28 protein-coding genes and 3 pseudogenes (1 of these 31 running past the window's edge) are annotated in these 57,671 nt (G+C 65.4%); 22 read left to right on the forward strand and 9 right to left on the reverse strand.

The features are described 5' to 3' along the window. Window positions 1-279: 279 nt before the first annotated feature. Window positions 280-1,152, reverse strand: a complete 873-nt coding sequence (locus AWC12_RS00090; RefSeq protein WP_085171516.1) for a crotonase/enoyl-CoA hydratase family protein — start codon at window positions 1,150-1,152, stop codon at window positions 280-282. A gap of 251 nt (window positions 1,153-1,403) precedes the next feature. Continuing rightward, a complete protein-coding gene (locus tag AWC12_RS00095; RefSeq protein WP_085171518.1) occupies window positions 1,404-2,177 on the reverse strand; it encodes an SDR family NAD(P)-dependent oxidoreductase in 774 nt (257 codons plus the stop codon). Window positions 2,178-3,622: 1,445 nt separating this feature from the next. On the opposite strand from AWC12_RS00095, the gene AWC12_RS00100 reads away from it, so the two are divergent. From AWC12_RS00100 to AWC12_RS00135, 9 genes and pseudogenes are all read left to right on the forward strand, one after another. After that, window positions 3,623-4,231: a chorismate--pyruvate lyase family protein gene (locus AWC12_RS00100; RefSeq protein ID WP_085171519.1), complete on the forward strand. Its 609-nt coding sequence runs from the start codon at window positions 3,623-3,625 to the stop codon at window positions 4,229-4,231. Window positions 4,232-4,375: 144 nt separating this feature from the next. Further along, window positions 4,376-6,451, forward strand: coding sequence for a p-hydroxybenzoic acid--AMP ligase FadD22 (locus AWC12_RS00105; RefSeq protein ID WP_085171521.1), 2,076 nt, complete (start codon window positions 4,376-4,378; stop codon window positions 6,449-6,451). Between the two features lie 17 nt (window positions 6,452-6,468). Next, window positions 6,469-12,691, forward strand: a pseudogene (locus tag AWC12_RS30465) (type I polyketide synthase); the annotation flags it as partial. A 74-nt stretch (window positions 12,692-12,765) separates the two neighbouring features. After that, window positions 12,766-23,625 (forward strand): type I polyketide synthase, encoded by a 10,860-nt coding sequence (locus tag AWC12_RS30470; protein WP_110808534.1) that lies wholly within the window; start codon window positions 12,766-12,768, stop codon window positions 23,623-23,625. A 366-nt stretch (window positions 23,626-23,991) separates the two neighbouring features. Then, window positions 23,992-25,272, forward strand: a complete 1,281-nt coding sequence (locus AWC12_RS00115; protein WP_133057289.1) for an EAL domain-containing protein — start codon at window positions 23,992-23,994, stop codon at window positions 25,270-25,272. Between the two features lie 442 nt (window positions 25,273-25,714). Continuing rightward, window positions 25,715-26,860, forward strand: a complete 1,146-nt coding sequence (locus AWC12_RS00120; RefSeq protein ID WP_165762743.1) for a PE-PPE domain-containing protein — start codon at window positions 25,715-25,717, stop codon at window positions 26,858-26,860. 405 nt (window positions 26,861-27,265) lie between these two features. Next, window positions 27,266-28,414, forward strand: coding sequence for a zinc-dependent alcohol dehydrogenase (locus tag AWC12_RS00125; RefSeq protein WP_085171529.1), 1,149 nt, complete (start codon window positions 27,266-27,268; stop codon window positions 28,412-28,414). 21 nt (window positions 28,415-28,435) lie between these two features. Beyond that, complete coding sequence (locus tag AWC12_RS00130) at window positions 28,436-29,011, forward strand: hypothetical protein (RefSeq protein ID WP_085171531.1); 576 nt, start codon at window positions 28,436-28,438, stop codon at window positions 29,009-29,011. 96 nt (window positions 29,012-29,107) lie between these two features. After that, window positions 29,108-29,659 (forward strand): annotated as a pseudogene (locus AWC12_RS00135) (type 1 glutamine amidotransferase domain-containing protein); the annotation flags it as partial. Window positions 29,660-29,912: 253 nt separating this feature from the next. On the opposite strand, the gene AWC12_RS00140 reads toward AWC12_RS00135, so the two are convergent. The 3 genes from AWC12_RS00140 to AWC12_RS00145 all read right to left on the reverse strand — a co-directional run bounded on the left by AWC12_RS00140 (window position 29,913) and on the right by AWC12_RS00145 (window position 33,179). Further along, window positions 29,913-31,049 carry a hypothetical protein gene (locus AWC12_RS00140; protein WP_133057290.1) on the reverse strand — a complete coding sequence of 379 codons (1,137 nt, stop codon included), beginning with the start codon at window positions 31,047-31,049 and terminating at the stop codon, window positions 29,913-29,915. A gap of 234 nt (window positions 31,050-31,283) precedes the next feature. After that, complete coding sequence (locus tag AWC12_RS31815) at window positions 31,284-31,409, reverse strand: hypothetical protein (protein ID WP_272937868.1); 126 nt, start codon at window positions 31,407-31,409, stop codon at window positions 31,284-31,286. Between the two features lie 111 nt (window positions 31,410-31,520). Further along, the gene (locus tag AWC12_RS00145) at window positions 31,521-33,179 is read right to left on the reverse strand and encodes a PucR family transcriptional regulator (protein ID WP_165762744.1); all 1,659 of its coding nucleotides are present in this window, start codon (window positions 33,177-33,179) and stop codon (window positions 31,521-31,523) included. A gap of 376 nt (window positions 33,180-33,555) precedes the next feature. Between AWC12_RS00145 and AWC12_RS00150 the strand changes: the two genes are divergently transcribed. The 4 genes from AWC12_RS00150 to surE all read left to right on the forward strand — a co-directional run bounded on the left by AWC12_RS00150 (window position 33,556) and on the right by surE (window position 37,386). Beyond that, a complete protein-coding gene (locus tag AWC12_RS00150; RefSeq protein WP_085171539.1) occupies window positions 33,556-34,806 on the forward strand; it encodes a cytochrome P450 in 1,251 nt (416 codons plus the stop codon). Continuing rightward, the gene (locus tag AWC12_RS00155) at window positions 34,799-35,419 is read left to right on the forward strand and encodes a TetR/AcrR family transcriptional regulator (protein ID WP_085171541.1); all 621 of its coding nucleotides are present in this window, start codon (window positions 34,799-34,801) and stop codon (window positions 35,417-35,419) included. Before AWC12_RS00150 ends, AWC12_RS00155 begins: the two co-directional genes overlap by 8 nt. Window positions 35,420-35,530: 111 nt before the next feature. Next, entirely contained in the window at window positions 35,531-36,562 is a 1,032-nt protein-coding gene (locus tag AWC12_RS00160; RefSeq protein ID WP_085171543.1) for a 1-phosphofructokinase family hexose kinase, read from the forward strand. A gap of 32 nt (window positions 36,563-36,594) precedes the next feature. Next, a complete protein-coding gene (gene surE / locus AWC12_RS00165; protein ID WP_085171545.1) occupies window positions 36,595-37,386 on the forward strand; it encodes a 5'/3'-nucleotidase SurE in 792 nt (263 codons plus the stop codon). A 7-nt stretch (window positions 37,387-37,393) separates the two neighbouring features. Here the strand turns inward: surE and AWC12_RS00170 are convergent, their stop codons facing one another. Continuing rightward, window positions 37,394-38,599, reverse strand: a complete 1,206-nt coding sequence (locus AWC12_RS00170; protein WP_085171547.1) for an FAD-dependent oxidoreductase — start codon at window positions 38,597-38,599, stop codon at window positions 37,394-37,396. Window positions 38,600-38,649: 50 nt separating this feature from the next. Beyond that, a complete protein-coding gene (locus AWC12_RS00175; protein ID WP_085171549.1) occupies window positions 38,650-40,260 on the reverse strand; it encodes a threonine/serine exporter family protein in 1,611 nt (536 codons plus the stop codon). Window positions 40,261-40,722: 462 nt separating this feature from the next. Between AWC12_RS00175 and AWC12_RS00180 the strand changes: the two genes are divergently transcribed. Further along, entirely contained in the window at window positions 40,723-42,930 is a 2,208-nt protein-coding gene (locus AWC12_RS00180; protein ID WP_133057291.1) for a hypothetical protein, read from the forward strand. A 17-nt stretch (window positions 42,931-42,947) separates the two neighbouring features. On the opposite strand, the gene AWC12_RS00185 is transcribed toward AWC12_RS00180, so the two are convergent. Continuing rightward, the gene (locus AWC12_RS00185) at window positions 42,948-43,916 is read right to left on the reverse strand and encodes an ATP-grasp fold amidoligase family protein (protein WP_234813777.1); all 969 of its coding nucleotides are present in this window, start codon (window positions 43,914-43,916) and stop codon (window positions 42,948-42,950) included. Between the two features lie 111 nt (window positions 43,917-44,027). On the opposite strand from AWC12_RS00185, the gene AWC12_RS00190 reads away from it, so the two are divergent. The 7 genes and pseudogenes from AWC12_RS00190 to AWC12_RS00220 all read left to right on the forward strand — a co-directional run. After that, complete coding sequence (locus AWC12_RS00190) at window positions 44,028-44,759, forward strand: ZIP family metal transporter (protein WP_085171554.1); 732 nt, start codon at window positions 44,028-44,030, stop codon at window positions 44,757-44,759. A gap of 160 nt (window positions 44,760-44,919) precedes the next feature. Further along, window positions 44,920-46,266, forward strand: a complete 1,347-nt coding sequence (locus AWC12_RS00195) for an NAD-dependent succinate-semialdehyde dehydrogenase (protein ID WP_085171556.1) — start codon at window positions 44,920-44,922, stop codon at window positions 46,264-46,266. Window positions 46,267-46,477: 211 nt separating this feature from the next. After that, window positions 46,478-48,217 (forward strand): NAD(P)/FAD-dependent oxidoreductase, encoded by a 1,740-nt coding sequence (locus tag AWC12_RS00200; RefSeq protein WP_234813778.1) that lies wholly within the window; start codon window positions 46,478-46,480, stop codon window positions 48,215-48,217. A 2-nt stretch (window positions 48,218-48,219) separates the two neighbouring features. Further along, complete coding sequence (locus AWC12_RS00205; RefSeq protein ID WP_234813779.1) at window positions 48,220-53,766, forward strand: type I polyketide synthase; 5,547 nt, start codon at window positions 48,220-48,222, stop codon at window positions 53,764-53,766. Next, window positions 53,763-54,608, forward strand: coding sequence for an ABC transporter ATP-binding protein (locus AWC12_RS00210; RefSeq protein WP_085171557.1), 846 nt, complete (start codon window positions 53,763-53,765; stop codon window positions 54,606-54,608). The genes AWC12_RS00205 and AWC12_RS00210 overlap by 4 nt, the downstream gene beginning before the upstream one ends. Then, the gene (locus tag AWC12_RS00215; protein WP_085171559.1) at window positions 54,608-55,465 is read left to right on the forward strand and encodes an ABC transporter permease; all 858 of its coding nucleotides are present in this window, start codon (window positions 54,608-54,610) and stop codon (window positions 55,463-55,465) included. The genes AWC12_RS00210 and AWC12_RS00215 overlap by 1 nt, the downstream gene beginning before the upstream one ends. A gap of 4 nt (window positions 55,466-55,469) precedes the next feature. Then, window positions 55,470-56,702, forward strand: a pseudogene (locus tag AWC12_RS00220) (cation:proton antiporter); the annotation flags it as partial. A gap of 42 nt (window positions 56,703-56,744) precedes the next feature. Here AWC12_RS00220 and AWC12_RS00225 read toward each other — a convergent pair. Beyond that, a complete protein-coding gene (locus AWC12_RS00225; protein ID WP_085171727.1) occupies window positions 56,745-57,176 on the reverse strand; it encodes a heme-binding protein in 432 nt (143 codons plus the stop codon). A gap of 162 nt (window positions 57,177-57,338) precedes the next feature. On the opposite strand from AWC12_RS00225, the gene AWC12_RS00230 reads away from it, so the two are divergent. Beyond that, window positions 57,339-57,671: the 5' portion of an ArsR/SmtB family transcription factor gene (locus AWC12_RS00230; RefSeq protein WP_051226489.1), read on the forward strand. Its footprint extends 48 nt past the window's final position; only the first 333 of its 381 coding nucleotides appear in the window; the start codon lies at window positions 57,339-57,341; its stop codon lies off the right edge, out of view.

Here is a 57,671-nt window from a genome sequence, read left to right on the forward strand (position 1 = left end):
GGTCGACGAACAACGCGGTCAGGACCAGACGGGCCTTTGACGTGGGTTGCGGCATCCCCGAGCATCACGCCGAGCCGGGCTGTCTCCAATGCCCCGAGACATCTATCTCCAATGACGCGAGACATCTGTCGCCGATGTCCTGAAACACCACACTGTCCCCGCCACCAGATTTTCATGCCATTTGGGAACACTTTGGGATGCCAAACGTGCCCAGAGGGGCGCAACCTCTCGGTTGGGCGTCGGGCTTGTAATGTCGTCCGGCCGCGAGGTGGCGCAGCTTCAGCCGAGATCGTCGGGGATGTCGTCGACGGATTGGGTGAACTGTGGTGGCCGCTTTTCCAGAAAGGCTCGTACGCCTTCTTTCCCGTCACCGATTGAGGCGTGCCACATGGCGAGGCTGTCGCGGCGGTGGGCTTCGAGTGGATGGGTGGAGCCGGCGCCGGCGTAGAGCAGTCGGCGGGTCATCGCGAGTGCGGCGGACGATCTCCCGTCGATGAATTTGTGCGCCAACGCATACGCGCTCGGCAGCAAGTCGTCAGGCTCGTGAATGGACCGCACCAGGCGATGAGACAGGGCTTCTTCGGCCGAGAGGATGTCCGCGGAGTACATCAGTTCCAGGGCGGTGGGCATTCCGACGATCCTGGGTAGGAAGTAGGAGGACGCTGCTTCGGGCACGATGCCGAGCTTGCCGAAGACGAAGCCAATGCGCGCCTTCGTGGATACCAGGCGAAGGTCCATCGCCAGTGTCATCGTCGCACCTATGCCTACGGCCGCGCCGTTGATCGCGGCGATGACGGGTTTGTCGCAGTCGTGGATCGCGAGGGTGACTTTACCGCCGGTGTCGCGGACACCGTCCTGAAACGGTGCTTCCGTGAGCCGCTCTCGAAGCAACTGTGCTGTCGGAGCGGCTGATTCGTCCAACCCGAACACGTTGCCCTCCGCCGCAAGGTCCATCCCGGCGCAGAATGCCCTACCTGATCCCGTGACGACCACGGCGCGTACGGCGTTGTCGCGGCGCACCTGGCGGAAAGCCTGTTCGAGCTCGGCGGCCATGGTGAGGTTGAAGGCGTTGAGTTGATCGGGCCGGTTCAAGGTGAGGGTCAGCACGCCGTCATCGACTGCCCATGTCAGGGTCTCGAAGTGGGGATCCATCCGTTTAGTCTCCTCGCACTGGCTAGAGGCGCTGCGCTGCCGTCGCAGTCAGAGTCGCACGAGTGAGAACGGGTAGGCGAACGTGCCGCCCGGCGCCCCGTCGCAACCCGCTGCGAACGAAGAACGGGGCGGCATGGGAGGCGATGCCAGGGACGTCGTGGCCACGGCAACGGCCAGCGGTACCGACAACGACATAACGACTTTCATTCATGCCTCCCAGCTCGTGTGACCGACATCCCCACGACGGCGTGTCACATGTGCGAGCCGCCGTCGATGCGGACCTCGGTGCCCGTGATGAAGTAGGCATCGTCGCTGCCCAACATCGCCACCACACCGGCCACCGCATCCGGTGGGGCGAAGATTGCGCCTCCGTCCAGGGGAAGCATCGGGGCCACCTTGCCGAACAGGGCGTAGTCCGAGTCCTCGGGCAGCCCCGGCCCGACGCTTTGGCGGGAGGATCCGGTGCCATCGGTCATGCCGGACGAGATTGAGCCTGGCTGAACGGAATTGAATCGAATGCCGGCCTTGGCGAACTCCATCGCCCAGGAGTGGGTCATCGACAGCACGCCGCCCTTGGAGGCTGCGTAAGCGGCCATGTAGGGATGGGCAAAGTGCGCCGAGGTGGAGCTGAAGTTCACCACGGCGGCGTGATGGCCTTCGTGCAGCGCCGCAATGCACTCCCTGGTGACAAGGAATGTCCCGATGAGATTGATGCGTAGGACGTTTTCGAAGTCGGCGAGGGTGGTCTGGGCAAGGTGCGCCGAGCGCAGAATTCCGGCGGCGTTGACCAGTGTGTCCAACCCTCCCAAGGCATTGAGTGACTCGGCCACACCTGCGGCGACGGACTCCTCGTCGCCGATGTCCATGGCGACGGTCGTCAGTCGATCGCCATCAGCGCTCGCTTTCGTCGCCGTGTCGGCGAGCCCCTCACTACTGATGTCAGCGGCGACGACATGGCCTCCTTCAGCAAGGATGCGCAGCACGCACGCTTGGCCGATCCCTGACCCGCCACCGGTGATGAGCACCCGTCGTCCGGAATAGCGCGAAAGGGAAGGGGACGAGCCTCCGGACGTAGTGGTCACAAAACATCTCCCGTCGTAGATCTGCAGGCATTGATAACCGACTCTGGCATTGGCTGTCTAACTTCACGTGCACAACGGCGTCATCGGTGGTCGGTTCCCGGGTGGATGGGACGCGAACGCGCGAACATGTCGGACGCAAATTCGGAGAGAAGTACCGAACACCCCTCCTCATCATCGAGACCAAGACGGATTCGTCGTACTTAATCGGTACGGGCCAGATCCGAACCGGTTGAAAACACCGACCGCAGCCATGCTCGATCAGCATTCCGTCAAACTGCGGAAGTCGCTGTGGTCTCGCGAGGTCGTTTGCTCTGAATGTCCACCAGCCCGACGACCGGCTTCGCCGTCCCCCGCCTTGGGTGACCAGGCCAGACTGCAGTGCCCTAGGGATCTTCCGGTCGTCAAACAGCTTGCTGCGGCACGTCTGCGAACACCCAGACGACAGTAGACGTACGGGCGCCTCGGCCGAAGCGAGCTCGCGAATCGTCGGAGTCGAATACTCCATGGGGGCACCCTGTTCGCAGCGGACAGGCGCGTCCAGGCGCGGCGGAACGGCCCTTTTAGCAGCGCGCTTTGGTATCTGAGACCCGTTGGTGCAGCCGCCGCGTATCGACACCGTCAGCGAGTTTTCCCGGGGCAGCCGGCGACGAGTTGGACAGCGACGAGTCATTGTTATTGATGGACGGGGTGCTGGCCGGCCGCGAACCCAATATTTGCGAACAGAACACTCCCAAACGCCGAAAGCGGGCTTTCCGGCGGAATCGCTCAGATCGCGGGCCCCGCACTGAGCTGCTCAAACGGGAAACAGTGGGGATCTGCGAATGCCCACTTTTCGTTCCACCACTCAACGGTCGCAGGGTCGAATGTTGCCCTCTGCAAACATGCGATTCGCACGACATCGGAATGGCCGCGAACCGGTTGGGGTCCGCGGCTTTTCCGATTAGGCCCGGCTTGGCGAGCTGTGGGCTGGTAGTCGCTGGTGGGGTCGAGGGCGAAGGCGACATCGCGAATGACGCTGAGGTTATTCGAGAATGACAATCAGGTTGCGCAACTCACGACGAGGACGAAGCGCAGGTACGTTTCTTCGTTAAAGCCGAAGCGCGATCATGAAGACGGTACGCTGTGTCATTTCAGGGGGGTCGAGGTGACGACATGAGGGCGGTAAATCCAGCGAGAAGAGCCGGTGCGGCTTTATCTTGGCTGCATCGTAACAACATCGCCATTAGCCAATGGCAGAATCCGCAATTTGCGGAGGAGGCGACCGGCGGGGGGCTTGTGAACACCGCGTCTCGCCTAGAGGGCAGATCTGTGGCGCTGTGCGTCAGACTCGGACGTTCTGTTCGAAGCGCACTACCCACACCGCGACTTCAGCGCTCGAACACCGAGATATGACAGCAGATGTCGACCGCGTAGCCGAACTGTCGGTTACCGATATCCGACGACTCAACCGCGACCTTCGGATACTCATCGCAACCAACGGCACCATGACGCGGATGCTCACGGCCTTGGCCAACGAGGAGATCGTCGTGGATATCGTCAAGCAGCAAATTCACGACGTCGCGCCGGAATTGCCCGAATTGGAGGGTAGCGCGATGGGGCGTGTTCTTCAGCGCGATATTTTGCTGAGGGGCCGAACTTCTGGAAACGCATTCGTGGCCGCGGAGTCGTTGATCGCCATCGATCTCTTGCCGCGCGCCATCATGACAAGTCTGACAGAGACCGATCGGCCGATCGGCGAAGTGATGGCGTCAAGTCACATCGAGACCTTCAAGGAGGAGGCGAAAGTCTGGACGGGAAAGGTGCCGCGTTGGCTGGCACATGACGAATACGAGATTTCGCCCACGGAGACTGTTGCCCGCCGGTATCGCGTTATCGCTGGAGGGCAACCAGTCATGATTATCACTGAATATGTCTTGAAAACTGTATTCGACGACACTTCGAAGAACAAATTTGTTACCGCCAGTAAGCAAGCGGAATCTCGAAATAACGGAATGTAGACGGGACTGTAATCAGCGGTCCGAACCGCAGGAATTGAGAATTTCATAGCGCTGACCGTGTCGCATCTCTCACTCGCGCCTGTGAATTCGGGATCGGGCGGTCACGACGGGTCGGGGGCCGTCACGGTGAATGGACATCTAGACATGCTGAATGGGAATCTGGCGGAACTGCTCGCCCGGCGGGCATCGGAGGATGGGTGGTACGACAAGCCCGCCTACTGTGCGCCGGACGTGGTGACGCACGGCCAGATCCATGACGGTGGTGCGCGCCTCGGCGAAGTGTTGAGGAGCCGCGGACTTTCCAGGGGCGATCGTGTGCTGCTGTGTCTGCCGGATTCGCCGGATCTCGTGCAGTTGCTGCTGGCGTGCCTGGCGCGCGGGATCACGGCCTTCTTGGCGAATCCCGATCTTCATCGCGATGATCACGCCTTTCAGGAGCGCGATACGGAGCCGGCGCTCGTCGTCACCTCCGGTTCTCTGCGCGATCGCTTCCACCCCTCGGGCGTGGTAGAAGCAGCAGAGCTCATGGCCGATGCGGCGCACGTCGGTCCGGGTGGGTACGAACCCCTCGATGGTGGCGCTCCTGCCTATGCGACGTACACGTCCGGCACGACGGGTCCGCCGAAGGCCGCGATCCATCGCCACGCCGACCCATTGGTTTTTGTCGAGGCCATGTGCCGTAATGCACTGCGGCTCAGCGCCGCAGACGTCGGATTGAGCAGCGCTCGCATGTATTTTGCGTACGGCCTGGGTAATTCGGTCTGGTTTCCACTGGCGACGGGTAGTTCGGCGATCGTCAATTCGGTGCCTGTGAGTCCGGAGATGGCCGCGACGCTGAGCGCGCGATTCCAGCCATCAGTGCTCTACGCTGTGCCGAATTTCCTGGCCAGAGTCGTCGACACATGCGCTCCCGATTCGTTCCGTTCGCTTCGCTGTGTGGTATCGGCGGGAGAGGCGATGGAGATCGGCCTGGCCGAGCGCATCATCGAATTCTTCGGCGGCATACCAATTCTCGACGGAATTGGCTCTACCGAGGTCGGGCAGACTTTCGTATCCAACAGCGTCGACGAATGGCGCCCGGGAACCCTGGGAAAGGTCCTGCCGCCCTACGAGATTCGGGCGGTGGCTGAGAACGGCGCCACTGCTGCCCCCGGGATGGAGGGGGACCTGTGGGTCCGCGGATCGTCCATCGCGCAGGGCTATTGGAATCGCGCTGAACCGCCCGCCGGCAGTGATGGTTGGCTCGAAACCCGGGATCGGGTCTGCATCGACGACGGGGGGTGGGTCACCTACCGTTGCCGCGCTGATGACATCGAGATCGTCGGCGGCGTCAACGTCAATCCGCGGGAGATCGAGCGGGTCATCATCGCGCACGACGCCGTGTCCGAGGCTGCCGTCGTCGGCGTGAGGGAATCCACGGGTGCCTCCACGCTGCAGGCGTTCCTGGTCCCGGCGGGCGATGCCGTGATCGACGACGTGGTGTTGCAGGACATCCACCGGCAGTTGATCAGCCGACTGTCTGCGTTCAAGGTGCCGCACAGGTTCGCTGTTCTCGAGCGGCTCCCTCGAACGGCGAACGGGAAATTGTTGCGGGGCGATCTTCGCTTGCAGCCTCCGACGAAACCGATTTGGGAACTTCCGTTGCATAGGGCGGAGGGCGTGCTCTCGGCTGGCGACGGCGACGTGACGCTCAAAGAGCGGTTGTCGTTGTTGCAGCAGGAACGGCACCGGCTGGTGGCCGACGAGGTATGTAAAGAGGCCGCCAAGATCTTGGTTGAGCCTGATCCTCGCTCGATCAATCGCGATCTGGCGTTCTCGGAACTGGGTTTTGACTCGCAGATGACGGTCGAACTCAGCAATCGACTGGCCGCGCTGACGGGCCTGCGGCTGCCCGAGACGATCGGGTGGGACTGTGGCTCGATTTCAGCACTGGCCCGGCACGTGGAGACCGCACTGTCGGGATCCGACAGTCGGGTGGCGCTGTCCGCTGCGGCGACTTCGGGCACCGACGGTGTTGCGGCGGTCGAAGAGGAGCTGAAAAAGGTCGAGGAGATGGTGGCGGCCATCGGGCCCGACGACAGGCAGTGGGTCGCCGATCGTTTGCGTGCACTGCTGTACAGCATCACCGATGGCGAGGATCGGCTCGGCGAGCGGATTCAGGCGGCCTCGACGCCGGAAGAGATTTTCCGGCTGATCGATTCTGAGTTCGGCGAGTCATGAGGGGGGAGCAGCAGAATATGACGAGCAGCGTTGAGGGCGCCGACGAGGAACGCGAAAAACTGTTCCGCTATCTAAAAAAGGCTGTGGTCGAGCTCGACGAGGCACGCGCACGTCTGCGCGACTACGAGCAACGCGCGACGGAGCCGGTGGCTGTGGTGGGGATCGGCTGTCGCTTCCCGGGCGGGATCGATTCTCCGGATGCGTTGTGGGAAGCCGTTTCAGCGGGCCAAGATCTGGTGACGGACTTTCCGGCTGATCGCGGTTGGGACGTGGAGGGCATCTATGACCCGGATCCCGACGCCGACGGCAAGACCTATACCCGCAAGGGCGCGTTCCTGGAGGACGCAACCGGTTTTGACGCCGGGTTCTTCGGGATCGCGCCAGGCGAGGTCTTGGCGATGGATCCCCAGCAGCGGTTGATGCTGGAGGTGTCGTGGGAAGCGTTGGAACACGCGGGAATTGACCCGTTGTCGTTGAGGGGGTCGCAGACCGGGGTGTTCACCGGGATCTTCGCGCCGAGCTATGGCGGCAGAGATTCCGGCGCCCTCCAGGGATACGGGTTGACCGGTACGACGGTGAGCGTGGCCTCGGGGCGGGTTTCCTACGTGTTGGGTTTGGAAGGCCCAGCGGTATCACTGGATACGGCGTGCTCCTCGTCGCTGGTGGCGATCCATTCGGCGATGGCGTCGTTGCGGACCGGTGAGTGCGATCTGGCATTGGCCGGTGGGGTGACGGTGCTGGGGTTGCCGTCGATCTTCATCGGATTCAGCCGGCAGCGCGGGCTCGCTCCCGACGGACGTTGCAAGGCGTTCGCCGGGGCCGCCGACGGAACCGGCTGGGGCGAGGGCGCCGGGGTGGTGGTGCTTGAACGGCTGTCCGATGCGCAGCGGTTGGGGCATACGGTGTTGGCCCTCGTGCGCGGTAGCGCGATCAATCAGGACGGCGCCTCCAACGGTTTGACCGCGCCCAACGGGCACGCCCAGCAGCGCGTCATCCTGGCAGCGTTGGACAGCGCGGGGTTGAGTGCAGCTGATGTGGACGTGGTGGAGGCTCACGGGACGGCCACCACCCTCGGTGATCCCATTGAGGCGCAGGCGTTGTTGGCGACCTATGGGCAGGACCGTCCGGCGGGGCGGCCGCTGTGGCTGGGCTCGATCAAGTCGAACATGGGTCATACACAGGCTGCGGCGGGCGTGGCCGGGGTGATCAAGATGGTGCAGGCGATGCGGCATGGCGTGATGCCGGCGACATTGCATGTGGATGTGCCTTCTCCGCGCGTGGATTGGGACAGCGGCGCGGTGTCGCTGTTGACCGAGGCGAGGGACTGGCCGGTAGATGGTCATCCGCGCCGGGCCGGGGTGTCTTCGTTCGGGATCAGCGGCACCAACGCGCACGTGATCATCGAACAAGCTCCCGAGCCGGCCCCGATCGAGAGCATCGCGCGCGGGCAGGGGTTGTCGATGCTGCCGTGGGTGATTTCGGCGAGATCGGCTGAGGCGCTGACGGCTCAAGCGAGCCGACTGTCAGCACACCTGGAGGCTGCTCCGGGGTTGGCCGCGGTCGATGTGGGGTTCTCGCTGGCGGGCCGGTCGGTGTTCGAGCACCGTGCGGTGGTGGTCGGCGGCGACCGGCAGACGTTGATGGAAGGTTTGGCGACGCTCGCCGAGGGTGAGCCGGGTGCGGGGGTGTCGGTAGGTCACGCGGGGCCGGTGGGGAAGACGGTGGTGGTGTTCCCCGGGCAGGGCTCACAGCACATCGGGATGGGCCGCGAGCTGCACGGCCAGTTGCCGGTATTCGCCGAGGCTTTCGACGCGGTGGTCGATGAGTTGGATCGGCATCTGAGATTGCCTCTGCGCGAGGTCCTTTGGGGTGCAGATACCGGTCTTCTTGATACCACTGAGTTTGCCCAGCCGGCTCTGTTCGCAATTGAGGCGGCGCTGTTCGCGGTGTTGCGGCGCTGGGGCGTCCAGCCGGACTTCGTGATGGGCCACTCGGTGGGGGAGTTCACGGCGGCGTACGCCGCCGGGGTGTTGACGTTGGCGGACGCGGCGATGCTGGTGGTCGCGCGCGGCCGGTTGATGCAGGCGCTGCCTTCGGGTGGGGCGATGGTGGCGGTGGCCGCCGCTGAAGACGAAGTGATGCCCCTGCTGAGTGAGGGTGTGGGGATCGCTGCGATCAATGCGCCCAAGTCCGTGGTGATCTCAGGTGCGCAGGCCTCGGCGGGTGCGATTGCGGACCGGTTCGCAGAGCAGGGTAGGCGGGTACACCGGCTGGCAGTGTCGCATGCGTTCCATTCGCCGCTCATGGAGCCGATGCTCGAGGAGTTCGCGCGGGTCGCGGCCGGGGTGCGGGCCCGTGAGCCGCGGATCGGGTTGGTGTCCAACGTGACCGGCGAATTGGTCGGTGCTGGAAGTGGTTTCGGTTCCGCTCAGTACTGGGTCGAGCATGTGCGCCGGCCGGTGCGTTTCGCCGACAGTGTGCGTCACCTGCAGGCGGCAGGCGCGACCCATTTCATCGAGGTCGGTCCCGGTAGTGGTTTGACGAGCTCCATCGAGCAGTCGTTGGCTCCGGCTGAAGCGGTGGTGGTGCCGACCCTGCGCAAGAATCGCCCGGAGGTGGCCTCGGTGCTGACCGCCTCCGGTCAGTTGTTCACCACCGGCGTGCCGGTGGATTGGCCGGCGGCGTTCGCCGGATCGGGTGGGCGGCGGGTCGAGTTGCCCACGTACGCATTTCAGCGACGGCGGTTTTGGGAGGCGCCTGGCGCCGAGGGGTCCGCCGACGCGGCCGGTTTGGGGCTGGGGGTGACCAAACATGCCTTGTTGGGGGCGGTGGTTCAGCGGCCCGATATCGACGGGGTGGTGTTGACCGGCCGGTTGTCGCTGACGGATCAGCGTTGGTTGGCCGACCATGAGATCGGCGGGGCGGTGCTCTTTCCCGGGACGGGCTTCGTGGAGTTGGCGATCCGCGCCGGCGATGAAGTGGGCTGCGCGGTCATCGAGGAGTTGGTGCTGGCGGCACCGCTGGTGATGCACCCCGGTGCGGCGGTGCAGGTGCAGGTGGTCGTGGGGCACGCCGAGGACTCCGGGTACCGGACTGTATCTGTGTATTCCCGCGATGACCACGCCGAGGGTTGGTTGTTGAACGCCGAGGGCAAGCTCGGTGTGCACGCAGCGGAGGTGTCCAGGGCGTCGGATTTGTCGGTGTGGCCGCCGGCGGGTGCGGAACCTGTGGATATCTCGGACGCCTACGCGCAGTTGGCGGAGCGTGGCTATGCCTACGGCCCGGCGTTCCAGGGGTTGGTGGCGGTCTGGCGGCGTGAGTCGGAGGTCTTCGCCGAGGTGGTCGCTCCTCCCGAGTCCGGTGTCGCGGTCGACGGGATGGGGATGCATCCGGCCGTGTTGGACGCTGTGCTGCATGCGCTGGGTTTGGCTGTCGAGACCGGCGAGACGAGACTGCCGTTCTGCTGGCGGGGTGTGTCGCTGCACGCCGCGGGCGCTGCTCGGGTACGGGCCCGCCTCGCCCCGGCAGGGACGGATGCGTTCTCGATCGACGTGACCGATGGCGCGGGATTGCCGGTGCTGACTGTCGGCGCGCTGGTCACCCGAGCGATGAGCGCCGAGCAGCTGGGCGCCGCGGTTGCGGCGGCCGGCGGTGCACCGGAGCAAGGTCCGTCAGAGGTGGTGTGGTCGCCGATATCGGTCAAGCACAATGAGACTGACGAACATTCATTGCCTGCGGTGGTCTCCTGGGAGGACTTCAGCGTCGACGCGGATGGTGCGGGCGATGCGGGTGTCGTGGTGTGGGAGTGCGGGTTTGCCGGTGAGGACGCGGTGGGCTCGGTTCGTGCGGCTACCCACGCTGCGCTGGAGGTGTTGCAGTCCTGGCTGGGTAAGGATCGGGCGGGCACGCTCGTGGTGTTGACCCGTGGCGGCGTTGCGTTGCCCGGTGAGGATGTCAGCGATCTGGCCGCCGCGGCCGTGTGGGGAATGGTGCGTTCGGCGCAGGGCGAAACCGATGGCCGGATCGTGCTGATCGACACCGATACAGCAGTCGACGTGGCGTTGCTTGCCGGAGTCGGTGAACCGCAGCTGGTGGTGCGCGGCGGCACGGTGCATGCCGCCCGATTGTCCCCGGCCCCGCCGCTGCTCGCGCTCCCGGCGGGGGAGCCGGCGTGGCGCTTGGCAGCAGGCGGCGGCGGGACGTTGGAGGATCTGGTGATCCAGGCCTGCCCGGAGGTGCAAGCACCGCTGCAGCCGGGGCAGGTGCGGGTGGCGGTGTCAGCCGTGGGCGTCAACTTCCGCGACGTGGTGGCCGCCTTGGGGATGTATCCCGGCCAAGCGCCTACGTTGGGTGCCGAAGGTGCCGGGGTGGTCGTCGAGACCGGTCCAGAGGTGACCGGTGTGGCCGTCGGTGACTCGGTGATGGGATTTCTGGGCGGTGCGGGTCCGTTGGCCGTCGTACATCAGGACCTGATCACCCGGATCCCGCAGGGCTGGTCTCTGGCCGAAGCGGCCGCAGTGCCGGTGGTGTTCCTGACGGCGTTGTTCGGGTTGGCCGACTTGGCCTCGATTCGCGCCGGCGAATCGCTGCTCGTCCATGCCGGCACCGGTGGCGTGGGCATGGCGGCAGTGCAGTTGGCGCGCCACTGGGGGGTGGAGGTCTTCGTCACCGCCAGCCGTGGTAAGTGGGACACGCTGCGCGCCATGGGGTTTGATGACGACCACATCGGTGATTCGCGCACGCTGGACTTCGAAGAGAAGTTCCTGGCAGTTACCGAGGGGCGTGGCGTCGATGTGGTGCTCGACTCGCTGGCCGGTGAATTCGTCGATGCTTCGCTGCGCCTGCTGGTTGGAGGCGGCCGCTTCCTCGAGATGGGCAAGACCGATATCCGCGATGCGGAGGAGATCGCTGCAAGGTATCCCGGCGTCGCCTATCGTGCGTTCGACCTGTCGGAAGCCGGCCCGGTGCGCATGCAGGAGATCTTGGCCGAGGTGCGGGAGCTCTTCGACTCCCACGTGCTGCACCGGCTGCCCGTCACCACGTGGGATGTGCGCTGTGCGCCGGCGGCCTTCCGGTTCATGAGTCAGGCCCGCCACATCGGCAAGGTGGTGTTGACCATGCCCTCGGCGCTGGCTGAAGAGCTTGCCGGGGGCACGGTGTTGATCACCGGAGCCACCGGTGCGGTCGGTGGGGAACTGGCCCGTCACATGGTCAAGGCCTACGGGGTTCGTCATCTGGTGCTGGCCAGTCGCCGCGGCGATCGTGCCGAGGGGGCTACCGAGCTTGCCGCCGAACTGGCCGAGGCCGGTGCTGACGTCGCTGTGGTGGCCTGTGACGTGGCCGACCGCGATGAGGTGCACGAGTTGTTTGCCCGGCTGGCGCGAGATTTCCCGCCGGTGCGCGGCGTGATCCATGCCGCCGGGGTGCTCGATGACGGCGCCATCATGTCGTTGACACCGGAGCGTGTCGATACGGTGTTGCGGGCCAAGGTAGATGCGGCGTGGAACCTCCACGAGGCGACCCGCGAGCTGGATGTGTCGATGTTTGCGCTGTGTTCCTCGATCGCAGCCACCGTGGGCTCACCCGGGCAAGGCAACTATGCGGCGGCGAATGCGTTTCTCGACGGGTTGGCCGCTCACCGGCAGGCCGAAGGTCTGGCCGGTATATCCCTGGCGTGGGGGTTGTGGGAACAGCCCGGCGGCATGGCGGCTCATCTGAGCAGCCGCGATCGCGCCCGGATGAGCCGTAGCGGGCTGGCCCCGATGAACCCCGTGCAAGCGCTCGAGCTACTCGACGCTGCGCTGGCGATCGATCACCCCGTGATGGTGGCGACCCGCCTGGACCGGGGCGCACTGGATGCCCTGGCCCAGAGTGGCGGATTGCCCGCGTTGTTCAGCGGGCTCGCGCGTCGCCCCCGACGACGCCAGATCGAGCGCGCCGGTGATGCCGCTCAATCGAAATCAGCACTGGCGCAACGACTCAGTGGGTTGGCGCCCAGCGAGCAACACGATCTATTGGTGGGGCTGGTGTGTGTGCAGGCCGCGGAGGTGCTGGGCTTGCCTTCTCCCGACGACCTCGATCCCGAAGCCGAATTCCACGCTCTGGGCTTCGACTCGCTGACCGCCGTCGAACTGCGCAACCGCCTCAAAACCGCGACCGGGCTGACGCTGCCCTCCACGCTGATCTTCGACTACCCGACCCCCGCCGCGGTCGCCGACTATGTGGCACAACAAATCCCGGAAAGCCAGCGCACCGACGGGCCCTCGCGTGCCCAACCCGATGACGAGGAGCACGCGGCATACGTCCCGGATCTGATGGGGTCGGCATCGGGTTTCGCGATCGTCGGCTATGCGGGGCGTTTTCCCGGGGCCTCGGACGCGGACGAATTCTGGCAGGTGCTGTGGGAGGGCCGCGACGCCGTGTCCGAAGTCCCGAAGGATCGCTGGGACGTCGATGAGTTTTTCGACCCCGAACCGGGTGCGCCGGGGAAGGTCGTGACCCGGCGAGCGGGCTTCGTCGATGACATCAGGGGTTTCGACGCGCCGTTTTTCGGGATGTCGGCGCGTGAGGTCCGGTTGATGGACCCGCAGCACCGGCTACTGCTGGAGACGGCGTGGCGGGCCATCGAGCACTCGGGTACCGCGCCCACCTCACTCGCCGACTCGAACACCGGTGTATTCGTGGGGATTTCCACCCACGACTATCTGGGCATGGCATTTGGCGAGCTGACGTATCCCGAAGTCGAGGCCTATCTGGGGATCGGAACGTCCAATGCCGCGGCGGCCGGCCGGATCAGCTACCGGTTGGGACTGCAGGGTCCCGCGGTCGCTGTCGACACGGCGTGCAGCTCCTCACTGGTGGCGATCCATCAGGCATGTCAGGCGCTGCGACTGGGGGAATGTGACCTCGCGCTGGCCGGCGGCGCGAATGTCATCCTGACCCCGGCGACCATGATCACGTTCTCCAACGCGCAGATGCTGTCGCCGGACGGCCGATGCAAGACGTTCGATGCGGCCGCCGACGGCTACGTCCGGGGCGAGGGTTGCGGCGTCATCGTCATCAAACGACTCGAGGATGCCCTGCGCGACGGCGACCGGATCCGGGCCGTGATCCGCGGCAGCGCGATCAACCAGGACGGCGCATCAGGCGGCTTGACAGTACCGAACGGCCTTGCCCAGCAACGGGTCATCGCCGACGCCTTGAAGCGCGCCGACCTCGAACCCAGCGACGTCGGCTATCTGGAGGCCCACGGCACCGGGACCTCGCTGGGCGACCCGATCGAGGCCCAAGCCGCCGGCGCGGTCCTGGGCGCCGGGCGCGAACCCGACCAGCCGCTGTTGATCGGTTCGGTGAAGACGAACATCGGCCACCTCGAAGCGGCGGCGGGGATCGCAGGGGTCATCAAGGTCATCCTGTCGCTCGAGCACGAGACGCTGCCCAAGCATCTGCACTTCGAGAATCCTTCGCCCCACATTCCCTGGGACCGGCTTCCCGTCGAGGTGGTGAAAGAGAACATCCCGTGGCAGCGCAACGGGAAGCCGCGGATTGCGGGTGTCAGCTCGTTCGGTTTTGCCGGGACCAACGCCCACGTCCTGCTGGAAGAAGCTCCGATAGTCCAGCCCGCTGAGGCGCCCCGGCCTGACCCCGAGCCGGTGGAGCGATTCGACGTGCTTCCGCTCTCTGCGCGTACACCCGCCGCCCTGGTGAAACTCGCCGACCAGTACCGCATTTGGTTGAGCGCGCACCCGGAGACCTCCTTGGCCGATGTGTGCTTCACCGCCGGGGTGGGGCGAGCCCATTTCGAACACCGGGCCGCATTGGTGGTCAGCTCGACCGGCACTGCCGGTGAGCTGCTCGGCGCGCTTGCCGACGACCGCCCGGCGCCTGGCTTGGTGCGCGGCTCCGCCGATCGCAGGCCGAAGACGGCGTGGCTGTTCCCCGGCCAGGGCAGCCAGTACCCCGGTATGGCCCGCGAGTTGTACGACACCGAACCGGTGTTCGCCGACATCATGGACCGGTGCGCGGCAGCAGTTGCCGACGTGCTCGAAAAGCCATTGCTGGACGTAATTTTCGGTTCGCACGACGACGACACGCTGCGGCTGACCACCTATGCTCAGCCCGCCTTGTTCGCCGTGGAGGTGGGCCTGGCCCGGCTCTGGCAATCGTGGGGCTTCGAACCCGACGTGGTGCTGGGCCACAGCGTCGGCCAATACTCGGCGGCCTGCGTTGCGCGCATGTTCAGTCTCGAAGACGGAGCGCTGCTGGTGGCCGAGCGTGGGCGCCTGTTCGGAAGTTTGCCCGCAGGCGGTCGGATGGTGGCGGTGTTCACCGCCGCCGAGCGGGTCGAGAGCCTCACCGACGAATTCCCGAGTCTGTCGGTGGCCGCCTACAACGGTGCCAATACCGTCCTGTCCGGGCCTGCGCAGGAATTGGAGCAGGCTGCTGCCCGGTTGACCGCCGATGGCGTGCGGTGTGAATGGCTGGACACCAGCCACGCGTTCCACTCCGCGCTGCTGGATCCGGTCCTCGACGAGTTCGAGTCGTATGCCGACCGGTTCACTTTCACTGCCCCACAACGAACCTTGATCTGTAACCGCACCGGTGCCGCACTCGCCAGGCATACGAAAATCGACGGTGCCTACTGGCAGCGCCACGCGCGGCAGCCAGTTGATTTCGCCAAGAGCGTGCGCACCCTCGCCGACCTCAATTGCAAAGTATTGCTCGAAGTGGGCCCGCAGCCGGTGCTCACCGCCGCAGCGCTGCGGGCATGGCCCGACCCGGCCACCGCGCCGCGGGCGATCGCGTCATTGCGTCAGAACACCGCCGATCGCCGTCAGATCGCCGAAGCTGTTGCTGACGCGTATGTTCTGGGCCACCTGCCTGACTTCGAGGCTATCCAGCGGGCGCCGGCGCGCAAGCTCGACCTGCCCACCTACCCGTTCCAGCGTCGCCAGTATTGGCTCCGCGAGCAGGAAGTCCGGCCCGGAAGACCCCGGCCTGACCGACGACGGAAAGTCCAGTCCACCAGCGACTCCCGCTACGAGATCTGCTGGGAGAGAGTCGCGGGTGGATTCCCGGCGGCCTCGGGTGCCGGTGAGAAAGCCGCCTGGGTTCTCATCGGTGACAACCCCGAGGTAGTTCAGCCGTTGGTCGACGCGCTGGCTGCGGGAGGGCACCGTCACCAGATCCTCGGACTGCCGATGTCCGATGCAGAGGGGCAGCGGCTCGAAGCCACGTTGCGCGCCGCCGAAGCCGACGCACCGACGCTGCGCATCCTGCACGTCGCAGCCGTAGCCGCAGATCGAGCGGCGTCGACGGAATCGCTGTTGCGGATGCAACACCGGGTGCTGGCCGGAACACGGCGTCTCTTCCGCGCTGCGGTGGCCGCCGAGCTTCGCTCGCCCATCTGGCTGGTGACCCGTGGCGCGCAGCGAGTCGCCGACTCGGACACCGTGTCGCCGGATCAGAGTTGCCTGTGGGGATTCGGGCGTGCGGCGGCCCTGGAGCATCCTCGGCTGTGGGGTGGGCTGGCGGACCTGGCTGTCGGCGATGTCGATGAATGGTCTCGGTTGATCCAGCGGATCGCGACGCCGGGCGGCTCGGCGCCCAGGGAAGACCAGATCGCGCTGCGCGATCAAGCGCTCTATGTTCCCCGGCTGGTGCGCTGCGATGGCCAGTCGAGCACTAGGTCACTCGAACCTCGCCAAGAAGCAACGTATCTGGTGACCGGCGGCCTCGGATCCATCGGGCTGGAGATCGCCGGATATCTGGCCGCCCGTGGCGCCAAGCATGTGGTGTTGACCGGTCGACGCGCGCCCAGCGATGCCGCGCGCCGGCGCATCGACTCGCTGAGCGAACAGTACGGCTGCGAATTCCGCGTCATCGCAGCCGATGTCGCCGATCTGCACGACGTCGCACGCCTGCTGGTCACCGTACAGGCTGAGCTGCCGCCGCTGGCCGGCATCGTCCATGCTGCCGGTGAGCTCGGTACCACGCCCCTGAGCGGCCTGACCGATGCGGAAGTCGATCGAGTCTTCGCCGGAAAGGTTTGGGGTGCCTGGCATTTGAGCAAAGCGGCCGCTGATCTGAAGCTCGACTTCTTCGTGAGCACCTCCTCGATCGCCTCGATATGGGGCGGATTCGGTCAGACCGCCTACGGCGCGGCGAACGCCTTCCTCGATGGGCTGGCGTGGCGCCTGCGTGAGCAGGGCGTCGCCGGTGTCAGTGTGAATTTCGGTCCCTGGTCGGCGGGCCTGGCCGATGCGGAATCTCGCGCGCTACTGGACCAGCGCGGCGTCCGGACCCTGTCGCCGGAAGGCGCACTGGCCGGGCTCGCCGACGTCATCGCGACCGGTTCCGCCCAGGGGGTCGTGGCTGACATCGACTGGTCACGTTTCCTGCCGCTCTATCAGCAGGCGGGGAGGCGGTCGTTCCTGGCCGAACTGGAGCGGGAGGTGCCGACCGAGGCGGTGGCGGCCGGGCGGACGGCGCTCGTCGATCGCCTCGCCACCGCGCCGGTCCAACAGCGCAAGCGGCTGCTCACGGACTATGTACGCGAAGCCGTCGCGGAGGTCACCCGCGTCGACGCCGCGGAGATCCGGGAGGACGCAGGGTTTTTCGATCTCGGCATGGATTCCCTGATGGCCGTCGAACTGCGACGCCGCATCGAGGCCGGATTGGGCGCGGACATCCCCGTCACCCTGGTGATGGATCATCCCCGGATCTCGGATGTGACCGAGTACCTCCTCGGCGACGTCCTCGGGCTCAATGAGCAGAGCAGGTCGACAACTCAACCGGCGTCCGAGCGGGCGACGCACACCGACGAACCGATCGCGATCGTCGCGGTGTCGTGTCGCTTCCCCGGTGCACCCGACCCGGAGGCGTTCTGGGAGGTGCTGTCCGGCGGTGTCGACGCCATCGGGGAGATCCCCGAGGACCGCTTCGACATCGACGACTTCTACGATCCCGACCCTGACGCGCCGGGTAAGACCTACACCCGGTTCGGCGGATTCCTCGACGGAATCGACGGATTCGATCCGGAGTTCTTCGGAATCTCGCCGCGCGAGGCGGTCTGGATCGATCCGCAGCAGCGGTTGGTGCTCGAAACGGTGTGGGAGGGGCTCGAGAGGGCGGGTTACGCGCCGGCCGCTCTGCGTGGGAGCCGCACCGGGGTGTTCGTGGGGGTGGCAGCCAACGAGTATGCGCATCTGCTTGCCACCGAATCGGTCGACAAGATCGAGCCCTACTTCATCACCGGCAACGCAATCAACGCCATCTCGGGCCGGGTCGCTTTCGCGCTCGGACTGGAAGGTCCGGCCGTGGCGGTCGATACCGCGTGCAGTTCGTCATTGGTCGCCGTGCATCAGGCCTGCCAGGCGTTGCGCTCGGGCGACTGTGATTTGGCGTTGGCCGGCGGGGTGAACGTCCTGCTGAGTCCGGTGACCGTGATCGCGGCCTCACGCGCCCGCATGTTGTCGCCCGCTGGGCGGTGCAAGACGTTCGATGCCTCGGCCGACGGTTATGTGCGCGGTGAGGGCTGCGGCATGCTGGTGCTCAAACGACTCAGCGACGCGGAACGCGACGGCGACCGGATCTGTGCGGTCATTCCCGGCAGCGCGGTCAACCAGGATGGCGCGTCCAGTGGTCTGACGGTGCCCAACGGGGGTGCACAGCAACGACTGATCGGGACGGCACTGGCGCGCGCCGGTTGGGCCGGCGCAGACATCGACTATCTTGAGGCGCACGGAACGGGCACCCCGCTGGGTGACCCGATCGAGGCGCAAGCGGCGGGCGCCGTTTACGGTGCCGCTCGTGACGCGAACCGGCCGTTGTTGATGGGATCGGTGAAGACCAACATCGGCCACCTCGAGTCTGCGTCAGGCGTCGCCGGCTTGATCAAGGTCGTGTTGTCGCTGCAGCACGAAACACTGCCGCAGAGCCTGCACTTCGACACCCCATCGCCCCATATCCCCTGGGAAGCACTGCCGGTGCGTGTCGTGGACCGCGCAATTCCGTGGCACGCCAATGGCAGGCCCAGGCGTGCCGGGGTGAGCTCTTTCGGGTTCACCGGTACGAACGCACACGTGCTGGTCGAGGAGGCGCCGCAACAACCGGCGATCGGCCTGCCCGAACCCGGCCCCGAGTCGACTGCCGACGAGGGCCCCAGGCCGGATGTGCAGGAGCCGCCTGCGGAGGTGTTGGCACTGTCCGCCCGGTCACCGGAAGCGCTGGTGCAGTTGGCACGTCGGTATGAGACATGGTTGACCACCCACCCAGATGTCGACCTCGCCGATGTGTGCCGAACCGCCGGGACGGGCCGCTCACATTTCGAACACCGGGCGGCGATGGTCGTCGACTCGGTGCGCCACGCCCGCGAAGTCTTGGCGGACCTCGCTCAGAACCGCATGCGCCCGGGGGCGGTGCGCGGCGAGTGTGCGGATCCGCCGAAGACAGCGTGGCTGTTCACGGGGCAGGGCAGCCAGTATCCGGGGATGGCGCGCGAGTTGTTCGAGACGGAGCCGGTTTTCGCAGAAACCGTCACACGATGCGTGGAGGCGGTCGACGGGATTCTGCCGCGTGGGTTGCTGGAGGTGATGTTCGCTACCGATCGTGAGAGCGGTAAATTGTTGCGGCACACCTCCTTTGCGCAGCCGGCGTTGTTCGCCGTCGAGATGGGCCTGGCCCGGTTGTGGCAGTCGTGGGGTATTGAGCCCGACGTGGTGATCGGCCACAGCGTGGGCCAGTATGCAGCGGCATGTGTGGCCGGGGTGTTCAGCGTCGAAGACGGTGCCCGGCTGATGGCTGAGCGAGGACGGTTGTTCGGCAGCCTTCCCGAGGGTGGGCGCATGGTCTCCGTCTTCACGAACGCCGGCCACGTCGAAGGGATTGCCGGCGAGTTCAGCCGGGTGTCAGTCGCCGCCTACAACGGCGCAAATACCGTGCTGTCGGGTCCGGGCGAGGATCTGGAGCAGATCGTCGAACGATTCGGCGGCGAAGGGATTCGCTGCACCTGGCTGCAGACCAGCCACGCGTTCCACTCGGAGCTGCTCGATCCGGTGCTCGACGAGTTCGAGTCCTACGCTGCGCAATTGGAGTTCGCGGTCCCGACGATGCCGCTGGTCTGCAACCGGACCGGGGCCGTGCTGACCGCGCAGTCGCCACTGGATGCGCAGTACTGGCGACGGCATTCCCGTCAGCCGGTGCAGTTCGCCGAGGGTGTGCGCACGATCGCGGCCCTGGGCTGTTCGGTGGTGATGGAGATCGGCCCGCAGCCGGTGCTCACGGGTGCTGCGGCGCAGGTCTGGCCGGAGCATCTGCCCCCGCCACGGGCGATCGCCTCGCTGCGCAAGAGTGTCGGCGACCGGCGGCAGATCGCCGACGCGCTGGCGGCGGCCTATGTCAGCGGCCATCGGCCCGATTTCGCCGCGCTGCACCAGCAGCCGGGTCGGCGGGTGGAGCTGCCGACCTATCCGTTCCAGCGCCGCCGCTTCTGGCCGAAGACCTCGGGAGTCGCCTTGGACGGCCCGGTGGGTTCGGGCATCTTGGGCAGCGCCAAGGAGCTCGCGTCCGGCGACTGCGTCTACAGCAGCCGGCTGTCGGTCAAATCGCAGCCGTGGCTGTCCGATCACGTCATCTACGGCACCGTCGTGGTTCCCGGCGCAACGTATGCCGCGATGGCAATGGCGGCGGTCGGTGCCCCGGCACTTGTGAAGGACCTCTTCTTCTACGAGCCGATCATGCTGCCCGAGAAGAGCTCTCGTGAGGTACAGCTGACACTGCATCCGGCGGAGAGCGCCCAGTGGAAGTTCCAGGTGCACAGTAGGCCCTACGGCGTCGCAGACGCGGAATGGTCCCTCAACGCCGAAGGTAACGTCGTGAGCGGCCTCAACGATTCACCGACCGAATCGGCGCTGGAGCCAGAACCGATCGACGACGCGCTGCGGCGGCTGAACCGGATGCGCCCGCAGGAGTTGTTCGAGACTTTCGCCGATCTGGAGTTGGCGTGGGGGCCGACCTGGTCGGGATCGTTGAAGTCGTTGTGGCTGGGTGAGGGTGAAGCGATCGGCGACGTCCTCGTGGGTCCGGAGCTCGCCGAGCAGCTGGGCACCGAGCCGATGCACCCGGTGCTGATGGACCTGTGCACCGGTGTGGCGTTCCCGGCGTTTCCGGCGCTTCTGGCCGCCGAGCAGGGTGTCAACGATCTGTTCCTGCCGCTGCGATACGGGCAGGTGTGGTTGCGGGAGAAGATGCCCCGCCGGTTCTACTGCCGCGCGAAGTGGCATGAGAGCGCCCTCGACAGCGAGACCCAGGTGTTCGATCTGGACTTTCTGGACCGAGACGGGCAGCGGCTGGGCGGGATAAGCGAGTTCACCGTCAAGCGCGCGCCCCGTGAGGCGCTGTTGCGCGGACTGGGCGGTGATGCCACCCGGCTGCTGTACACCCTCGGCTGGCACGAGGTCCCACCGTCGGGCCAGGACGAGACCACAACCGGCGGAGGGACCTGGCTGGTCGCCGGGTTCGACGAACTGGCCGTCGAACTGCCGGGCTGCACCGCGTGGGACCTCGCATCCGATCCTGAGCTGCTGGGCGAGGTGCTGTCGGCGGCGTACGAGCGCGGTCTGCCGTTCTCGGGAGTGGTCTGGCGCAGCTCCACGCCTCGCGTCGATGAATCGAGTGTCGATGCCTCGGTGCGTCTGGAGACCGAGATCGCTCATCTGCTCAGCGCGGTGCATACCGTGCAGGGTGGCGGCGTCACGTTGCCGGGCGGGTTGTGGATCGTCACTGAGCGGGCGGTGGCGACCGAGTCCGGGGAGCCGGTGGATCCGGTGCAGGCGGCGCTGTGGGGTTTGGGGCGGACCACGATCAACGAGGAACCGGCGCTGCGCGCCAAGCTCGTCGACTGCGACGGGACCCCCGAGGCTGTGCAGGTGCTCGCCGGCCTGTTGGCGACTCCGGTCGAGGAGCCCGAATTGGCGGTGCGGCAGGGGAAGTTGTTGGCGTCGCGGTTGCTGCCGTGGGCGCGTAGCGGTCACCTGAGCGTGCCGCGTGGCGGGGACTACGTCCTGGCGCCCACCGAACGCGGTGCGATTGACAACCTGCGGCTGACCGAGACCGACGTACCGTCCCCGGAGGACGGCTATGTGCAGGTGCGGGTGGAGGCTGCGGGGTTGAACTTCCGCGACGTGCTCAACGTGCTGGGTCTCTATCCGGGTGATCCCGGGCCGATCGGCGGCGACTTCGCCGGTGTCGTCACCCACGTGGGTGAGGGCGCCACCGGTGTGGAGGTCGGTCAGCGGGTCTACGGGTCGATGCAGGGGGCGTTCGCCAGCCGGTTCAACGTGCCCGCCCAGTTCCTGGCACCGATCCCTGACGGGGTCAGCGCGGTTGAGGCCGCGACCATTCCGGCTGCGGCGTTGACCGTGCGGTTGGCGTTCGACTGGGCCCAGCTCCAGCCTGGTGACAAGGTCCTCATCCACGCCGCCTCCGGCGGGGTGGGGCTGGCCGCGGTGCAGATGGCCCAGCGCTGCGGGGCCGAGGTGTTCGCCACCGCCAGCACTTTCAAGCGTGCGACGCTGCGCCGGCTCGGCGTCAAGCACGTCTACGATTCGCGCACCACCGATTTCGCCGACCAGATTCTGGCCGACACCGACGGTGCCGGGGTGGATGTGGTGCTCAACAGCCTGACCAGTGAGGGGTTCATCGAGGCCACCCTGCGGGCCACCGCCCGACACGGCCGTTTCGCCGAGATCGCCAAGCGTGACATCTGGACTGCCGAGCAGATGACCCAGGCACGCCCGGACATCGCCTACGAGATCGTCGCGCTGGACACGGTGATGTTCACCGATCCCGACCGCATCCGCGACCTGCTCACCGAGGTCTCCGAGGGCCTGGCCGACGGCCAATGGACGCCGCTGCCCGCCGAGGTCTACCCGCTGACCGAGGCCAGGGCGGCGTTCCGGCGGATGCAGCAGGCCCGCCACATCGGCAAGATCGTGGTGCAGATCCCCAACCCGCTGCAGCCCAAACCCGATCGCAGCTACCTGCTCACCGGCGGGCTCGGAGCGATCGGCCTGCACACCGCGGCCTATCTGGCCCAGCTCGGCGCCGGGGACCTCGTGCTGACCAGCCGACGCGCCCCCGACGCGGACACACAACAGGTCATCGACGACATCGTCGAGCGCTACCGATGCCGCATCCACGTCGTCACCGCCGACGTCGGCGAGGAAGCCGAAGTCGTGGCGCTGCTGGACCGGATCCGCACCGAACTGCCGCCGCTGGCCGGGGTGGTCCATCTGGCCGGCGTCCTCGACGACGCCCTGCTCTCCCAACAGACCGTGGAACGCTTCCGCACCACCCTGGCACCCAAAGCGTTCGGTGCGATCCACCTCGACCGGCTGACACGCGACGACGCGCTGGACTTCTTCGTCGTATCCTCCTCGGTGTCGAGCCTGTTCGGCTCACCAGGCCAAGCCAACTACGCGACCGCCAACGCGCTGCTCGACGGTCTGGTCGCCCACCGCAGAGCACACGGGCTACCCGCCACCGGCATCAACTTCGGACCCTGGGCCCAAGGCGGCATGGCGTCCTCAGACGCCGCGACCGCCAACATCAGCGCCCAAGGCCTCATCGCGCTGGAACCCTCGGCAGCGCTCAGTGCGCTGGCCGAAGTGATCGCCAACGGGACCGGACAGGCCACCGTGATCAAAGCCAACTGGCAGCGCGCGGCCAAGGTGCTCGGCGCCTCGCGTCCCCCGATCCTCGACCTCGTCCTGCCCAGTGCCGCAGGCGAAGTCACCGGCGACAGCGAACTACTCAAGCAACTGATGGACATCCCGATACCGCAGCGCGCCGGATTCGTCACCGAGTTCCTCCAACGCGAGGTCCAGAACTTCCTGCGCCTGGCCTCCCCACCCGCAGCAACCAGCCGATTCCTCGACCTGGGCACCGACTCGCTGATGGCCATCGAACTCCGCAACCGGCTACACAGCCAATTCGGCGGCAAATTCACCATCAACGCCACCGCCGTCTTCGACTACCCCACCATCGGCGGACTCGCCGAGCACCTCGTGAGTCAGCTGCCCGACTCAGAACCCCAGTCAGGCGCCACGGAATGGGTTGCCTCCTCGGAGTCGAGGCCGGAGCCGGCTGCCAAGTCAGGGGGAGTTGATCATTGACTTTCACTATGGCGGCAAGAGCCGGATAGCTGCGATCAGCGGAGATTTCATCGACATCAGCGCAAAGTCGCTGCTGCAAGGTCGGTTTCCCTGGCATTTCAGCGAAGCTCGACAATGGGTTTCGAGGTGAAACCTCTATGACGACGGACAGGAAAGCTGCAAGCGTCCGGATTCTTCGACGCAGGTCAACGAACGAATAGACCGGTGTCCGGCGCCATAGATACCGATTACGCGACATACCGACGCGCCGGAAACGTCTCTCGGCAACGAAGTCAGTGCGACACTGACGTTGAGCCGGCTTGACGACGCGAATCAGGACCGCATTGATGTCGCGCGGAGAGCCGCCTTCGCTGAAGAGGTTTGACGGTGCAAAGTCTGATCGCGGCGATGAACGCATCGCTGGATCCTGCGACTCTGATGCTCAGAGTCGCTGAACAGATGTGCCTGCTCGCTCCGAAGGCCGGTGGGGCGGCCGTCAGCGTACTGACTTCGGAGGACGAGTTCGTCGTCGTATCGGCACACGGCCTCGTGGAGTCGCTGCGCGGACTGTCGCTACCGCGCGAGGGGACATTGCAAGGCCGGGCCATAGCAACCGGGAAACCGCAAGTCAGCCTGGACGCTTGGAGCGACGTGTCGTTGATCGAGGAAGTCCGGGAGATAGGTAGAAAACTCGGGATCCAGTCGTTGATCGTCATTCCTCTGCTGCACCGCGGGGAAGCTATCGGCGCGCTGTCGCTCACCGCGGCCGACGCCTATGCATTCAACGACCGAGATGTCGCCGCCATGGAGGCGTCTGGACGGTTCATCTCAGCCCTCATCGGCGCGCATGCCGAGATGTCCTCGCTTCTCGACGATTTCCTGAGTGACCCCAATTTGTCAGGCCGTGACGCAACCGCCCGCTTCATCGGCGCGGTGCTGTGGCCGGAGTTGGCCGAGAATGATGACTTGCATCAGCGCCTCGACGACTTGATGACCACCCCGACGAACTTGAGTACCGCTTTTCAACCCGTGGTGGATCTCGACACCGGCTCAGCTGTGGGGTTCGAAGCGCTGAGCCGCTTTCCCGAACACTACGGACTGGCGCCTCGCAAATGGTTCGACATTGCGCGTCGGCTCGGCCGCAACCTTTCGCTGGAGGTCGCCGCGCTCGAGCGCGCACTGGCAGCCGCAGCCGACATGCCAGCCGACTGCTTCATCGCAGTCAATCTGAGCCCCCTGACAGCGATGGACCCCACCGTCCAGGAGATCCTGCTCGGGCAGACGGGCCCGCTCGTCGTGGAGATCACTGAGCACGAACCGTTTCCGGAAACCCTCGCCGATAGCTTGAAACCTCTGCGCGACAATGGTATTCGACTTGCGATCGACGACGCCGGAGCGGGCTTCGCCAGCTTCACGCAGATGCTTCGTGTGCGACCCGACATCATCAAGATCGACGGCACTCTCACCGCGGGGGTGGACAACGACCCCGTCAAGCGCGCACTCGTGTCGGCCGTCGTCCGCCTTGCGGAGGAGCTGGACGCCGTGACAGTGGCAGAGGCAGTGGAGGGATCTCGACAAGCGCATGCACTACGTCAGCTCGGGGTGCGGCTCGGCCAGGGCTACCTCTTCGGCCGTCCGGCCGTGCCGTCCACCAGCGGCGGGCGCTGACGATACAAGCCGTAGTGGTTGCGACACCTGTCAGCTTGATACCGGGTCAGACCCCTGGAGCGCTCGGGAGGCTGCGCAAGGGATATCCCCCATTCCGTTCTTGGCACTTTCCCGCCTATAGTTGCTCAACCGAAGTTACTGCCAAAGGGAAATTCTGGCCCGGCGGTCCGCGGCGGGGGACAGGCCATGAACTCTTCGCACTGTCGACGCACCATCCGGCCCTCGCAGTCGTGTCATGGTTATCCTCGACAGGGCAAGCTCCTGTTGATTCGACGACACGGCAGGTGTCGAGGAGACAAGAGCCCGCATTTGCTCGGTAGTTTGCAGGGTCAGTCGGGGGACGACGCGTTCAACTTCTACGGGGGGTCACACAATGGGTAGTCATGCGCAGCGCGATCATCGATCCATCGGCCAGGCGAAGCGGACTGCGTTAGGGCTTGCCGTGAGCGCAACTCTGGTGCCGCTCGTCGCTGCACCTCATGTCAGCGCAGCGGTGGTGCCCGTGGTGCCCAGTCCGGCCACTGTGCTCACGGTGTTTCCGTGGGAAGGGTCAATGGAGGACGAACTTCAGGGAAGCCTCTGTTCAGCACCCAACAACTGCCAGCGGGTTGATCAATTCCTCTGGGATCCAAGTGGACTCGCGACCATCGATGCAACCATCGATGCCACGCCCGGCACCAAGGTGGTGTTCTCCTGCAGCGAGGGGGCACGGTCGGTCACGAGATGGCTGAACAAGCACGCGGGCGACGCCGATGCGCCGTCGCCGGACGAGCTTTCGTTCGTGATGATCGGCAACCCCACCCGACGATACGGCGGGTCGGACAGCGATGTCATGCCCGAAACGCAGTACCGGGTTATCGACATCACGCGCCAGTACGACATGGCCTCTGATTTTCCTGACAACCCTTTGAATCTGATTGCCCTGCTCAATTCCTTGGCGGCGTTCACAGTGATCCACACCGACTACGAGAACGTCGACATGTACGACGACGCCAACATCGTCTGGGAAGAGGGCAACATCACCTACGTCTTTGTGCCTACCGAGAACCTTCCGCTGCTCGAGCCTCTGCGGCAGCTGGGGCTCACGAGTTTGGCCGACGCCCTCAACGAGCCCCTGAAGAAGATCGTCGAGCGAGGCTACGACCGGTCCTACCTGCCTGCGCCGGAAAGCGCGCCTGCGGACCCACCGACACCGTCCTCTGCCGTGGCTTCCCATGAGGTGGCAGCGATTGCCGAGCAGAAGTGGGGACGGCGAGGCGCCGGCCGCGCCGGATCGGTCACGATGAGCACCGTCGCCGCCGCATCAGAGTCGTCCGCCGACGACGACACGCACGTCGAAGACCGCCCCGCGTTAAGGGGGCGCAAAACCACCAAGAGCAGCATCAGCGAGGACGAGAAGGTGGCAGCGCAAGGCCCGGTGGAGAGCCTTGAAGCGGAGTCCACCACGGACCTCACTGCAGACCACGACGAAGATGCCGACCCCGCCGTCAGGGCCGGCAGCCGAAAGGGCGGCCCGACAGCAGCGGCGGACGACGGGGAGAGGGCTTCCACCGATGACGATTCCCGTGACGACAATAGCGACACCTAGCCGCAGGGTCTGCTACGGCATCACTCATGTGATGCAAAAGCACTGCGACAGCAAAGTTTTGACCCAGACTCGGCGCTAGTCTCCTCGAGCAACCCCTCTGGGTTGCACGTTGGTGACGTCGCGCAGGAGGAATTCTGCCGCATTGTCGATCTGCGCTCGCGGTGTCGTCCTGGTGGTGCGGACGTCCGGCTGCGCTGACCCTTTCCAGAATTGGGCCGGCACGTTTCCCTCATGCCCTGCGCGGCGAGGAGCTTCCCCTGTGCGGCCACAGTATGCAGGAGTAGCCGGCGGCGGTCTTGGTGCCCGAAGTACGAATTTCTGCGCAATTCTTCGCCATGGCGAGCTTGTTTCTCCAGCACGGCGCCGGGTATGGGTCGGCCCAACATCGATCCGCTAGGAGGCGCAATGAAGGCGATGACGTATCGCGGTCCCTACAAGGTCCGTATCGAGGAGAAGGACATCCCGGCCATCGAACATCCGAACGATGCGATCGTCCGAGTGGAGCTGGCAGCGATCTGCGGATCGGATCTGCACCTCTACCACGGGTTGATGCCTGACACCCGGATCGGGCACACCTTCGGGCACGAGTTCATCGGGGTGGTGGAGACGGTCGGTTCGTCTGTGCAGAACCTTCAGCCTGGAGATCGGGTGATGGTGCCGTTCAACGTCTACTGCGGGTCATGCTACTTCTGCTCCAGAGGCCTGTACTCGAACTGCCACAACGTGAATCCGAACGCCACCGCGGTGGGCGGCATCTACGGCTACTCCCACACCTGCGGTGGATATGACGGAGGCCAGGCCGAGTTCGTGCGTGTGCCCTTCGCCGACGTCGGTCCGTCGGTGATTCCGGACTGGATGGAGGCCGAGGACGCGTTGCTGTGCACCGACGCATTGTCGACCGGCTACTTCGGCGCACAACTCGGCGACATCGTTGAAGGAGACACCGTCGTGGTGTTCGGTGCGGGACCGGTCGGTCTGTACGCCGCGAAGAGTTCATGGCTGATGGGTGCGGCGCGCGTCATCGTCATCGACCACCTCGAGCATCGGTTGGAGAAAGCGCGCGCCTTCGCACACGCCGAGACTTACAACTTCGGCGAGTACGGCGACATCGTGCTGGAAATGAAGAAGGCCACCGACTTCCTCGGTGCTGATGTCGCGATCGATGCGGTCGGTGCCGAAGCCGACGGCAATCTGATGCAGCACATCACCACGGCGAAGCTGAAGATGCAGGGCGGCTCTCCGATCGCCCTCAACTGGGCCATCGACTCGGTGCGCAAGGGCGGAACAATATCGGTCGTCGGCGCGTATGGGCCGATGTTCAGTGCAGTGAAGTTCGGTGACGCGATGAACAAGGGCCTCACCATCCACGCCAACCAATGTCCGGTGAAGCGGCAGTGGCCTCGGCTGTGGTCGCATATTCAGAATGGATACATCAAGCCGAATGAAATTGTGACCCACCGGTTTCCGCTTGAGCATATCGCCGAGGGCTATCACGTCTTCTCGTCCAAGCTGGACGACATCATCAAGCCCGTCGTCGTCGTCAACCACAACTGATCGAACTCAGGGAGAACTGTCATGACTCAGACCTCGCCACGCGTGCCCGCCTACACCGCCGACCATCCGCCGGTACCGGACAGTGAAGCCCTCCGTGCCCGCATTCCGGGCTGGGGGGCCGATCTGGACAAAGAGGATCGGCCCTCATCACCCAAATTGAAGTTCCTTGACACCGGGGCGCATTGGGATTTCCCGGAGCGTCAGCCGGAAAAGTGGCCGCGAGAACGGTCGGTCGAGCATCGCTTCCTGACACCGGTCTTCGGCACTGCGCAGCCACCCAGCGGGCTGTCCGGGGTCCTGCGCAAGTTTGCCTACGCGAAGTTCAGCGAAGGTCGCGCCGCTCACTGGCTCATTTTGCTCTATGCCGATCGGGTCGACGCGGCCGAGCATCACTTCCGCTCGCTTCTGACCTTGCGACCCGACAATCCGATCACCGAGTCTGGGGTCAAAGGGGAATTCACCCATGGTGGCGTGAAGTCTCGGTTCGGTCGCAAGCGCGTCGACATCAAGCACATGTGGATGGACCCCGTTCTGGTCGCCGGCCCTTGGGTTTTCGGGTTCTACCTGCTGCGAAAGCTCTTCCGGCGTCGCAAGTAGGGCATGTGAGGGCTCAACCGGAAGGCAATGAGAAGCCCTCTGGCACCGTGTATTACACGCGACGCTTCACGCGGCGCGAAATCGACAGGAGGATGGATGTCACATTCACGACGCCTTTCGGGGCGCAAGATCGCGGTGCTGGCCGCCGATGGGTTCGAGAAAGTCGAGTTGGTGATTCCGCTGCGGGCGTTGCGACTTGCCGGTGCGGACGTCGACATCGTGTCGCTGCGGGAGGGCCGGATCCGCGGGGTCAATCTCCACATGCCTGCCACCCGCGTCGGCGTGGACAAGACCGTCTCCGACGCCAACCCCGATGACTACGACGGACTGCTCCTTCCGGGCGGCTTCATCAACCCGGATCTGTTGCGACAATCCTCGGCCGCACGTGATTTCGTCCGCGCCTTCGACCACAGTGGAAAGCCGATCGTGACGCTGTGCCACGGCCCCTGGGTGCTGGCGTCGGCAGGATTGCTCATCGGACGAACACTGACCTCATGGCCCGGCATCCGCGATGATCTTGTCAATGCCGGTGCCACGTGGCTGGACCGCGAGGTCGTGCGTGACCGCAACCTGGTCACCAGTCGCGGGCCGCAGGACCTCAGGGCATTCGTGCCGGCCATGCTCGACATCTTCGAACAGCCGACCAGTCAACTGCAGACGGTGCCAGATGCTAGCGGCTCTGATCCCGCGCTCGACAAGCCCGTCGGATGGGCCGTGGCCGCGCTGCGCTGGTCTCCAAAGCCTTCAGCGGCCGCTTTGGCCGGCGCGGCCGCCGCGACCCTCATGACGCCGCTACGCAGCCGGTTGGCGTCCCGAAAGGCGGTCTAGCCCAACCGCCTCGCAGGACGAGCGTGGCCCGCCGACGTGCGCGAGGGCGCAACCCTACTCCTCCGGGACGGTCTCACACCATCACGTCATCACGCCATTGCTTGGCGCGCTCCGCCTCGCGCTGGCTGTACACCGCCTGTCGGACGTCTTCCTCGGTTTCAAACCCCGTTCCCAATGCGCCGATCACCGTAGCCCCCGCGGTTGCCATCCAGCTCAACTTCACGTACTCGACGATGCCGGGAGGTGATCCCAACTGACTGGCCACCACGCTGTCGGAAAGCAACAGCCGAGCAGCCAGAAAGTTCACCACCGCCAGGACGATGAAAGCGATGCCCAAGCCGAGCGCGAATGTGAGAACGGTCGATGCATTGAACAGGAACACCTGCTGGCGGTCGGCAGGCTTGTCTCCGTGCAACCATAGATGGTGGTAGAAGATTAGCCATATCACCATCGCTGTGATCACACACAGCGCGACGAGGGTCAAGCGGTAGGTGCTCTGGTCGGTACCGAGTTGCCACACGGTCGGATTGATGAGCCAAAATGTGCTGAACGCCAACGCGGCGACGATACCCTTCCGCAATCCGCGCCACAGCCGCCATGGCCTGTTCGCCCGAACCATACCGACGAGCTGGCGCCATAGTCCGCGATCGGCGACCACCTGCGCGTCGATGCCGCTGCCCTCGGGCACGATGAGACGGAACGGCCCGCGAAGGTCGCGGCTGGCCAAAGTTGGGCCTCCTCGCTCGAACGGAAAGAGCTCCCTGAGGATTTGCACCGAGACTTCGGTGACTCGCCGTCGCAGTCTCGGTGCGCCGAAGGCCGGAAGGGAGATGACTGCGACGCTGCTGCCAACGCTCAAGTCGGCGACGAGAGGCTCGTTGTTCTCGCCACACAACGGCAGATCGGTCACACATATGGCGGCGTGCCAACCTCGCTGACGCTTCACGACCGCCGCATGCTCAATCAGTGTCTGCTGATCGCCCTGCTTCCCGATCGGGAGTCGTTCGGCGTGTAGAAGCACGTCGAACGTCGTTGTGCCACCGCATGTTTCTGCGAGCAGCAATGGCAGCACCCGACAAAGGTGATTCGCAATCTCGGCGGGTGCCGCTTCAGGGTCGCAGATCACCGCGACCGTTCGAACTGGTTTTACGGGTCGTGCATGAATCTGATTCACACCGACCATCCTTACGTTGATCAGCGTGCGCGGCACCGGCACAGTCGCACCAGGCTTTTGGTGGCATTTCGGCCTCGCGGGACGGTTGTCGCGTCAACTGCACAGCCGAACTGATCGTGTGCAGGAGGTTACGAACGTGGCGGATACGTCGCGGGGGAACCGGGTTGCGAATGTCGTCGAGCTGAACATGCCGGTGCTTGACCACCGCGCACGATGAACCGGTCCCCGAGCCCAGTGCCGCGCAGCAGTCGTCGCACCGGCGCCGAAGGATCAGCTATACGCAACAATCCGCTGTGCCAACAGGTTTTCCGCCGAATAGCTGTCGAGATCGCCGTCCAGATGTGCCACCAGACAATCGGGCTCGAAACCAACTGTGCAATTCAGGACCTGATTCATGTGGGGAATGTCATCCGATGTCCTTGGTGCGGTGATTCATGCGGTCTGGCAATCCGCGGATCACTAATCGTGAGCACGGCAGCACCAAGCCCCCGTAGAGAGTTCGTCCTGTCAGGATGTACCGGCCAGACGGACGCTGTCGGAGTGGAGGAATCGCCACGCCCGAGTAGCCGCGTGGAGGTTGAATCGAACATCGACATCGCGCAGGTCCCAGCCGGTGAGCTCACCGATCCGCGCAAGCCGGTAGCGCAACGTGCTGCGGTGAATGTGCAGCGCTTTCGCGGAGTCGTCGTAGTTTCCGCCGCTTTCCAGGTGTTGACTGAGCGTGAAGACAAGTTCGGACCTCTTCTTGGCGTCGTAGTCCAGCAGTGCGCCGAGCCACTGCCGAATGAAGTCGTCGACAGCGCCTTGTTCATGGGCTGCGTCGATCAAACGGTAGAAACCGAGTTCGTCGTACGCGCAGACGCCCACAGGCGCCGCCGAATGCAGCCGCACACTGAGTGCTCGCCTGGCCTCGCCGAAGGACTGAGGGACATCCGATGGCACCTCACATCGTGAGCCGACGCCGATGGAACACGTCGCCGGGTTCAACAGATCGCTCAAACTGCGGTGTAGCGCGTGAGCATCCGGCCGGCCCTCGGACAACAGCACCACGAGCTGCCCGTTTCGTCCGCGAAGCGCGTTGAGGTGCAGAGCAGCCCCGGCCCGTCCGACGGCACTCATGACGGAGTCCGAGCCGGCGCTGCTGTGCACGACAACTACGTGATGTGGACGACGAAGGTCGTGTCCGAAGGCAGTGGCCCTGGCGATGGCGCCGTCATCGTCCGTCCCGGCGAGCAGGTCATCAAGTAGTTCGCGGCGCAGGTTTTGCTCCAACTCCATGAGGCTTCGCTGATGGGCCAACTCGTAGCCCAGGAGCGTACAAGCGAAATGCAGTGCGAAAATGTCGTCTGCGGTGATCTCATTGCGCGGGTCGACGATCGACAGCACGCCGAGATTCTCCCCGCGTGGCGAAACGAGCACCGAGACGCAGCTTTTCACTCTCATTGGACCGTGACGAGCGGCCAGGGCCGCAAGCTGGCGATGGCGATGCTGTGGTTCCGGTCTGGGGTATGGCTCCGGCCGTCCGGGGCCCGACCAGCACCGAAGATTGCCGAACCGATCCTCGAGAGCTATCGGTAGCGAGGTCAAAGCGTGCAGTGCGTCGATTATCCCCTGCTCACCTTTGCCGCTCCCGAGCGCCGCCTCGATGGTCTTGTGAACATTGGCGCGGCTTTGCAGCTGCTGCCTCGCACCGGCGAGCTCGACGGAAACGTTCGCCAACTGCTCGGTGCAGTGGGCGTCGCGCCGATGCAGTGCAGCACGTGCCAGCGCCGCCGCTGTCTGATTGGCCAGCACCATCAAGATCTGGATTTGCTCGCGCGACGGGCGCTCGGCGGCGCTGACGACAAGCGCACCCTCGACAGCATTGCGATACATCAGCGGGAACGCCCATCCCCACTCGCGTCCGGGTAAGTGCACTGCGCCGGTTCCGCAGCAGGCGGCGATCCGCTGGTCCAAGTCTGGCAGACGCTCGGGGCTCAGAGGTAAGCGATCCCAGCAATTGTCGACGAGCCGATAGGCGGCTTCCATACGGCAGGGCCCAAGCCGAGGCACCGCAGCAGCGGCCTGACCGAAAATTTTTGCAGTGTCGTGCGTCTCGAAGGCGAGCGCGGAAAGTGCTTCCAGCCCATCAGATACCGAGCTGGAGGCATGCGGTGCGGATTTCATGGTGCGCTCCACTCCCGAATGCATTCATTGCGCGCCACTGCCCCTTCTTGACAGTGCGTTTCGACACTTCAGTCGGTTACTTCGGACCACTGCAGCGCCGAGGGTTCGCTACCCGTACCTTGATCAATCAAACCTCCGCAGGTGTCCGTCCACGGGAGCCAGGGTTATGTGCGGAGCAATCCAACCTACGCAAAGATGCGCCGGCACCCATCCGCGCATATAGACGTTAATGGAAAAAACGTATGATGGGAAAACGACGTCCGCAGGAAATACCTGCAATTTGTGAAGCCTTGTTGACAGGCTAGCGGCGCCGATCATACGGTAATCACACCGATGTCTATTTGATCTGGAACGACGGCGGAAGTCGAGAATGCAAATGACGGTGACTGGCACCGCCCCCAGCGTCTTCGACGCCGGCCTGCCGACGTTCGATTACAGCTTCACCGCCACGCCCCACGACATCTTCGACGACCTCCGGGCGGCGCAATCGCGCGTGCCGATCGCGATCGGTCCGCTCGGCCCGGAGATCCTCTCCTACGACCTTGCCCGTGAAATGCTGCGTGACAACAGATTCCGCCTCCCTCCGGGCATCACGTTGGCTGCGCAAGGCATCACGTCCGGTCCGCTGTTCGACAAGTTGGCAAACAGTCTCCTGGGGCTGGAAGGTGCACCACACACCCGTCTCCGCAAACTGGTTTCCAAAGCGTTCACGCCCCGCTCGACAGCACGTCTCAACGACACCATCCACTCGGTGGTGAACGAGCTCGTTGACCGCGTGGTGGACCGCGGACGCTGCGACATCGTGACCGACATTGCGCGTCCATACCCCACCCCGATCATGTGCGCGCTGCTCGGCGCTCCTCCCGAGGATTGGCAGCTGTTCGCCGACTGGACCGAAGAAGTCTTCAAAGCCCTCAACTTCCAGGCCGACGTCACCTTCGATGAGTCCGCGATCATGCGGGCGTGGGGTGAACTCGACGCATACGTCGACGGCATGGTCGCCGTCCGTCGAAACGACATAACCGATGATCTGCTCTCGGAGCTCATTCGCGCCGAGAGCGATGGCGAACGCCTCAACTCCGACGAACTCCGCATGCTGGTGGCCGGCTTCCTGATGGCGGGGACGGACACGACGCGCAACCAACTCGCCGCATCGGTGCAGGTGCTCTGCGAACATCCGGACCAATGGGTAAAGCTTCGCGACCATCCGGAGCTGGCGATGCAGGCGGTCGAGGAGAGTATGCGCCACTCACCGGCGGCGTGCATCGTGCCGCGCGCTGCCACCGAGGACGTCGAATTCGGCGGATATCTGTTCCCGGCGGGCACATTTGTCTTGGTGAATACACTTGCCGCCAATCGTGATCCGGCGATCTACCACGACGCTGACCGATTTGACATCAGCCGCAACGACGTCCCGGCCATCCTGACTTTCGGTGGTGGTGCCCACTACTGCCTCGGGGCGAACCTCGCGCGGCGCGAGTTGGCTGAAGCGCTCATCGTCCTCACCCGGCGTCTTCCTGTGCCGCGTCGAATCGGCCCCGCCCCGTGGAAGTCAGTGCTCGGAATGACAGGTCCGACAACACTTTCGGTTGACTTCACCAGGAGAGCGGTGTCGGCTGATGCGTAACCGCGGCTGGGCGGGTTCCGCGCCTCGATCGGACGAAGAGGCGATCGACCGCATTCTCAATGCAGTGGACGAGGTCGTCACCGAACACGGATCGGCGATTCGTCTTGCCGACGTTGCCCGCAAGCTCGGAGTGACTCGTCAGACGGTCTACCGCTACTTTCCCAATGCCGACGCCCTACTCATCGCCAGCGCAATGCGGGCTGCCGATGGATTCATTGATCAGGTCTTCGAACATGTCGGCGGAGGCAATGATCCGGTTACCGCCATCGTTGACTGCGTCGCGTTCGGCGTCGACAAACTTGCCGGCGACCCGCAGCTGGAGGGCCTACTCGCCTCTCGGCCGGAGGGCCAAGCCCTCACATCGCTGACCTCTGATACCGCAATCACGTTCTGCCTGTCGTTCTTCCACCGCCTCGACGTCGATTGGACACTTCACGGCTTCGACGAGACGTCACTGCGTGAACTTGCCGAGATGACCCTCCGCACAGTGCAATCGATCTTGACTGACCCAGGGCCGGATCCGCGCGACGCGGTCAGCCTGCGGTGTTTCGTTGCTCGATGGCTCGGCCCGGCGATTCTTTACCCGCGGACGACGTCGCTGGTGATCAAGTGATGGCTCTGTACATGCGAGGAAAGGAATCAGCCCCCGGCCGCTCACGCTGATTCCTGCGGTGCGGCGTCCCTATCTCTGGTCCGAGTGCCCAGAAGTGGGTACAGGTGGGCCATGACGAAGAAGTCACCCCCGCCCAGGAATGCCGACGACGGTGACGAGCAGCCCGCGCACATCGCGTCACGCGACGGGCGGGACGCGGTGGTCATCTTTGCGCCACTGCCCGTGCTCACCGTCACGATCGAGAATCTTTCCGGCGAAGCCGACATTCATGTGCACGCCGGGGGGCAGGGCGTCTGGCAGTCGCGCATGGTGTCCTCGTTAGGCGTGCCGGTGGTGCTGTGCTGCGCCCTCGGCGGCGAGACCGGCGATGTCATCGGCCCCATGCTGTCAGGACCGAACATCGCGGTGCAGACGGTTCCCGTCACGTCGCGCAACGGGTCCTACGTTCACGACCGGCGGTCCGGTGGCCGCGACGTCATCGCCGAGACCGCCGGCCACCCGCTCGATCGTCACGAGGTCGATTCGCTCTACGAGCTCACACTGACCGAGGGCCTCGCGCACGGCCGCGTGCTGCTCTCCGGACCGCAGGAGGATCGGGTGCTGTCGGCGGACCTTTACCGGCGACTGTCCACTGATCTGGGCGCCAACGGATGCCAGGTGGCGGCTGATCTCTCAGGGGAGCGGCTCGAAGCGACGCTGGCGGGCAAGCCGAGCCTCGTCAAGGTCAGCCACGAAGAACTCCTCGATGACGGACGGGCGAAATCCGACGACGCCGCGGATCTGGTCGACGGTATGCGCTCGATGCGCAAGGAGGGCGCGGGCACCATCATCGTGTCCCGATCCGGTTCCGCTCCCGCCCTCGCGCTTCTCGACGACCGGGATCCCGACGGTCGCGGGACCCGGGGCGGTGACGTCGTGGAGATCGCGATGCCGAGCCTGGAGCCGGCTGATCCGGCCGGCGCCGGTGACTCGATGACGGCCGGAATCGTCGCCGCGCTGGCCAATGGCGAGTCTCTGCGCCGGGCGCTCCAGGTCGGGGCGGCATGTGGAGCACTCAATGTCGTGCGGCACGGACTGGGCACCGGGGGAGCGCGAGCTGTGCAGACACTTGCCGAGCGGGTCGAGCTGAGGCCGTGGAAATGACGTCGGTAAGCACCGGAAGGGGTGGCGAGCGCATGCTGCGCGCACTGGTCACCAATGACGACGGGATCGATTCGCCCGGTCTGCATGCGTTGGCGGCGGCCGCGAAGTCTGCCGGGCTGGAGGTCATCGTCGCCGCCCCGGCCGAGCAGGCCAGCGGTGCGAGCGCCGCGTTGAGCGCAGTTCGCAAGGACGGCCGCACGGTGGTCGAACGCCGCGAGCTGCCGGGGCTGGACGGCGTCGAGGCGTGGGCGGTGTACGCGCAGCCCGGCCACATCGTGGCTGCCGCGCTCAACGGATGGTTCGAGCCGCGGCCCGATCTTGTGTTATCGGGAATCAATCACGGCGGCAACGTGGGTCGGGCCGTACTGCACTCAGGGACAGTCGGCGCAGCGCTCACCGCGAAGATCAACGACACCAGGGGGTTGGCCGTGTCGCTCGACGTGGCGTTGCACCCGACCGGTGAGCGGTACTGGGACAGCGCGGCGCAGCTGGTGGGTCCCGTGCTCGAGTTGCTCCTCGAGGCTCCCGAGGGGACAGCCCTGTCGCTCAACGTTCCCGACCGTCCAGTAGCCGAGCTCCGCCCACTCCGCCACGCCAATTTGGCGCGTGGCGGGGAGGTGCAAATGCGGGTCGAAGAAGTCCGCGACGGCGGACTCCACCTGACCGAAGTCGAAGTGTCCGAAGACCCCGAGGAAGGCACCGACAGCGCGCTGCTGGTCGCCGGCCATCCGACTCTGACGGCACTGCAGTCTGTCGCGGCGCACGAGGGCGACTTTGTTCACAAGTGGCTGGCGTCCAACGTTCATACCGGATCGAGCCGCTGACCGGCCCCTAAAGGCGGCCCTTCAGGATGAGGTTCCAGTAGGCCTGCGGGAGGCCATATCGGTCGAAAGCCCATGCGGTGCGCCGCGGTTTGAACGGGTCGATGATCGACGGTAGTGAGGACGCAGGCCGACCGGTGCGATCGAACTCGCCGGCGATGAGCTTGTGGGCATCCGTGGCGATCGGTGCGACGGTGTACCCGTCGTACCGTTCGAATGCGCTACTTCCTCGGCGCGCCGAGACCAGATTGTCGACCAACAAAGCGATCTGGCGCCGTAGCGCGCCCCCGGACGGATCCGTGTCCACCGCCGCCGCGTCCCCCGCCGCCCACACGTGGGTAAAGCTGCGGTGCCGAAAGGTTTCGGGATCGATGTCGATGAGACCGTCCGATGCCGTTCTCGCCAAGCGTGATTCGGCCAACCATGTGGGTCCTCGGAACGGGGGGACCAGATGAAGCATGTCGTAACCCTCGCGCCACGCTGCCGCGCCGTTGTCGACCACGCTGATTTCCCGACGCCGAGGGTGAAGCTCGACCACCTTGGTGCCGAGTAAGGTCTGGACCCCGATCTCGTCGAGGCGCATCCGAAGCTGCGCGTCGATGCCGGCGACACCGGTGAGATGGGGCCGGTCGACAACAAGGGTGATGCGGACCTCGCGGCGTGCGCGGGCCCAATGCGCGGCCGCGAGGAACAGCGGCTTGACCGTGGTACCCGTGCAACTGACCGGTGCCCTCGGCACGGTGAACACCGCATGGCCGCGGCTCGGCATCGTCTGCACAAGGTGCCAGGTCTTCTCGGCACGATCCACGTAGTTGCTGGTGACCTCGGCGGCGTCCAGCGCGGCGGACACGCCTGGCAGCGCCTCCCCGTCGATGACGAGCCCTGGTGTCAGGACCAGATCTCGATAGCGATGGGTAGCGCCGGAGGCGCACGTCACGACATGCTCGTCGGGGTCGACCGCGACGACGGTGTCGCGCAGCCACGTACAGCCGCGAGGGGTCACCGAGCGCTGCGTGCGTTCCGCCGATACCTGCTCGGCCTGGCCTGCGCCCACGTATGAGAGCAGGGGCCGATAGGTGTGCACGGTCTGCGGTTCGACCACCGCGACGTTGGTGACACCGCGGCGGAGCAGACGCGCGGCGGCGCTGATGCCGGCATTACCGCCACCGACGATGAGGACGTCGAAACCGTTGTCGCCGCGCTGGACGGGGGTCATGGCTCGGCACTACCCGGTGGCGGCCGATGGTAACCCGGCGCGCCCCGTGGTCACGTGCCGATCGCGCCGCGCGCCGCCGCGTCTTCGGCGATGCTGTCGCCGGCCTCATCCACGACCGGCTCCAAGGCCACACTTTCTGATGCGGGCTCGTGGGTGACGGACTCGGGTCGGGCCGGTCCGAGACGCACCACGCGTCCGACGGCGCGCCGCAGCCCGGGCGGCCCGTCGGCGCGCACGAATTCCCCGACCCGTCCGGCGCGAAAGCGCAGGGGCGAGCCGAGGAATTCGCCGAGGACGACCCCGCTGCCGAGCGCCAATGCGATCGCCGTCGCCGACAGCAGTTGCCCTAGACCGTCGGCGAAGTTCTCGTCGACGGTCAAGAAGAAGACGGCACGGAACACGGCCAGTCCTGGCAGCATCGGCATGATGGCCGCGGTGGCGGTGATCAGTGCGGGGGCCTGCCGCCGGATGGAGATGAGCGTGGCGAGGAATCCGACGAGCACTGCGGCGATCCCGGTTGCCAGCACCTGGCCGACACCCGCGCGGCCGAGCGCGATCAACACGAGCTCAGCCGCGGCTGCGGCGATTCCGCCGATGACGGCAGGGCGCAGCGGCGAGTAGCTCGCAATCGTCAGACACAGCCCGGCCAAGCCGGCGCCCACCACCGCCAGAGCGATGGGCAGCGGTTGACGGGGGATGATCACGCTCACCGTCGCGTCGACATGCAGGTCGATGTTGATTCCGGCGAGTGCGGCCACTTCGAGACCCGCGACGATGCCGACGACGATGCCCGCGGTGAGGAACAGTGCCTCGCCGAGCCTGGCCATCGCCGTCATGGTGTAGCCGGTCACGGCGTCCTGCATCGCGCCGACGAAGGTCAGTCCCGTCAACAGCATCACGATGCCGGTGGCCACGAGTGCGGTCGGGTTGAGGCCGGCGAACCAGTACGCCGCCACCGCCACCAGTGTGACGATCCCCGCACCGGCCACGTTCTGGAAGAAGAACGGCGTGCCGATTCGGTTGAGCAACCTGCCGACTCGATCGATGACCGCGGCGCTCATCGCGGCCAGCACGCACGTCAGCCAGGTGCCGCCCAGCAGCATGGCGATCCCTAATCCGAAGCCTGCCCACCCGGCGGTGGCCAGCCAGCGTGGGTACACATGCGGCCGCTCGGTCAGCTCGTCCATGGCGTGGTGCGCTTCGTCGACGGTGACGCCGCCCGAGGTGATGCGCTTGACCAGACGGTCGAGATCAGCGAGACGGGTGTAGTCCGTGGACCTCATGCGCACCGTGCGCACGATCGTCACGGGCGGGCTGTCGGCGGTCGGCAGAGCTGACACGAACACGGTGGTGGAGAAGACGTCGACGACGCAGTCGGTGAGCCGGTAGGCCTGCGCCACATCCTTGGCGGTGGCGACGGCATCAGCGGTGCCCGACCCGGAGAAGAGCATGACCTCCGCGAGCCTGACCGTCAGGTCGAGTACCGCGCGAGTGTGCCGCTCGTCCAGGTCCTGTCCGCTGCGCCGGCGCTGTCCGGCATCGGGTGCCGGGTCGCGCTGGCCGGGCAAGGTGCTCTGCAGGTATCGCGCCAGGCGACCGGAACGTCCTCCAACCACTTGAGACAGGGTACTGATGCACGCCGGACGGTTACACGAGCGCATCGCCGTCCCGTGCAACGGTGCCAGTCCTGTTCTATACCGCCAGGTTGCGCGCCTGAGTAACCAAGCGTCAAGGGGTGCAACGATGGGACGATCTTCGTTCGCTGCGGTCGTAGCTTGTTGCTGCGAGGCGCAGGCCGCGGCGCTGTTGCGTCGTGCTGAGATGGCGGCCGAGCTGGCACGCTCCGGGTACGACTACGTGGCGACATTTCGACACGCGCGTCAGAAACATGCTGAGCGGAGCACAAATTGCGCTTGAGTTGGTGTCCGGGCGAGCGACAGGATCAGGCGGAGCTCGTGAGGCGACGGCATCCCCCAATGACAAGGGATATCCCCTATTGCCATCTGGCTGGCCGCGTCATAGGTTTGCTGGATCACTTGACGGGGAGGGTCGGCATGGTGTCGGTGAAGCATGTGGGCCGGGTCGGGGCGCTCGCAGTGGCTCTGGGTATAGGTTCTGTTGTGGTGGCTGTACCGGCTGTGGCGTGGGCCCAGCCCGATGGCGGAGCTTCGGCAGATGCATCCGATAAGCCCACGGACAGTTCGCGGGGGACTACCAAGACTCCGGACAAACCGTCACGGTCGGCGAAATCCGACGACACCGAAGGGGCGGCATCCCGCATATCGACGGCCGAGACCGACAGGGGTGCCGCACCGCACTCATCCGGCCGGGGCAAGCGAGCCGCGGAAGAGCGCGAGGCCGAACGCGCTGCTGCTGAGAACATCTCGGACGAGGTCGACGCCGTCGAATCCACATCTTCGGTCACGGGTGAGGAGGAATTCGAGCCTCAAGCCCCGACGAATTCAACCGTGGTGAAGCCCTTGTTCACGCCGGGGGCGGCGACGCAGGACCCCGGCAAGCCAGAAGCGCCGGGGGCGTCGTCGGTGCTGCTGACGGTGTTGGCTTCAGCGCGGCGCTCCTTCGATGAGCGCACCGCTGAAGCAAACACCGCAGCGACCGAGTCCAGCATCTCGCAATCGGCCGCTGAGGCGGCGTCGCCGCCGATCCCGGGATCTGCCTACCAGTCGCCGGTGATCGCGCCCGACGGCACGCGGTACCAAGTGACCAACGGCGGGTCGACCACTCGGGTCAACATCCTCGACGGCGACGGCCAGGTCATCGCCACGAGCGAAGAGATTCAGGGAGTGGGTACCGCCTACGCGGATGCGGTGTTACGGCCCGACGGCACGTTGATCGTGGTGACCAGCACCAATCGCCGCACCAACAGCATCGTCTCGGCCGTGGACAGCGAAGGCAATGTCACGCGACTCGCGACATTGATCGGGGCTACGGACACCCCGGTGACGGTAGGCGCCGACGGCGCCCTGTACTTCAAAACCGAGATCGTCCCGTTCTCGCCTTTCGCTGATCCGATTGAATACCGCTTCGTCCGGATTTCGGAAAACAATTTCGTACGGTCCTACTCGTATGACACCCAGATGGAGCTGAAGTCGGACGGGACTGTGCACCTGGTGTCCTCCAGGTTCGGCTTCTCGACGCTGCGCACGATCAACCCGAGCGGGTGGACACGGTCGACTCTTCTGCCCTTCGGCTCTGATCCGAGCGCCCCCATCCTGGGGCAGGACGGCGCCGTCTATGTGACGGCCGGCGTGCGAGGTTTGTTCGGTAGCAAGACAACACGCGTCTACACCATCGACGGTGACTCCCGCACGGTGCGATCCATCGTCGGCTTGCCCGGCGAGACCGTCGTGACCTCCGACGGTATTCATCTGGAGACGTTCACCTTCGACGGTTCCACCGACGACGGCACCGGGACCACCTACCTTTCCGCCATCACCGCGAGTACGATCGCCACCTCGGACGCGATCGAAGGTCGCATCGCCGGTTTCCAGGTCTCCGCCGGCGGCACCATCTACGCGCCGATCTCCGACCCCTCGGCGGACGAGACCGCGGTGGCGGTCGTCAACTCCGACGGCAGTGTCGACACTGTGGTTCTTCCCGGTCGACTCGTAATGCGCGACAGGAGTATTCGGGGCGGCGGCATGCAGTCGGCCGAGGACCTGGGCTATGTGAATTACACCGTGGACGACGTCGAGTACGTGGCGGTGCTCGGCCCGAATGGCACCGTTGTGCGCACAATCGAGCTCCCCCAGGGGGCCACTGGCGGCACGGTGTTCTTCGGGCCCGACGGTGCGGCCTACGAGCTGCTGGAATACCTGACGCCCGGCAACTACATTTCGCGGCAGATACTCGCGCTATCGACCGAGACATATACGCCCAATGTTCCCGGTGCCCCCTTCGGAGCCGACGACGTTGTTTTCGGTCCCGACGGCGTCGGCTATTTGCTGGTGGGAACATCGGGCGATTACGGCATCGACATTGTGGGTTTCAATGCCGCCGGTGACACCGTGATCCCGCCGAGCGGGCTCGATCGTCCGCACGTCCAATACACCAGCCGCGGCGAGCGTGAAGTTTTGGCGTTCGGCCCCGACGGCATTGCGTACCTGACCAATTGGGGGCCGGTCGCCGCGGGGGTATACGCACTCACGTCAACCGGCGCGCAGAAAGTCGCCGATCTCGAATACTCGCAACTGGGCATTGCGAATCTGCCGACCTTCGGACCCGATGGAACCGGATACGTGGCCACCACAGGAACGCAGAGCGAAGGCGGCTTCGCGACCACCGTGACCACGTTTTCGCCTCCTGCCTGAGCACGCTCACAACGCTCTCAGTGGTAGCGCCGAGGCACTGTCCACGGGCGTCCGAACTCCTCGTCGAAACACTCGGGATCGAACGGGCTGTCGCCGCCGGCGGGGAAGCTGGTCAATTCGCCGAAGACGACGCGGCCACCGAGTTCGTAGAGATCGACCCGCACAAAATCCGTGTCGGCGCCCAGTCGTTCGGCCACGCTGACCATCTCACTTAGGAGGGCGGGCTCGGGGGGCGGGCACTCTGCATTCGGTATTCCGCCACTGAGCGGCAGGTGGCGCCAGTCGACCCGGAAGAAGTCCTGCGTGCGCCGACCGAAGCGTCCGCTGTCGACCTGTACGAAATGGCACTTGCCGTGGAAGACGAAGAACTTGTAGTCGTCGGGAATGCCGCCGTCAGCGTCGGCGAGCAATTCCTCCACGAGGACACCCCGCGGCATCTGCCCATACACCCATTCCCGATTGGGTCCCTGTCCGTACAGCTGTGAGAGCCAATGCCGTGCGATCTCGACGAGCTCGTCGCGGCGGGCGAACTCGGGGCGGACATGCCGATACACCCAGCTGTGCTGCGCCCGGGGCAGGCGCGCCTCCACCGGCGCGCGGTCGGATACCACGATCGCCGCGCCGCTACCGTGTGTCGGCTTGGCCACATAGCCCTCAGGTAAGTCGGCGTCGAGTAGGGCTTCAGGATCGTCGACGACGGCATATACCTGCGGAAGATACTGTGCACCAACAACTTCAGCTACGTAGTCGCGAACGGCCACTTTGTCGGCGAAGGTGACCACCAGGGCGCGATGATCACGCAGCATCTTGTAGCGCACCTTGTCCCGGAACGTCTGCGGGTGCCGGGTTCGCCAGAGCCGCGCCAGACGCACCATGGCGCTCCGCTCACGCCAGCGGACACCCGGGCGGCGTCGTCGACGACGGCCCGGGAACGGGAAAGCGGGCGCCTCGAAGCGGGCCTGGTCCTCTTCCCCCGAGAGATTCACCTCGACAGGGTACGGCCGGCCGCGCACAGCGGGTTTGGTGGACGGTTCCGTGGGCAGTAAGGAAGTCAATGCTGACTGCGCGTGCATGTCGCTGACCAGGGAGGACCGCACATGCTGACCGCCGTGCTCTTCGGGATCGCCGCCTCTAGCGCTCTGGTGATCGGCTCTGCCGTCGGGGCCCGCTGGGACATGCCCACCAAAGTCACCGGCGTACTGCTCGCGTTCGCCAGCGGCGCACTCATCTCCGCCCTGGCGTTCGAACTGTTCGAGGAAGCCTTTCACCTGGCCGGGGCCTTGCATTCCGGACTCGGTCTGCTCGCCGGTGCCGCCACGTTCGTGATCGCCGACAGCCTGCTCGACAAGTACGTCAGCGGGCACTCCGGACCCGAGCAGCGCGAGGTGGTCGCAGACGGCGCGCGTCGCGGCGTCGGTCTGGCCCTGCTCGCAGCGGTCACCCTCGACGGCGTGCCGGAGAACTTGGCGCTGGGTGTTTCCCTCGTCGGCGGCGCGTCGCTGTCACTGTTGGTGGCGATCTTCTTTTCGAACCTGCCTGAATCACTGGTGGGTGCCATGTCGATGCGCAAGTCAGGGATGAGTCCGCGCGCTGTGGTGGGGGTGTGGATCGCGTGTTCGGTGCTGTTGGCCGCCGCGGTGGTCGTCGGACGGATGACGGCAGGTCAACTCACCGAACCCGTGTTGGCAGTGGCACTCGCCTTCGCCGGTGGTGCGGTACTGGCCTCGCTGGCCGACACGCTGATGCCTGAAGCGTTCGAGCACGGGCGGCCGCTCAATTCGTTCGCCACGGCCGGCGGCTTCTTCCTGTCGTTCATCCTGGCCGCGTGACGGGGTCGCTCCGCTCGCCTCGGCCCAATTCCCCGTCGCTTCGCTCGCCCCGGCACACCTACGGAATTCATGGCAGATCGTGAACAGCCGACGTCGGGGTCGAGACGCTGGAACACTGGAGGCCGGACGTCAAGAGCGCACACGATGGGAGCACGACACAATGACTCAGTACGCGGTGGTCGATCCAGCCACAGGTGAGGTCGTCAAGGAGTATCCGACCGCGACCGACGAGCAGATCGAGTCAGCGCTGGCGGGTGCGCACAAGACCTTCAAGGAATGGTCCACATCGACGAGCGTCGCGCAGCGCGCCGAGCTGATCCGCAAGGTTGCCGACCTACACAACGAGCGCAAGACCGAACTGGCGAAGATCATCCAGCGCGAGATGGGCAAACCGCTGGACCAGTCCGAGGGCGAAGTCGAGTTCAGTGCTGCCATCTACGAGTTCTATGCCGACAACGCCGAAAAGTTCCTCGCCGATGAGCCCATCGAACTGCTCGACGGTGAGGGCAGCGCCGTCATTCGCCGCGGACCCGTCGGCGTGCTTCTCGGCATCATGCCGTGGAACTACCCCTACTACCAGGTTGCCCGCTTTGCCGGACCGAACCTGGTGCTGGGCAACACAATTGTGCTCAAGCACGCGCCCCAGTGCCCGGAGTCCGCAGCCGCGCTGCAGCAGATTTTCCTCGACGCCGGATATCCGGAGGGCGCCTACGTCAACGTCTACGCCACCAACGAGCAGATCGCCGAGGCCATTGCCGATCCCCGTGTCCAAGGGGTCTCGTTGACGGGGTCCGAGCGGGCCGGCGCCGCGGTCGCCGAGATCGCCGGGCGCAATCTGAAGAAGGTGGTGCTGGAACTGGGCGGCTCCGATCCGTTCATCCTGCTGTCCGCAGACGACCTGGACGCAGCGGTCGACGCCGCCGTCGACGGCCGCTTCGAAAACACCGGACAGGCCTGCAATGCCGCCAAGCGCATCATCGTCGCCGAGAGCATCTACGACGAGTTTCTCGACAAGTTCACCAACAAGGTCCTCGCCAAGGCTGACGGTCTGGCCCCACTGTCCTCGGTGGCGGCCGCCGAGAGACTCGACGACCAGGTGAAACGTGCCGTCGACGAGGGTGCGACGCTGGTCTCCGAGGGATCCCGCAAAGGTGCCCACTTCCCGCCCGGGGTGTTGACGAACCTGTCGCCGGATTCACCGGCGGCCAAGGAGGAACTCTTCGGGCCGGTAGCCACCGTGTACAAGGTCGCCGACGAAGACGAGGCGGTCGAGCTCGCCAACGACACCCCGTTCGGCCTGGGCTCGTACGTCTTCACCACCGATCCCGAGCAGGCCAAGAGGGTCGCCGACAGAATCGAGGCCGGCATGGTGTTCGTCAACGCCGTCGGTGCCGAGGGCGCCGAGCTGCCCTTCGGCGGGGTCAAGCGGTCAGGGTTCGGACGCGAGCTCGGCCGGTTCGGCATCGACGAGTTCGTGAACAAGAAACTCATCCGGATCGCCGGCTGATCGTCGACCTGCCCATAACTGACGCTGGCGTGCACGTCAGGATTCGGTAATCATTCCTGCCCGGCCCTCGGCCCGAGCGTGTGATTCGCTGGGAGAGTCCTTCGATGCGCCCGGGTTCTGCGCTGCCCGCATACCGGTTGCGCTGCTGGGTACATCGTCGACACGATCCCGAGGGAGGTAGGCATTGGACGTCCGAGCGCAGATGTCGCAGATGAGCCCTGAGGCGCGCGCGGCCCTCGCGCAACGGATCAAGGCGCGCCTGGTTCCGCCAGGCGCACCAGCAGCCGATCACGACGTCAGCATCGTCGGTGGCGGGACCGCCGCGCTGACGCTCGCCCTCGAGATCCGCGCAGCCCGCCCGGCGACGCGAGTGTGCGTCATCGAGCCCAACACCCACCCGATCCCCGAGGTCACCCACACCGTGGGCGAGTCGACCGTCGAAGTCTCGGCGCATTACCTGCGGGACCGCATCGGTCTTGGCGATCATCTGAGCACGGCGCAGATTCGCAAAATGGGACTGCGAATGTTCTTCTCGAACAACGGAAACACCGACATCGCCCGACGCATGGAACTGGGCGGCTCCTCGTTCGTCCCCCAAGTGACCTATCAGATCGATCGCGGCAGACTGGAAAACGAGCTCTACGACCGCTGCCGATCGGCGGGGATCCACCTGATCTGTGGGCGGGTTCGCAGCGTCGCGCTCGGCGCCGACGGCTCGGCGCACACGATCTCCTACCAGAGCGGTGACACCGTGACCGAGACGACGACGCGGTGGGTGGTCGACGCCTCGGGACGAAATCGCTTTCTGCCCCGGCAACTCGACCTGAGAAAAGGCAACGGACATCACTGCAACGCCGCCTGGTTGCGTGTGGCCACGGAGATCGACGTCAATCGCTGGAGCGACGACGCGGGTTTCCACAGCCGCCTCGTGGAGGGTGACCGGGCGATGTCGACGAACCACCTTATGGGTGAGGGCTATTGGGTGTGGCTCATCCGACTTGCTTCCGGCGCCACCAGCGTTGGCATCGTGGCGGACCCGGCGTTCCACCCCTTCGACGGATTCAACACACTGGAGAAGGCCATGGTGTGGCTGCGTCAGCACGAGCCTCAGTGCGCGGACGTTCTCGAGCAGCACCAAGACGCGATCCAAGATTTCCGGGTCATGAAGAAATACAGCCACGGCGTGACCAGGATGTACGACGGGGCCGCGCGGTGGTGTCTGACCGGGGATGCCGGAGTTTTTCTGGATCCGCTGTATTCGTCGGGCCTGGATCTCGTGGCCATCGGCAACGGGCTCATCACCGACATGGTCATCCGCGAACTCGACGGCGAGGACGTGGTTGCGCGGTCTCAGATCAGCGACACCCTGTTTCGCTCGCTCACCGACATGTGGTTGGCCATCTACCAGGACCAGTACCTGCTGATGGGGGTACCCGCGGTGATGACGGCCAAAGTGGTCTGGGATGTCGCGTTCTACTGGGGCTTCATCGGCCTCCTCTACCGGAACAACCGGTTCGTCCGCATCGCCGATGACCCCGAGTTCGTGCCCTATCTGCAGGGCCTCATCGACCTGAGCAATCGCATCCAGCGCTTCTTCCGCGAGTGGGCGTCGGTCGAAACCGGTGTCGCCACAGCGCCGTTCGTCGATCTCTATGCACCGTTGAACTTCATGGTCACCTTGCACGAGGCCATGATCGATCCGAGCCCTGCCTTCGACGAACAATTCGACGCCAACGCTGCGCTGCTGCGGCAACTGGCCGGCCAGCTCGTCGAGACGATTGTCACCGAGAAATCCGCGATGTTCGACAACGACGACGTGATGCGGCAAGTACAAGCGTGGCAAGGCGATGCGCTGCTACGCGATCTGCGCTCGGCCTATCGCGATGCGCAGACCGACCATCCACTCAGCGACGGCTGGATCGTTCCCACCGCGGCTCTGCAGCCCTCCTGACGATGGCGACAGGTATGGTCTGCGACAGCACCAAGCAAGAGCCGCTGGCGATCGTCGGCATCGGCTGTCGGCTACCCGGCGACGTCTCTTCGGCCGAGGAGCTGTGGACGTTGCTGTGCGAAGCGACGGACGCCACCCGCGAGGTGCCCGAAACGCGTTGGCATGCAGCGCGATTCCACGATCCGAGCGGATCCAAGATCGGCAAGATGGTCACGCGACGCGGCGGCTTTCTCGCCGAGATCGACCAATTCGATCCGCAGTTCTTCGGAATCTCACCCCGGGAAGCGCACTCACTCGACCCCCAACAGCGCCTCCTGCTGCAGACCACCTGGGAAGCTCTGGAGGATGCGGGAATACCACCCGACGGACTTGCGGGTTCCGATGTCGGCGTGTTCGTCGGCGGCTTCACCCTCGATTATCAGCTCCTGCAGAACCATGGCCGCGGCAGCCGCTACCGGTTCAAGGCCCATTCGGCCACCGGAATGATGATGACAATGCTGGCGAACCGCATCTCGCATGCCTTCGACTTCCGCGGACCCAGCATGTCGGTGGACACCGCGTGTTCCAGCTCGCTGGTGGCCGCACATCTTGCCGTACAGAGCATCTGGAGCGGAGAATGCCGGCTCGCGGTCGTGGGCGGTGTGAACATCATGGGCGGTCCCAACACGGCGATCGCCGAGTCCACGAGCGGGTTCCTCAGCCCCGACGGACGCTCCAAAGCGTTCGACGACTCCGCCGACGGCTATGCCCGCGGCGAAGGTGGTGCGGTCGTCGTCCTCAAACCGCTCGCGCAGGCACTGCGTGACGGAGACGACATCTACGCCCAGATCCTCGGCACCGCGGTGTCGCAGGACGGCCACACCGACGGCATCACGGTGCCGCGCGAGGACGCCCAGCACGCGGCGATCACGACCGCTCTGCGCCGAGCGGGTGTGCAGCCAGCCGACGTCGGCTATGTGGAAGCGCACGGCACCGGAACCCCACTCGGCGACCCCATCGAGATCCGTGCTCTTGCTGCAGCGTTGACCTCGAACCGGCCGAGCGCCAGACCGCTGGTCGTCGGGTCGGTCAAGACGAACATCGGACATCTCGAGGCCGGGGCGGGGGTGGCCGGTCTGATCAAGGCCGCGCTCGTGGCGAAGAAGGGTTACATCCCGGCCACCGTCCACTTCCAGACGCCGACCAGACACGTGTCGTTGGCTGAGCTCAACATCGAAATCTCCGGCGAGGGGCGACCGTTCCCCGAAGGCGACCGCCGCGTGGTGGGCGTCAACTCGTTCGGCTTCGGCGGCACCAATGCGCATGCGGTGCTTGCCGAACCTCCCACGCGTGCCGAGCAATCCGCCCCCGAACGTGACAGCGCTTCACCGCCGACGCTGCTGCCGATCTCGGCCCGCAGCGAAGACGCGCTCGCCGCGACAGCTCGGCGGCTGGGCGAATACCTCGACGCCCACCCGGACGTCACGCTCCGGTCGCTCGCCTACACGCTCGGCCAGCGCCGGGCCCACCTCAGCCACCGCGACACTGTCATCGCCGACAGCATCGACGAAGCGCGACAACAACTTCGCGGTCTGGCCGAGGGAAGGCAGATCCTCACCGCCCGCACCGCCACCACGGCACCGAAGCTCGCCTTCGTATGCACCGGCATGGGACCGCAGTGGTGGCGGATGTGCCGGGGTCTGCTCGACGCCGCCCAAGCCTTCCCCGTCTTCGCCGAGAGCATCGCGCGTACCGACCGCGAACTCTCGCGGCACGCCGATTGGTCCCTGATCGAGGAGCTGCGGCGCGACGAGACGACGTCACGGATGTCTGAGACGCAGATCGCCCAGCCTGCGAACTTCGCCATTCAAGTGGCTCTGGCCGAGCAGCTCGCACAGTTCGGGATCACCCCGGATGCTGTGATCGGACACAGCGCAGGCGAAGTTGCCGCCCATCATCTGGCGGGTCTGCTCAGCTTCGAGCAGGCGGTCGAGGTGATCTATCACCGCAGTCGGCTCCAGCAGCGCACCAGCGGCCTGGGCCGGATGCTCGCCGTCGGAACCGACGCAGACGCGCTCGTGACGGCGCTGACCGGCCCCGCCCGTGACGAGATCGGGCGTAAGATCTCGGTGGCGGCGATCAACAGCCCGTCAGCGGTCACCCTCGGCGGCGACAGCGACATCCTCGACGAGATCGCGACGCAGCTGGATACCGCAGGCATCTTCAACCGGTTCCTCGCTGGGAATGTGCCGTATCACACGCATTTCATGGATTCAGTGCGGGAGGACCTGCTGGCGGCGTTCGACGGGTTGTCCTCCGAGCGCGCCGCGCTTCCCCTGTACTCGACGGTGACCGGCGAACGGCTGGAGCGCTACGCGGCCGGTGCGGCCTACTGGTGGCAGAACACCCGCGCCTCAGTTCTGTTCGAACCCGCGCTACGTCGAATGCTCGATGACGGCTACACGCAGTTCCTGGAACTGGGGCCTCACCCTGTGCTCGCCGCGTCGATCTTCGAAACCGCAGGCGCGCAGCGTATTTCCGTCACACCCACGCAGCATCGGCAGCAAGACGATGTGCGTACCTTCCTCGGCTCGGTCGGCGAACTGCACTGCCACGGCCACCGCGTCGCGTGGGACGCGCTGAACCCGGCCGACGGTGCCCGTCTGCTCAAGCTTCCGTCCTATCCGTGGCAGACGAAGCGGTATTGGAACGACACTCAGGAGGCGACCGAACTCCTCTTCTACCAACCGGTGCACCCTCTTCTCGGGCAGGCGGTGAGCGCCGTGCATCCCACGTGGGAAGCCGAGCTGAGCACGGTGCTCAACCCGTTCCTCGCCGATCATCGCGTGCAGGGCAGCGTCGTTCTACCCGGCGCCGTGTACATCGAGATGGCACTGGCCGCAGCCAGGGAGACCTACGGCTCGAACCACAGCGTGGACAACCTCGTGCTGCAGCGGGCGGTGATCCTCGACGACACCTGCGATCCCCTGCTGCGGACCACCCTCAACAAGCAGGACGGCACGCTGGAGTTCGCCGCCTTCGTCGCCGCCGCCGACGGTGACCACAAGTGGGTCGTCACGGCCACCGCGGAGCTGAATATACTGCCAGCGCAACGGGGTCGGACCGTATCTGGTGACGACACCGCGGTCACCTCGATCGGTCGCGACGACTTCTACGCCCGCACCGAAACGCTCGGATTCGACTACGGGGCAGCGTTTCGATCGGTGACGGGTGTGACCGCCGGGCACGACTGGGCGGTCGCCGGACTCGACACGCCCGTCATCCTCGCCGACGACATCGACGACTACCACTTCCATCCCGCTTTGATCGACGGTGCGTTCCAAACGCTGTTCGGTGCACCGTTTCTCGGTCAGGAGGAGTCGGATGACCCCTACCTGCCGACCCGCATCAACCGCTGCATGGTCTACGGACGGCCGGAGACCCACATGATGGTCCGTGCCGACGTGGTGTCCGCGACCGCCGAGCAGGTGGAATGCAACCTCGTCATCAGCGACCGGACGGGACGCCCGCTCGTCGTCATCGACGGTTTCACCGTTGCGTCGCTGGCCACCTCGTCGCGAGTGTCCCCGGATCGGATCGACCGGGGAATACTCGAAATCCACTGGTCTGCCATGGATGACGACGCTCACCAGGAACGTGAACCCTTCGCTGACGAACGGTCCTGGCTCGTTCTCGACGACGATTCCGGGTTCGGCCGACGGCTTGCCGACCATTTGCGTGCCCACGGCCAGCGCGCCCACACCGTTGGCCACCGAGCGGTGGATCTACTCACCGAAGCCGACGACGGCTGGCTGATCAACCCCCGGCGTCCGGACCAGATGGCACAGCTCATCGCCGCGCACCTTGAGAGCGACCAAGACCTCGCAGGCATCATCAATTGCTGGCCCCTCGACATCACAGGCCCCGACCCCGATCACCACCTGGGCGCGTTCACCGTGCTCCGCCTGGTCAAGACCCTCGCCGAGAACGACACCCTCAAACCGCTGATGTACTTCGTCACGTCCAACACCCAGCCCACACCCGGCAGCGCGGTGGGCCACGTCGACCAGGCCACCCTGTGGGGGCTTGGCCGAGTCATCGGCCACCAGGAGCTCGCCGAGTACTGGGGCGGTCTGATCGATATCGACACCGCAGACGATCCGGAACAGACAGTCGCCCGCATCTGCCGCCATGTCCTCGACGACGAATCCGAGGATCAGATCGCGATCCGCGGCGGGACGACCTTCGTTCCGCGATTGCGTCCGTGCGCGACGTTGACCAGCCCGTTCCCCACCAAGCTCACTCCCGATGCGACCTATGTCGTGACCGGGGGTGCCGGGGCCCTCGGTCGTATCGCGGCCACCTACCTGGCCGAGCGCGGCGCCCGGCACGTCACATTGCTGGGCCGACGCGCCTTTCCCGACCGGGATCGGTGGTCGACATTGCGCGTCGACGACCCGCACCGTGCAACCGTCGACACCGTCCGCGCGATAGAGAAGCTCGGCGCCACCGTCACCGTCTGCAGCGTCGACATCACCGACTCCGGACAGGTGCAGGCGTGGCTGCGCGACCACGAGCGCAACGGCGGGCGGCCGATCCGGGGAATCATCCACGCCGCTGGTTCGGTCCACGACCAGCTCCTGGTGAACATGAGCGAAAATGACTTCGCCGCCGTGGCAGATCCCAAGATCACCGGAACAAAGTTGTTGCACAACGCATTCCAGAGCCACGATCTGGAATTCTTCGTGATGTTCGGGTCGGCGGGTTCCACCATCGCCTCGCCGGGCCAGGGCAATTATGCCGCCGCCAACGCGTTCCTCGACGCATTCGCCCATCATCGCCGCGCGCAAGGACTGCCGGCCCTGACAATTGGCTGGGGCCCGTGGTCGGTCGGAATGGTCGAAGAGCTCGGTCTGGAGAAGATGTACGCCCAGCGCGGCATCGATCTGATCACCCCTGCCGTCGGAGTGCGAATCCTGGACCGGCTGATCAACCAGAACGTGGCGACAGTGATCGCGATCAGCGCTGACTGGAACCGCGCACGCCAGGCGGGACTCGGCGCGCACCTGCCGCTGATGTTCACCGAACTCCAGACATCCGACCAGGATTCCGCCGACGTGGAATCCGGTGCTTCGATCCTGACCGTATTGGCGTCGACGCAGGAGAGCGACAGGTTGACCGTCGTCGCCAACCACATTCGCGCCCTGGTGGCCACCGTCTTCGACTGCGGGGAAGACGATTTCGCTTCCGATGCCATGCTCGAGGACATTGGCCTGGATTCGATGATGGCAATGGAATTCCGGGTGCGGATCAACATGATGTTCTCGATCGATCTTCCCGTGTTGGAAATCCTCAAGGGGGTCAGCGTGAACTCACTGGCCGACCGCATTCTCGGCGAGCTCCACGCAATTCACGGGCAGGCATCGACGACCGCGGAAGCCCAACCGCCCCAGGCCGGCATGGACGACGACGTCGACGTCCTGATGGAGGGCTTGTCCGACGCCGAACTCCTGGAGTTGCTCGGCGAACTGGATGCCGAAGGCGGAGACGGCGCGGGGGAGCGGCGGTGACGACGGAGGCCCGCGCGGTGTGCGTGCGCGGGCTTTCGAAGAGCTACGGGCGCACTCAGGCGGTCCATCATCTGGATCTCGACGTCGCCTACGGGGAGATCTTCGCCATTCTGGGTCCCAACGGAGCAGGCAAATCGACCACCATCGAGATCCTCGAAGGACACCGGAAACGCAGCGCGGGACAGGTCCATGTCCTCGGTGAAGATCCAGGCATTGCAGGACGCACGTGGCGGGCCAGGATCGGCGTGGTGCTACAGGACAGCAGCGACTTCGGGGTGCTCACCGTCTTGGAGACGATCCAGATGTTCGCGAAATGCTATGGCAGAGCTCGCCGCTCCGAAGAACTGCTGGAACTGGTCGGCCTTCAATCGACGTCGGCATCGAAGGTCAGGACGTTGTCCGGGGGCCAGCGCCGTCGGCTGGACGTAGCCCTGGGGATCATCGGCGAACCCGAGTTGTTGTTCCTCGACGAGCCGACAACGGGTTTCGATCCAGAAGCGCGTAGGCAATTCTGGGACCTCATCCGGCTGCTGGCCGCCGACGGCACCACGATCGTGCTCACGACCCACTACCTGGAGGAGGCGGCTGCCCTCGCAGACCGCGTGGCGGTGATCGCAGACGGCCGTGTCGCGGCCGTCGATACTCCGGCCCGGCTGACGGCGCATGTGGATACGTCGGCCATCGTCAGATGGATCGAGGACGGCGTGACCCGCGTGGCCCAGACCGACCATCCGACCGAGCTGATCCGTCGGCACTCGGACAACGGGTCGGAGCTCGAAGCGCTGACAGTCACCCGTCCCACCCTCGAAGACGCCTACCTTGCGCTGATCGGTCGCGCGTGATGGCGATCGAATCGGCGCGGCCGACCCGCGTCTCCAAACATCGGGCAGCCGGCAGGGAGCCCGGATTGCCGTCTGCGGTCCGCATCGGGTTCTCGCGTGTCGTGCCCGAACTCAAGATGTTCTATCGGCGGCCTGAGCAACTGGCCCTGACCTTCTCGATGCCAGCCATCATCTGTCTGCTCCTGGGTTCCATCTTCACCACCCAAGTCCCGGGCACGCAGACCACGACGGGCTCGGTCATCGCGGCCAGCATGCTTGCCTACGGCATCCTGTCGACGTCGTTCATCAACCTGGGCATCGGGATCGCCGCTGATCGTGAAACCGGTGCACTGCGGCGTCTGCGCGGCACCCCGGCGACGGCGTCGTCGTACTTCATCGGCAAGATCATGCTCGTCGCGATCGCCAGTATCGCCGAAGCCGTCATCATTCTTGCGTTGGGCGTCAACGTGTTCGGACTCCATTTGCCCACCGCAGTGTCGGGCTGGTTCACACTCGCCTGGGTCTTCGTGCTCGGCATCATCAGCTGCTCGCTGCTGGGCATCCTGATCAGTAACTACGCCGCCAACGCCCTGTCGGCGAGCGTGCTCACCAACGGCCCTGCCGTAGGCCTGCAGTTCGTGTCGGGGACCTATGTCCCGCTGATGATGCTGCCCACGTGGATGATGTTGATCGGTTCGGTCTTCCCGGTCAAATGGATGGCGCAGGGATTTCGCTCTGTCCTGCTGCCGCCGGAGATGGTGGCGTTCGAACCGGCGGGCAGCTGGGAGCACGGTCGGATATTCCTGGTGTTGGCCGCATGGAGCATCGGCGGATTGCTGGCCTGCCTCTACGTGTTCCGCTGGTCGGACCGGAGCTGACACCGTGCCTTCGCTGCTTTCGATCACCGCGCACTTCTTCCTGCAGATCGCGGTCATCCTTGCGACCTATCGGCTGTTGTGGCCACTGTTCCGCCGGCTCGCGCAGGTGCAGGTGGTCGCCATCATGGTGGCCGGATTCCTGCTCGGCCCTTCGGTATTGGGTTGGATATGGCCGAGCGGGCAGCAATGGCTGTTTCCCACCACGCTGACCATCGGCGCGCAGGCCTTGCCGCACCCCAACCTGACGGCGATCTACGTGGTCGGCCAACTCGGGCTGGTTCTCTATATGTTCCTGGTGGGCGCATCGTTCAAGGTCGAGATCCTCGGTGCGCACGTGCGGCAGGCAGGTGTGACATCGGCGGCCGGCATCGGAGTCCCGTTGGTTCTCGGTGGCGTGGTCGGATGGTGGATGGTGAGCCTCGGCGGCTACTTCACCGACAAGGTCTTCCACTGGCAGGGCGGCCTCTTCGTGGCCGCCGCGGTGGCCATCACGGCGTTCCCGATGCTGGCATGGATCGTCTATGACTCAGGTCTGCTCAATACCCGCCTGGGGACGATGGCGCTGTCCTGTGCCGCGGTCGACGACGCCTGCTCCTGGGTTCTCCTCGCGACCGTCGTCGCGACGGCGAAGGGGAGTGCCGCCGGGGCACTGCTCGCCGTCGGTGGGGGACTGGCCTACCTGGTGTTCATGCTGTACGTCGGACGTCGCCTGCTGGCACGGCTGGAGTCGTGGAAACCGCCGCGCGCCGAGCGTGAACAAACCGGCGGCATACCGATCGCGCACGCCAGCGTCATCCTGCTCGTCATCCTGACGGCGAGCTGGTTCACCGATGTGGTCGGAATCTATTCCGTCTTCGGCGCTTTCGTTGCCGGCGCGGTGATGCCGCGGGGTGCTTTGCTCGACAAGATCCGCGAGCGGTTCGAGCCGCTGGTGGCCTACCTGCTGTTGCCCGCCTTTTTCATCTATTCGGGTCTGAACACGCAGATGAACTTGATTCTCGATCCCGCAACGCTGGGCATGGCCGTCGTCGTTCTCGTCGTCTCGTTCGCCGCGAAGTTCGGTGCGATCGGTTTGGCGGCACGCTCGCAGGGAATGAGTTGGTACGAGGCGGGTTCCATGGGGGCGCTGTCCAACGCGCGTGGCCTGATGGAACTGATCCTGCTCAACATCGGCTTTGAAGCCGGACTCATCACCGGCAAGCTGTACACGATCTTGGCGCTCATGACGATCATCACCACGTTCATGGCCACGCCACTGCAGCGACTGTTCGAGCGCCGCCTACAGCGTTCCGGTTTGCGGTTCGGTCCCGCCGGGGAAGAGCCGTACGGCGGCGAGGGCGCAGGCCTCGTCCTCGGCCGCACTCGCGCCGCTGACACCGATGCCGCCGACCACCATCCCGTCGACGGTGACCGGAACTCCGCCGCCGAAGATGACAAAGCGGCCGCCGCCGTTGGCGTGGATACCGAAGAGTTCGCCGCCCGGAGCGGCCAGCGCCGCGAGCTCGGACGTCGCGATGCGGTTCGCGACAGCGGTATACGCCTTGTCAACGGCGAGAACGGGTCCCGCGATCTCGGCGCCGTCCATCCTGCCGAACGCGACGAGATGCCCGCCCGCATCGACGACCGCGGCGGACACCAAAATCGACCTTCGTTCGGCTTCGGCGTGGGCGGCCGCGATCATCCGTAACGCCGTTGCCAACTTGACGGTCATGCTCGTATCCCTTCGCCGGTGATCAATTCCCGCTAGCGTCCCGCCCCTCGCGGGCCACCAGGATCGCCGCTGCGCACCCCTGGCGAATCAGCTGTGCGGGCTCGTCACACAGTGTTCCCGACTATGGTGGCCTGCCGAGCCACACTGCGCTACTATCCGCGTATGAATGCAGATAGTCAGGTGGTTGGCGATCGGCTGCCCGACGAGCAGGCCACACTCATCGTCGAGGTGTTCCGCATGCTCGCCGATGCCACGCGCATTCAAATTCTGTGGGCGCTCACCTCTGCCGAGCGTTCGGTGAACGAACTCGCCGAACATGTCGGCAAGCCCGCGCCGTCGGTGTCGCAGCACCTGGCCAAACTCCGCATGGCGAGGCTGGTTCGCACCCGCCGCGAGGGCACGACAGTGTTCTACCGGCTGGAGAACGACCATGTCCGCCAACTCGTCGTCGACGCCGTTTTCAACGCCGAACACGCAGGTCCCGGAATTCCGGGA

Source organism: Mycolicibacterium iranicum, from assembly GCF_002101705.1.
Classification (GTDB): domain Bacteria; phylum Actinomycetota; class Actinomycetes; order Mycobacteriales; family Mycobacteriaceae; genus Mycobacterium; species Mycobacterium iranicum.

Bases quoted from the DNA above. Each gene is read 5' to 3' on its own strand.
- AWC12_RS00090 (WP_085171516.1), bottom strand. From the start codon at position 1,152: ATGGATCCCCACTTCGAGACCCTGACATGGGCAGTCGATGACGGCGTG.
- AWC12_RS00100 (WP_085171519.1), top strand. From the start codon at position 3,623: ATGACAGCAGATGTCGACCGCGTAGCCGAACTGTCGGTTACCGATATC.
- AWC12_RS00105 (WP_085171521.1), top strand. From the start codon at position 4,376: ATGCTGAATGGGAATCTGGCGGAACTGCTCGCCCGGCGGGCATCGGAG.
- AWC12_RS30470 (WP_110808534.1), top strand. From the start codon at position 12,766: ATGGGGTCGGCATCGGGTTTCGCGATCGTCGGCTATGCGGGGCGTTTT.
- AWC12_RS00125 (WP_085171529.1), top strand. From the start codon at position 27,266: ATGAAGGCGATGACGTATCGCGGTCCCTACAAGGTCCGTATCGAGGAG.
- AWC12_RS00130 (WP_085171531.1), top strand. From the start codon at position 28,436: ATGACTCAGACCTCGCCACGCGTGCCCGCCTACACCGCCGACCATCCG.
- AWC12_RS31815 (WP_272937868.1), bottom strand. From the start codon at position 31,409: ATGAATCAGGTCCTGAATTGCACAGTTGGTTTCGAGCCCGATTGTCTG.
- AWC12_RS00145 (WP_165762744.1), bottom strand. From the start codon at position 33,179: ATGAAATCCGCACCGCATGCCTCCAGCTCGGTATCTGATGGGCTGGAA.
- AWC12_RS00150 (WP_085171539.1), top strand. From the start codon at position 33,556: ATGACGGTGACTGGCACCGCCCCCAGCGTCTTCGACGCCGGCCTGCCG.
- AWC12_RS00155 (WP_085171541.1), top strand. From the start codon at position 34,799: ATGCGTAACCGCGGCTGGGCGGGTTCCGCGCCTCGATCGGACGAAGAG.
- AWC12_RS00160 (WP_085171543.1), top strand. From the start codon at position 35,531: ATGACGAAGAAGTCACCCCCGCCCAGGAATGCCGACGACGGTGACGAG.
- surE (WP_085171545.1), top strand. From the start codon at position 36,595: ATGCTGCGCGCACTGGTCACCAATGACGACGGGATCGATTCGCCCGGT.
- AWC12_RS00170 (WP_085171547.1), bottom strand. From the start codon at position 38,599: ATGACCCCCGTCCAGCGCGGCGACAACGGTTTCGACGTCCTCATCGTC.
- AWC12_RS00175 (WP_085171549.1), bottom strand. From the start codon at position 40,260: ATGCGCTCGTGTAACCGTCCGGCGTGCATCAGTACCCTGTCTCAAGTG.
- AWC12_RS00190 (WP_085171554.1), top strand. From the start codon at position 44,028: ATGCTGACCGCCGTGCTCTTCGGGATCGCCGCCTCTAGCGCTCTGGTG.
- AWC12_RS00195 (WP_085171556.1), top strand. From the start codon at position 44,920: ATGACTCAGTACGCGGTGGTCGATCCAGCCACAGGTGAGGTCGTCAAG.
- AWC12_RS00200 (WP_234813778.1), top strand. From the start codon at position 46,478: ATGAGCCCTGAGGCGCGCGCGGCCCTCGCGCAACGGATCAAGGCGCGC.
- AWC12_RS00205 (WP_234813779.1), top strand. From the start codon at position 48,220: ATGGCGACAGGTATGGTCTGCGACAGCACCAAGCAAGAGCCGCTGGCG.
- AWC12_RS00215 (WP_085171559.1), top strand. From the start codon at position 54,608: ATGGCGATCGAATCGGCGCGGCCGACCCGCGTCTCCAAACATCGGGCA.
- AWC12_RS00225 (WP_085171727.1), bottom strand. From the start codon at position 57,176: ATGACCGTCAAGTTGGCAACGGCGTTACGGATGATCGCGGCCGCCCAC.